Origin of the sequence: Lysobacter sp. Root76, from assembly GCF_001428685.1 — a bacterium.
Lineage (GTDB): Bacteria > Pseudomonadota > Gammaproteobacteria > Xanthomonadales > Xanthomonadaceae > Lysobacter.
The window spans coordinates 1-54,064 of record NZ_LMIK01000002.1 but is presented as its reverse complement, the minus strand read 5'-3'; the positions used below and the strand labels follow the sequence as shown (position 1 = coordinate 54,064).

59 protein-coding genes and 1 pseudogene (1 of these 60 cut by a window edge) are annotated in these 54,064 nt (G+C 67.3%); 17 read left to right on the top strand and 43 right to left on the bottom strand.

Annotated elements, in window-relative coordinates; translation table 11 throughout:
* Positions 1–4, top strand: the end of a protein-coding gene (locus tag ASE10_RS05005; protein ID WP_055902438.1) for a class III extradiol ring-cleavage dioxygenase. It extends 788 nt beyond the left edge of the window; only the last 4 of its 792 coding nucleotides appear in the window; its start codon lies off the left edge, out of view; it ends in the stop codon at positions 2–4.
* A 393-nt stretch (positions 5–397) separates the two neighbouring features.
* Here ASE10_RS05005 and ASE10_RS05000 read toward each other — a convergent pair whose 3' ends face one another.
* The gene (locus tag ASE10_RS05000; protein ID WP_055902436.1) at positions 398–1,324 is read right to left on the bottom strand and encodes a LysR family transcriptional regulator; all 927 of its coding nucleotides are present in this window, start codon (positions 1,322–1,324) and stop codon (positions 398–400) included.
* A 254-nt stretch (positions 1,325–1,578) separates the two neighbouring features.
* On the opposite strand from ASE10_RS05000, the gene ASE10_RS04995 reads away from it, so the two are divergent.
* The 5 genes from ASE10_RS04995 to ASE10_RS04975 all read left to right on the top strand — a co-directional run bounded on the left by ASE10_RS04995 (position 1,579) and on the right by ASE10_RS04975 (position 6,474).
* Entirely contained in the window at positions 1,579–2,769 is a 1,191-nt protein-coding gene (locus ASE10_RS04995; RefSeq protein ID WP_055902434.1) for an MFS transporter, read from the top strand.
* Positions 2,770–2,837: 68 nt separating this feature from the next.
* On the top strand, positions 2,838–3,869 hold the full coding sequence (locus tag ASE10_RS04990) for an aldo/keto reductase (RefSeq protein WP_055902431.1): 1,032 nt from the start codon (positions 2,838–2,840) through the stop codon (positions 3,867–3,869).
* An 86-nt stretch (positions 3,870–3,955) separates the two neighbouring features.
* The gene (locus ASE10_RS04985) at positions 3,956–4,750 is read left to right on the top strand and encodes an SDR family oxidoreductase (RefSeq protein WP_055902430.1); all 795 of its coding nucleotides are present in this window, start codon (positions 3,956–3,958) and stop codon (positions 4,748–4,750) included.
* Positions 4,751–4,802: 52 nt separating this feature from the next.
* Positions 4,803–5,822, top strand: a complete 1,020-nt coding sequence (locus ASE10_RS04980; protein WP_055902428.1) for a zinc-binding alcohol dehydrogenase family protein — start codon at positions 4,803–4,805, stop codon at positions 5,820–5,822.
* Between the two features lie 19 nt (positions 5,823–5,841).
* The gene (locus tag ASE10_RS04975; protein WP_055902426.1) at positions 5,842–6,474 is read left to right on the top strand and encodes a LysE family translocator; all 633 of its coding nucleotides are present in this window, start codon (positions 5,842–5,844) and stop codon (positions 6,472–6,474) included.
* Between the two features lie 87 nt (positions 6,475–6,561).
* Here the strand turns inward: ASE10_RS04975 and fusA are convergent, their stop codons facing one another.
* A complete protein-coding gene (gene fusA / locus ASE10_RS04970) occupies positions 6,562–8,598 on the bottom strand; it encodes an elongation factor G (RefSeq protein WP_056305814.1) in 2,037 nt (678 codons plus the stop codon).
* Positions 8,599–9,134: 536 nt separating this feature from the next.
* Between fusA and ASE10_RS04965 the strand changes: the two genes are divergently transcribed.
* The 3 genes from ASE10_RS04965 to ASE10_RS04955 all read left to right on the top strand — a co-directional run bounded on the left by ASE10_RS04965 (position 9,135) and on the right by ASE10_RS04955 (position 12,761).
* The gene (locus ASE10_RS04965; RefSeq protein ID WP_055902422.1) at positions 9,135–11,201 is read left to right on the top strand and encodes an NADPH-dependent 2,4-dienoyl-CoA reductase; all 2,067 of its coding nucleotides are present in this window, start codon (positions 9,135–9,137) and stop codon (positions 11,199–11,201) included.
* 376 nt (positions 11,202–11,577) lie between these two features.
* A complete protein-coding gene (locus ASE10_RS04960; RefSeq protein WP_055902420.1) occupies positions 11,578–12,036 on the top strand; it encodes a cell wall hydrolase in 459 nt (152 codons plus the stop codon).
* Positions 12,037–12,149: 113 nt separating this feature from the next.
* Entirely contained in the window at positions 12,150–12,761 is a 612-nt protein-coding gene (locus tag ASE10_RS04955; RefSeq protein ID WP_055902418.1) for a glutathione S-transferase N-terminal domain-containing protein, read from the top strand.
* 631 nt (positions 12,762–13,392) lie between these two features.
* Here the strand turns inward: ASE10_RS04955 and ASE10_RS04950 are convergent.
* From ASE10_RS04950 to prpE, 5 genes are all read right to left on the bottom strand, one after another.
* Entirely contained in the window at positions 13,393–13,914 is a 522-nt protein-coding gene (locus ASE10_RS04950; protein WP_055902416.1) for a hypothetical protein, read from the bottom strand.
* Between the two features lie 437 nt (positions 13,915–14,351).
* Positions 14,352–15,506 (bottom strand): 2-methylcitrate synthase, encoded by a 1,155-nt coding sequence (gene prpC / locus ASE10_RS04945; protein ID WP_055902414.1) that lies wholly within the window; start codon positions 15,504–15,506, stop codon positions 14,352–14,354.
* A gap of 12 nt (positions 15,507–15,518) precedes the next feature.
* Positions 15,519–16,400 carry a methylisocitrate lyase gene (gene prpB, locus ASE10_RS04940; RefSeq protein WP_055902412.1) on the bottom strand — a complete coding sequence of 294 codons (882 nt, stop codon included), beginning with the start codon at positions 16,398–16,400 and terminating at the stop codon, positions 15,519–15,521.
* Between the two features lie 76 nt (positions 16,401–16,476).
* A complete protein-coding gene (locus ASE10_RS04935; protein WP_055902411.1) occupies positions 16,477–17,538 on the bottom strand; it encodes a suppressor of fused domain protein in 1,062 nt (353 codons plus the stop codon).
* A 124-nt stretch (positions 17,539–17,662) separates the two neighbouring features.
* Complete coding sequence (prpE, locus tag ASE10_RS04930) at positions 17,663–19,552, bottom strand: propionate--CoA ligase (protein ID WP_056305816.1); 1,890 nt, start codon at positions 19,550–19,552, stop codon at positions 17,663–17,665.
* Positions 19,553–19,780: 228 nt separating this feature from the next.
* Here prpE and ASE10_RS04925 point away from each other — a divergent pair, with 228 nt between their 5' ends.
* From ASE10_RS04925 to ASE10_RS04910, 4 genes are all read left to right on the top strand, one after another.
* A complete protein-coding gene (locus ASE10_RS04925; RefSeq protein ID WP_235565804.1) occupies positions 19,781–21,112 on the top strand; it encodes an MFS transporter in 1,332 nt (443 codons plus the stop codon).
* 28 nt (positions 21,113–21,140) lie between these two features.
* Positions 21,141–22,472, top strand: a complete 1,332-nt coding sequence (locus ASE10_RS04920) for a dicarboxylate/amino acid:cation symporter (RefSeq protein WP_082559636.1) — start codon at positions 21,141–21,143, stop codon at positions 22,470–22,472.
* Between the two features lie 141 nt (positions 22,473–22,613).
* The gene (locus tag ASE10_RS04915) at positions 22,614–23,801 is read left to right on the top strand and encodes a porin (RefSeq protein WP_055902407.1); all 1,188 of its coding nucleotides are present in this window, start codon (positions 22,614–22,616) and stop codon (positions 23,799–23,801) included.
* Positions 23,802–23,949: 148 nt separating this feature from the next.
* Positions 23,950–26,532 (top strand): PAS-domain containing protein, encoded by a 2,583-nt coding sequence (locus ASE10_RS04910; protein ID WP_082559637.1) that lies wholly within the window; start codon positions 23,950–23,952, stop codon positions 26,530–26,532.
* Positions 26,533–26,537: 5 nt separating this feature from the next.
* Here the strand turns inward: ASE10_RS04910 and ASE10_RS04905 are convergent, their stop codons facing one another.
* The 5 genes from ASE10_RS04905 to ASE10_RS04885 all read right to left on the bottom strand — a co-directional run bounded on the left by ASE10_RS04905 (position 26,538) and on the right by ASE10_RS04885 (position 31,006).
* Positions 26,538–27,206 carry a response regulator transcription factor gene (locus tag ASE10_RS04905; protein WP_055902401.1) on the bottom strand — a complete coding sequence of 223 codons (669 nt, stop codon included), beginning with the start codon at positions 27,204–27,206 and terminating at the stop codon, positions 26,538–26,540.
* 141 nt (positions 27,207–27,347) lie between these two features.
* Positions 27,348–28,334 carry a malate dehydrogenase gene (locus ASE10_RS04900; protein ID WP_055902399.1) on the bottom strand — a complete coding sequence of 329 codons (987 nt, stop codon included), beginning with the start codon at positions 28,332–28,334 and terminating at the stop codon, positions 27,348–27,350.
* Positions 28,335–28,378: 44 nt separating this feature from the next.
* Complete coding sequence (locus ASE10_RS04895) at positions 28,379–28,768, bottom strand: glutaredoxin domain-containing protein (protein WP_055902397.1); 390 nt, start codon at positions 28,766–28,768, stop codon at positions 28,379–28,381.
* A 45-nt stretch (positions 28,769–28,813) separates the two neighbouring features.
* Positions 28,814–30,019 (bottom strand): pyridoxal phosphate-dependent aminotransferase, encoded by a 1,206-nt coding sequence (locus ASE10_RS04890; protein ID WP_055902395.1) that lies wholly within the window; start codon positions 30,017–30,019, stop codon positions 28,814–28,816.
* Positions 30,020–30,511: 492 nt separating this feature from the next.
* Positions 30,512–31,006 (bottom strand): peptidylprolyl isomerase, encoded by a 495-nt coding sequence (locus tag ASE10_RS04885; RefSeq protein ID WP_055902393.1) that lies wholly within the window; start codon positions 31,004–31,006, stop codon positions 30,512–30,514.
* 183 nt (positions 31,007–31,189) lie between these two features.
* Between ASE10_RS04885 and typA the strand changes: the two genes are divergently transcribed.
* The 3 genes from typA to ASE10_RS04870 all read left to right on the top strand — a co-directional run bounded on the left by typA (position 31,190) and on the right by ASE10_RS04870 (position 35,239).
* Positions 31,190–33,019 carry a translational GTPase TypA gene (typA, locus tag ASE10_RS04880; protein ID WP_055902391.1) on the top strand — a complete coding sequence of 610 codons (1,830 nt, stop codon included), beginning with the start codon at positions 31,190–31,192 and terminating at the stop codon, positions 33,017–33,019.
* A 32-nt stretch (positions 33,020–33,051) separates the two neighbouring features.
* Entirely contained in the window at positions 33,052–33,522 is a 471-nt protein-coding gene (locus ASE10_RS04875; protein ID WP_055902389.1) for a DUF2127 domain-containing protein, read from the top strand.
* Positions 33,523–33,643: 121 nt separating this feature from the next.
* Positions 33,644–35,239 carry an amidase gene (locus tag ASE10_RS04870; protein WP_235565805.1) on the top strand — a complete coding sequence of 532 codons (1,596 nt, stop codon included), beginning with the start codon at positions 33,644–33,646 and terminating at the stop codon, positions 35,237–35,239.
* A gap of 18 nt (positions 35,240–35,257) precedes the next feature.
* Here ASE10_RS04870 and ASE10_RS04865 read toward each other — a convergent pair whose 3' ends face one another.
* The gene (locus tag ASE10_RS04865) at positions 35,258–36,256 is read right to left on the bottom strand and encodes an alpha/beta fold hydrolase (RefSeq protein WP_055902385.1); all 999 of its coding nucleotides are present in this window, start codon (positions 36,254–36,256) and stop codon (positions 35,258–35,260) included.
* A 74-nt stretch (positions 36,257–36,330) separates the two neighbouring features.
* On the opposite strand from ASE10_RS04865, the gene ASE10_RS04860 reads away from it, so the two are divergent.
* Entirely contained in the window at positions 36,331–37,065 is a 735-nt protein-coding gene (locus ASE10_RS04860) for a helix-turn-helix transcriptional regulator (RefSeq protein WP_200944120.1), read from the top strand.
* 106 nt (positions 37,066–37,171) lie between these two features.
* On the opposite strand, the gene ASE10_RS04855 is transcribed toward ASE10_RS04860, so the two are convergent.
* The 30 genes and pseudogenes from ASE10_RS04855 to ASE10_RS19495 form a co-directional block, all read right to left on the bottom strand.
* Positions 37,172–38,560 (bottom strand): 3-deoxy-7-phosphoheptulonate synthase class II, encoded by a 1,389-nt coding sequence (locus ASE10_RS04855; RefSeq protein WP_055902381.1) that lies wholly within the window; start codon positions 38,558–38,560, stop codon positions 37,172–37,174.
* 53 nt (positions 38,561–38,613) lie between these two features.
* Positions 38,614–39,129 (bottom strand): disulfide bond formation protein B, encoded by a 516-nt coding sequence (locus tag ASE10_RS04850; protein ID WP_055902379.1) that lies wholly within the window; start codon positions 39,127–39,129, stop codon positions 38,614–38,616.
* A gap of 230 nt (positions 39,130–39,359) precedes the next feature.
* Entirely contained in the window at positions 39,360–39,731 is a 372-nt protein-coding gene (gene rplQ, locus ASE10_RS04845; protein ID WP_055902377.1) for a 50S ribosomal protein L17, read from the bottom strand.
* 300 nt (positions 39,732–40,031) lie between these two features.
* Positions 40,032–41,030: a DNA-directed RNA polymerase subunit alpha gene (gene rpoA, locus ASE10_RS04840; RefSeq protein WP_055902375.1), complete on the bottom strand. Its 999-nt coding sequence runs from the start codon at positions 41,028–41,030 to the stop codon at positions 40,032–40,034.
* Between the two features lie 50 nt (positions 41,031–41,080).
* A complete protein-coding gene (gene rpsD / locus ASE10_RS04835; RefSeq protein WP_055902372.1) occupies positions 41,081–41,710 on the bottom strand; it encodes a 30S ribosomal protein S4 in 630 nt (209 codons plus the stop codon).
* Between the two features lie 14 nt (positions 41,711–41,724).
* Complete coding sequence (gene rpsK / locus ASE10_RS04830; RefSeq protein WP_055902370.1) at positions 41,725–42,117, bottom strand: 30S ribosomal protein S11; 393 nt, start codon at positions 42,115–42,117, stop codon at positions 41,725–41,727.
* Positions 42,118–42,128: 11 nt separating this feature from the next.
* A complete protein-coding gene (rpsM, locus tag ASE10_RS04825) occupies positions 42,129–42,485 on the bottom strand; it encodes a 30S ribosomal protein S13 (protein ID WP_055902367.1) in 357 nt (118 codons plus the stop codon).
* A gap of 230 nt (positions 42,486–42,715) precedes the next feature.
* On the bottom strand, positions 42,716–44,077 hold the full coding sequence (secY, locus tag ASE10_RS04820) for a preprotein translocase subunit SecY (RefSeq protein ID WP_055902366.1): 1,362 nt from the start codon (positions 44,075–44,077) through the stop codon (positions 42,716–42,718).
* A gap of 7 nt (positions 44,078–44,084) precedes the next feature.
* Positions 44,085–44,522, bottom strand: a complete 438-nt coding sequence (gene rplO, locus ASE10_RS04815) for a 50S ribosomal protein L15 (protein ID WP_055902365.1) — start codon at positions 44,520–44,522, stop codon at positions 44,085–44,087.
* Between the two features lie 10 nt (positions 44,523–44,532).
* On the bottom strand, positions 44,533–44,739 hold the full coding sequence (rpmD, locus tag ASE10_RS04810) for a 50S ribosomal protein L30 (protein ID WP_055902363.1): 207 nt from the start codon (positions 44,737–44,739) through the stop codon (positions 44,533–44,535).
* On the bottom strand, positions 44,732–45,274 hold the full coding sequence (gene rpsE / locus ASE10_RS04805) for a 30S ribosomal protein S5 (protein ID WP_055902361.1): 543 nt from the start codon (positions 45,272–45,274) through the stop codon (positions 44,732–44,734). The genes rpmD and rpsE overlap by 8 nt, the downstream gene beginning before the upstream one ends.
* Positions 45,275–45,436: 162 nt before the next feature.
* Positions 45,437–45,790, bottom strand: coding sequence for a 50S ribosomal protein L18 (gene rplR / locus ASE10_RS04800; protein WP_055902359.1), 354 nt, complete (start codon positions 45,788–45,790; stop codon positions 45,437–45,439).
* Positions 45,791–45,858: 68 nt separating this feature from the next.
* On the bottom strand, positions 45,859–46,386 hold the full coding sequence (rplF, locus tag ASE10_RS04795; protein WP_055902356.1) for a 50S ribosomal protein L6: 528 nt from the start codon (positions 46,384–46,386) through the stop codon (positions 45,859–45,861).
* A 13-nt stretch (positions 46,387–46,399) separates the two neighbouring features.
* Positions 46,400–46,798 carry a 30S ribosomal protein S8 gene (gene rpsH / locus ASE10_RS04790; protein WP_055902354.1) on the bottom strand — a complete coding sequence of 133 codons (399 nt, stop codon included), beginning with the start codon at positions 46,796–46,798 and terminating at the stop codon, positions 46,400–46,402.
* Positions 46,799–46,932: 134 nt separating this feature from the next.
* The gene (gene rpsN / locus ASE10_RS04785) at positions 46,933–47,238 is read right to left on the bottom strand and encodes a 30S ribosomal protein S14 (protein ID WP_055902352.1); all 306 of its coding nucleotides are present in this window, start codon (positions 47,236–47,238) and stop codon (positions 46,933–46,935) included.
* Positions 47,239–47,253: 15 nt separating this feature from the next.
* A complete protein-coding gene (gene rplE / locus ASE10_RS04780; RefSeq protein ID WP_055902350.1) occupies positions 47,254–47,796 on the bottom strand; it encodes a 50S ribosomal protein L5 in 543 nt (180 codons plus the stop codon).
* A gap of 11 nt (positions 47,797–47,807) precedes the next feature.
* Positions 47,808–48,122 (bottom strand): 50S ribosomal protein L24, encoded by a 315-nt coding sequence (gene rplX, locus ASE10_RS04775; RefSeq protein ID WP_055902343.1) that lies wholly within the window; start codon positions 48,120–48,122, stop codon positions 47,808–47,810.
* Positions 48,123–48,138: 16 nt separating this feature from the next.
* The gene (rplN, locus tag ASE10_RS04770; RefSeq protein ID WP_031373826.1) at positions 48,139–48,507 is read right to left on the bottom strand and encodes a 50S ribosomal protein L14; all 369 of its coding nucleotides are present in this window, start codon (positions 48,505–48,507) and stop codon (positions 48,139–48,141) included.
* A gap of 14 nt (positions 48,508–48,521) precedes the next feature.
* Entirely contained in the window at positions 48,522–48,791 is a 270-nt protein-coding gene (gene rpsQ, locus ASE10_RS04765; protein WP_055902341.1) for a 30S ribosomal protein S17, read from the bottom strand.
* A 9-nt stretch (positions 48,792–48,800) separates the two neighbouring features.
* Positions 48,801–48,986, bottom strand: a complete 186-nt coding sequence (gene rpmC, locus ASE10_RS04760; protein WP_055902338.1) for a 50S ribosomal protein L29 — start codon at positions 48,984–48,986, stop codon at positions 48,801–48,803.
* Positions 48,986–49,399: a 50S ribosomal protein L16 gene (rplP, locus tag ASE10_RS04755; protein ID WP_055902334.1), complete on the bottom strand. Its 414-nt coding sequence runs from the start codon at positions 49,397–49,399 to the stop codon at positions 48,986–48,988. Before rplP ends, rpmC begins: the two co-directional genes overlap by 1 nt.
* A gap of 6 nt (positions 49,400–49,405) precedes the next feature.
* Positions 49,406–50,149: a 30S ribosomal protein S3 gene (rpsC, locus tag ASE10_RS04750; protein ID WP_055902331.1), complete on the bottom strand. Its 744-nt coding sequence runs from the start codon at positions 50,147–50,149 to the stop codon at positions 49,406–49,408.
* 14 nt (positions 50,150–50,163) lie between these two features.
* Entirely contained in the window at positions 50,164–50,499 is a 336-nt protein-coding gene (rplV, locus tag ASE10_RS04745; RefSeq protein ID WP_055902442.1) for a 50S ribosomal protein L22, read from the bottom strand.
* 10 nt (positions 50,500–50,509) lie between these two features.
* Positions 50,510–50,779, bottom strand: coding sequence for a 30S ribosomal protein S19 (gene rpsS / locus ASE10_RS04740; RefSeq protein ID WP_055902327.1), 270 nt, complete (start codon positions 50,777–50,779; stop codon positions 50,510–50,512).
* A 6-nt stretch (positions 50,780–50,785) separates the two neighbouring features.
* A complete protein-coding gene (gene rplB / locus ASE10_RS04735) occupies positions 50,786–51,613 on the bottom strand; it encodes a 50S ribosomal protein L2 (protein ID WP_055902324.1) in 828 nt (275 codons plus the stop codon).
* Positions 51,614–51,623: 10 nt separating this feature from the next.
* Positions 51,624–51,920 carry a 50S ribosomal protein L23 gene (gene rplW / locus ASE10_RS04730; protein ID WP_055902321.1) on the bottom strand — a complete coding sequence of 99 codons (297 nt, stop codon included), beginning with the start codon at positions 51,918–51,920 and terminating at the stop codon, positions 51,624–51,626.
* The gene (gene rplD, locus ASE10_RS04725; protein WP_055902318.1) at positions 51,917–52,522 is read right to left on the bottom strand and encodes a 50S ribosomal protein L4; all 606 of its coding nucleotides are present in this window, start codon (positions 52,520–52,522) and stop codon (positions 51,917–51,919) included. The genes rplW and rplD overlap by 4 nt, the downstream gene beginning before the upstream one ends.
* Positions 52,523–52,524: 2 nt before the next feature.
* On the bottom strand, positions 52,525–53,181 hold the full coding sequence (gene rplC, locus ASE10_RS04720) for a 50S ribosomal protein L3 (protein ID WP_055902310.1): 657 nt from the start codon (positions 53,179–53,181) through the stop codon (positions 52,525–52,527).
* A gap of 10 nt (positions 53,182–53,191) precedes the next feature.
* The gene (rpsJ, locus tag ASE10_RS04715; RefSeq protein WP_027070119.1) at positions 53,192–53,503 is read right to left on the bottom strand and encodes a 30S ribosomal protein S10; all 312 of its coding nucleotides are present in this window, start codon (positions 53,501–53,503) and stop codon (positions 53,192–53,194) included.
* Between the two features lie 464 nt (positions 53,504–53,967).
* Positions 53,968–54,064, bottom strand: a pseudogene (locus ASE10_RS19495) (elongation factor Tu); the annotation flags it as partial.

The window sequence follows — 54,064 nt, the reverse complement described above, 5'->3', positions numbered from 1 at the left end:
TTGAGGGCACGACGGTCGCGCTCCGGCCTTCTGTAGGAGCGGCGTAAGCCGCGATGGCGTGCTGGCGGAGCCTGCATCGCGCGTGCGGCTCGATCGCGGCTTACGCCGCTCCTACAGAAAGCGGGGACGCGGAATCGGGCCCCCTCGCTCAACCGTCCCTACGGCACCGACAGCTCATACCGCTCCAACAGCGGATGCTTGCCGAAGCGTTCGGACATCACCCGCACCAGCCGTTTCGCGCGCAGGTCTTCGTTAGCGCTTCGGCCTTCTGTGGGAGCGGCGTGAGCCGCGATGGCGCGCTGGCGGAGCCTGCATCGCGCGTGCGGCTCGATCGCGACTTACGCCGCTCCCACAGAAAGCGGGGACGCGGAAGCGGGCCGGCCTCGCTCAACGGCCCTTACGGCACCGACAGTTCGTACTGCTCCCACGGCGGATGCTCGCCGAAGCGTTCGGCGAGGAAGTCGCTGAATGCGCGCACCCGCGGCGGGATCAACCGCCGCTGCGGCATCACCGCGTAGATGCCGGATTCGGCGACGCCGTAGTCGGGCATCACCGGCACCAGCCGTTTCGCGCGCAGGTCTTCGTTGACGTGCCAGGTCGAATGCAGCGCGATGCCCAGGCCGGCGACCGCGGCATCGCGCAGCAGTTCGCCCAGGTTGCTTTCGAACCGTCCCGACACCCGCACCGCGATCTCGCGGCCGGCGCGGTCGTGCAGGCGCCACAGGTCCTGGCGGCCCTGGCTGCCGACCAGCATCAGGCACTCGTGGCGGGCGAGTTCCTCGGGCGAGTTGGGCATGCCGTGGCGGCGCACGTACTCGGGCGAGGCGCAGATCACGCGCCGGTTCGGCGCCAGCTTGCGCGCGACCAGGCTCGAGTCCTCGAGCGCGCCGATCCGGATCGCCATGTCGAAGCCGGAACTGACCAGGTCCAGCAACTGGTCGTTGAGGTTGACGCTGACCTTGACCCGCGGATACCGGGCCAGGAACTCCGGCAGCAGCGGCGACAGGTACTGGCGCCCGAACGAGGCCGAGGCGGTCAGGCGCAGGGTGCCGGCGACTTCGCTCGCGGCCTGGCGCAGGCCGCCGGTCAGGGCTTCCAGGTCCTCGACCAGGGCCCGGCCCTGTTCGGCCAAAGCGGCGCCCTCGGGGGTGGCGTGGAGCTGGCGCGTGGTCCGGTGCAGCAGGCGCACGCCCAGGTCGCGTTCCAGCCGCTTCAGGCGCTGGCTGGCGACCGCGACCGACAGGTCCAGGCTGCGCGCGGCCGCGCTGATCGAGCCCAGATCGAGCACGCGCAGGAACAGGGCAAGGTCGCCGACTCGGTCCATGGCCGTTTATCAAGTATTCGTTGAAACTGATTAGCCATCTTGGTGGTTTTTGCTGAAGATGCAAGCTTCCAGACTGCGCGCCTCCTCTCGTCAGGTTCGCCGTCATGAATCGCGATTCCCGCCCCAACGCCGATGCCGTCCATGGCGCGACCGCGCCCGCTTCGGATAGCCCGGCCCGGCCGCCCCAAGCCGGGCAGTCGGAGCCGACAGGGCATCGACTGAACGCGCCTGCTCTCCCCGCCGCCAAGCAGCGCATGCCCGTGGCCTTATACGCCCTCACCGCCGGCGCCTTCGGCATCGGCACCACCGAATTCGTGATCATGGGCCTGCTGATGCAGGTCGCCGCCGACCTGCACGTGAGCATCGCCGCGGCCGGCCTGCTGATCTCCGGCTATGCCCTGGGCGTGTTCGTCGGCGCGCCGCTGCTGACCACCGCGACCCGGCGCCTGCCGCGCAAGACCGTGCTGGTCGCGCTGATGCTGATCTTCACCCTCGGCAACATCGCCTGCGCGATCGCACCCAACTACACCGCCTTGATGATCGCGCGCGTGGTCACCTCGCTCGCCCACGGCACCTTCTTCGGCGTCGGCGCGGTGGTCGCGACCGGCCTGGTCTCGGAGGACCGCAAGGCCTCGGCGATTTCGATCATGTTCGTCGGCCTGACCGTGGCCACCCTGCTCGGCGTGCCCGCCGGCGCCTGGCTGGGCCTGCACCTGGGCTGGCGCGCGACGTTCTGGGCGGTGGCCGCGATCGGCGTGATCGCCACCGTCGTGATCGCCACCCTGGTGCCCAAGGACCAGGGCAATCAGGAAAACGCCGCGCTGCGCGACGAGATCAAGGCCGTGACCCACCCGCAGGTGCTGCTGGGCCTGGCCATGACCGTGCTCGGCTTCGCCGGCGTGTTCACCGTGTTCACCTACATCCAGCCGATCCTGACCCAGGTCACCGGTTTCGCCGAAAGCGCGGTATCGCCGATCCTGCTGGTGTTCGGCGTCGGCCTGATCGCCGGCAACCTGCTCGGCGGCCGCCTCGCCGACCGCCGCCTGGCGCCGGCGCTGATCGGCACCCTGGTCGCGTTGGCGGTGGTGCTGGGCCTGATGACCTTCGCCCTGCACAGCAAGATCGCGGCGGTGATCTTCGTGGCCCTGCTCGGCATCGCCGCGTTCGCCACGGTCTCGCCGATCCAGCTGTGGGTGCTGCAGAAGACCGACAGCGCCGGCCGCAACCTCGCTTCCAGCCTCAACATCGGCGCGTTCAACCTCGGCAATGCGCTGGGCGCCTGGCTCGGCGGCGCAGTCATCAACGTCGGCCTCGGCCTGGGCGCGGTGACCTGGGTCGCGGCCCTGGTCACGGTGTCGGGCATCGTGCTGGCGGTATGGGCGGCGCGCCTGGATGCGCCGCGCGCGCCGGTATTGAGCGACACGGCGACCTGCCCGGCCGGCTGATCCCTTTCCCAATCGCTGCGTGCGGCACAAGCCGGCGCGCGTCTTTCATTCAATCTAAGGAACACGCCATGGACACCCGCTTTCTCGGCAATTCCGGCTTCAAGGTCCCGGTGCTGGGCTTCGGCGCCGGCACCTTCGGCGGCAAGGGTCCGCTGTTCAGCGCCTGGGGCAATACCGACGTCGCCGAAGCCCAGCGGCTGATCGACATCTGCCTCGACGCCGGCGTGAACCTGTTCGACACCGCCGACGTGTATTCCGACGGCGCCTCCGAATCCATCCTCGGCGCCGCGCTGCAGGGCCGCCGCGACCGGGCGATCCTGTCGACCAAGCTCAGCCTGCGCGCCGGCGACGGTCCCAACGATGTCGGCGCCTCGCGTCATAACCTCATCCGCGGCGTCGACCGCGCCCTGCAGCGCCTGGGCACCGATTACATCGACCTGCTGCAGCTGCACCACTTCGATGCGCAGACCCCGGTCGAGCAGGTCATGTCCACGCTCGACGACCTAGTCCGCGCCGGCAAGCTGCGCTACCTGGGCGTGTCCAACTATTCCGGCTGGCAACTGATGAAGTCGCAGGCGGTCGCCGACCGCTACGGCTATTCGCGCTTCGTCGCCAACCAGACCTACTACTCGCTGGTCGGCCGCGACTACGAATGGGAACTGATGCCGCTGGCCCAGGACCAGGGCGTGGGCGCGGTGGTCTGGAGCCCGCTGGGCTGGGGCCGCCTGACCGGCAAGATCCGCCGCGGCCAGCCCTTGCCCGAGGGCAGCCGCCTGCACGACACCGCCGGCTTCGCCCCGCCGGTCGACGAGGAGCGCCTGTACCGCATCGTCGACGCGCTGGACGCGGTCGCCGCCGACACCGGCAAGACGATCCCGCAGATCGCCCTGAACTGGCTGCTGCAGCGCCCGACCGTGTCGAGCGTGCTGATCGGCGCGCGCAACGAGGAACAGCTGCGCCAGAACCTGGGCGCGGTCGGCTGGAACCTCAGCGCCGAACACGTCGCCCTGCTCGACCAGGCCAGCCGCGTCACACCGCCTTATCCCTACTACCCGTATTGGAACGGCATGTTCGCCGAGCGCACGCCCGCGCCGGTCTGACCCGCACTGGCTTGACCCGCGCTAGTTTGAATCGTGCTGGCCCGAATCGACCGCTCCCGCCCCTCCCACGCATCGCGAGTACCGACATGACCGCTACCCTTTCCGGTTCCACCGCCGTCGTCACCGGCTCCACCGCCGGCATCGGCTACGCCATCGCCGAAGAACTCGCGCGCGCCGGCGCCGCCGTCGTCGTCAACGGCCGCAGCCAGGCCCGCGTCGACGCCGCGCTGGCCTCGCTGCGCGCCACCCTGCCCGACGCGCAGTTGCGCGGCGTCGCCGCCGATCTGGCCAGCGCGCAGGGCGCGGCCGAGTTCATCGCCGCGGTGCCGCAGACCGACATCCTGATCAACAACCTCGGCATCTTCGTTCCCACCGACTTCGCCGACATCGCCGACGAGGAATGGCAGCGCCTGTGGGACGCCAACGTGATGAGCGGCGTGCGCCTGTCGCGGCATTACTTCGGCGGCATGCTTGAGCGCAATCGCGGCCGGGTGGTGTTCCTGTCCAGCGAGTCGGGCCTGCAGATTCCGGCCGAGATGATCCATTACGGCGTGACCAAGGCCGCGCAGATCGCGCTGGCGCGCGGCATGGCCCAGCTGACCACCGGCACCGAGGTGACGGTGAACTCGGTGCTGGCCGGGCCGACCCGTTCGGAGGGCGTGGGCGTGTTCGTCGAACAGCTGGCACAGCAACAGGGCGTCAGCACGGCCGAGTTCGAAAAGCAGTTCTTCGACACCGCGCGCCCGACCTCGCTGCTGCGCCGCTTCGCCGAGCCGGCCGAGATCGCGCGCGTGGTCGCTTTCGTCGCCAGCCCCGCCGCTTCGGTCGTCAACGGCTCGGCGATACGCGCCGAGGGCGGCCTGGTGCTGTCCGCGTTCTGATCCGTATCCGTCGCCCGCCTCACACTACGTCCCAGATTCCCGGAGCCGCACCATGAAAGCCGTCGCCCTCACCCGCTATCTCCCCATCGACGATCCCGAGTCTCTACTCGACGTCGAGCTGCCCGACCCTGCCGCGCCCAAGGGCCACGACCTGCTGGTGCAGGTCGAAGCGGTGTCGGTGAATCCGGTCGACACCAAGGTGCGCGCGCCCAAGCCCAGCGTCGAAGCGCAGCCGCGCGTGCTGGGCTACGACGCGGCCGGCACGATCGTCGCGGTCGGCGAGGCGGTCACCCGTTTCAAGGTCGGCGACCGCGTCTACTACGCCGGCGACATCACCCGCCCGGGCAGCAATGCGCAGTTGCAGCTGGTGGACGAACGCGTGACCGGTCACGCGCCGCAGTCCCTGGACGCGGCCCAGGCCGCGGCCCTGCCGCTGACCGCGATCACCGCCTGGGAGCTGTTGTTCCAGCGCATGCCCTTCGACGCCGACAAGGGCGGCGTCGGCAAGACCGTGCTGGTGATCGCCGGCGCCGGCGGCGTCGGCTCGATCGCGATCCAGCTCGCGCGCCGCGCCGGCTTCAACGTGATCGCCACCGCCTCGCGCCCGGAGACCGTCGATTGGTGCCGCGCGATGGGCGCGCACCACGTCGTCGACCATCGCCAGCCGCTGCTGCCGCAGTTGCAGGCGCTGGGCCACGCTCAGGTCGAGGCGGTGCTGAACCTGGCCGACACCGACCGCTATTGGGAGGCGATCGGCGAACTGCTGGCGCCGCAGGGCCATGTCGGCCTGATCGTCGAACCCAGCGGCGCGCTGCGGATCGGCGACCCGTACAAGGCCAAGTGCATCGGCATCCATTGGGAAATGATGTTCGCGCGGCCGCGCTTCCAGACCGGCGACATGGTCGAACAGGCGCGCATCCTCGACCGCGTCGCCAAGCTGATCGACGCCGGCGAACTGCGCGGCACCCACAGCGAAACCCTGGGCAAGATCGACGCGGCCAATCTGCGCGAGGCGCATCGCCGTCTGGAGTCGGGAACGACCGTGGGCAAGCTGACTCTGGCCGGCTGGTAAGCCATAGGGAAACCCAGAGATGAGCGCAACTTCCTGGCTGTTGTTCTGCTCGCTGGCGCTGCTGACCGCGTTCAGCCCCGGGCCTGCGGTGCTGCTGGCGGTGTCCAACGCCGCCAGCCACGGCGCGCGCCGCGCCCTGCTCGGTTCGGCCGGCAACGCCTTGGGCGTGTTCCTGGTCGCGGCCACGGCGATGCTGGGCCTAGGCGCCTTGCTGAAGACCTCGGCCTGGCTGTTCGGCGCGCTCAAGCTGGCCGGCGCGGCCTACCTGATCTGGCTCGGCATCCGCCAATGGCGCGCGCGCGACGATCTGTTCGCGCGCGCGCCCGCACCGGCCGCCGTGAGTTCGCCGCGACGCCTGTTCCTGCAGGGCCTGCTGGTGGCCGCAACCAACCCCAAGAGCATCCTGTTCTTCACCGCCCTGCTGCCGCAGTTCATGCGCGCCGACGCGCCCCTGCTGCCGCAGTTCTTCGCCCTGACCCTGAGCTTCGCCGCCTGCACGGTGCTTTCGCATCTGTGCTACGTCGCCCTGGCGCGGGTGCTGCGGCGCTGGTTCGCGCAGCCGCGCCGCGCGCGCTGGCTCAATCGCGCGCTGGGCACGGGCTTCGCGGCGATGGGCGTGGGCCTGCTGCGGCTGCGGCCGGCCGCGGTCTGAGCACTCGCGAGCGAGACCAAGAAGAGGGGCCGGCAATGCCGGCCCCTCGGTTTTCCACTGCGTATTGCGTACTCAGTTGTTGCGCACTCAGGCGTCGCGCGCGGCCTCGTAGCCGTTGAAGACCACCGACGCCGAAGCCCGTCCCTGGGTCAGCGAACGCAGCGCGGTCGTGTAGCCCGACAGCTGCGCCAGCGGCGCGCGCGCACTGACATCGGCGCGCGTGCCCTTGTCGTCGATCGCCACGACCCGGCCGGAACGCCGCTGCAGATCGCCGACCACGTCGCCGACGTTGCCGGCGGGCGTGTCCACGACCAGCGCCATCACCGGCTCCAGCAGCGTCGTGCCGCTGAGCGCCAGCGCCGCCTTCAGGGCCTCGCCCGCCGCGCGTTGGAACGCGAGTTCGGACGAATCCACCGCATGCGTCTCACCGTCGACCAGGCTCACCGTGAGCCCGACCACCGGATAGCCGCGCGGACCTTCCGTGAGCGCGGCACGCAGCCCTTTCTCCGTCGCGGAGACGAAGTTGCGCGGGACCACGCCGCCGCTGGTGCGGTCGACGAACTCGAAACCTCCGTCCTCGCGCGGCTCGACATCGATCAGCACGCGCGCGAACTGGCCGCTGCCGCCGTTCTGCTTCGACAGCTTGCCTTCGACGCGCGTTACCGCGCGGCTCGGGGTTTCCTGATAAGCCACGCGCGGCGAGCCGGTGCGGACTTCGACGTTCCACTCCTGACGCAGGCGCTCGACCATCACGTCCAGGTGCAGCTCGCCCATGCCCCACACCAGGGTCTCGCCGGTGTCCTGGTCGCTGCCGACGCGGAACGACGGGTCCTCCTGAGCCAGGCTCGCCAAGCCCTGGCCGAGACGGATCAGGTCGCCGGCCTTGGCCGCGGTCAGACGCCAGGACAACACCGCCGGCTGGGCCTGGATCGCGTCCAGCACCAGCTTGCGGTCGCTGCCGCTGAGGGTTTCGCCGCTGACTGCGTCCTTCCAACCCTGCACCGCGACGATCTCGCCGGCGTACGCCACCTCGACATCGCGGCCGCGATTGGCCTGGACCACGACCAGGCGCCCGACCCGCTGCGGCTTGCCGCGCCGCGAGGCCCACACCGTGTCGCCGACCCGCAACGTGCCCGAGTACAGGCGCACGAACGAGAGCGCGCCGTGTTCCTGGTGCGCGATCTTGAACACCAGCGCCGCCAGCGGACCCGCAGCGTCGGGCGCCAGCGCGACCTCGCCGTGCTCGCTTTCGGCGCGCACCCAGGGCCGGTCCAAGGGCGACGGCAGGTAGTCGACGATCGCGTCCAGCAAGGTTTCCACGCCCTTGTTCTTGAACGCGGAACCGCCCAGCACCGGCGTGCCGGCGCCGCTCAGCGTGCCGCGACGCAGGGCCGCCTTGAGCGCCCCGGCCTCGATCGCGCGCGCCTCCAGATAGGCCTGGGCGAGTTCGTCGTCGTGATCGGCGACGGCTTCGACCAGGCGCTGGCGCAAGGGTTCGTACTCGCGCGTTTCCTCGGCGCTCCAGGGCCGGCGCGACATGACGTCGGCCGCATCCCACAGCACGATCTCGCGCGCCACGTAGTCGACCCAGCCGTGCAACTCGCTTTCCGCGCCCAGGGCGTGACCCAGCGGCCACGGCACCGCGTCGAGCTTGTCGCGCATCTGCGCGAGCACGAGCTCCAGCGAGGCACCGACCCGGTCCATCTTGTTGGCGAACGCGATCAGCGGCACGCCGTGCCGGCGCGCCTGGCGCCACACGGTTTCCGATTGCGGCTGCACGCCGTCGACCGCGCTGAACACGGCGACCGCACCGTCGAGCACGCGCAGCGAGCGCTCGACCTCGATGGCGAAGTCGATGTGGCCCGGGGTGTCGATCACGGTCAGCCGGTGCTCGGCCTGACCCTGCGGCGTCCAGCGCGTCTGCACGGCCGCGGCGCCGATGGTGATGCCGCGGTCCTGCTCGATCGGGTTGAAGTCGGTGGTGGCGGCGCCGTCGTGGACTTCGCCGGTGCGATGGATTGCGCCGGTTTTCCACAACAGACGTTCGGTCAGGGTGGTTTTGCCCGCATCGACGTGGGCAATGATGCCGAGGTTGCGCCAGCGGGAAACAGAGGTGGTGTTCATACGGATTCGCTTTCTTGGTTGCCAACACGGGAGGCCGCGCGCCCCTGTTGGCGACAAGGCGCGCGGCTAGGCTTGGGTGTCTTCCGTGGTATTCACGACACGTGCTCCTTCGGTTTCCGGGACTGCGGTGGAAGGCGGCGGCGGCGATGCGCCGGAGGCTGGATAAAAACGCGGGCAATAAAAAAGCACCCTTGCGGGTGCTCTGTATCGGTGTGGCCGCGGCCGGTCGAATCAGCTCGACGCGGCACCGCGAATCACAGGAGGCAGGCGCACCCGGCCCACGCTCTCGCGTTGGGCATGCTGCAATATCAGGAGCGGGAACTGCGTCATGGGCGGCTGGGCCGGGTGTGTGGTGGACATAGAGTAGGGGCGGCCGGATCGGAGTCAATGGCCGCGCCGGCGTGCCGCCCGGGACACTGCGTTGCGGCCCGGATACGCCCGCGCCGGCCCGCTGCCGCGGGGACGGGAGCCGCTATGGTTGTATCGCCGCCGATTTCCCGGCATCGTGCGCGCTCCATACGCCAGCGTATTCCAGCATGACGGCCGCCAGCTCCCCGCCCGCAAACCCCGCCGCTCCGCACCCGATGTATCCGAAGCTGTTCGAGCCGCTGGACCTGGGTTTCTGCACCCTGCCCAACCGCGTGCTGATGGGCTCGATGCACACCGGGCTGGAGGACAAGGCCGCCGACTTCCCCAAGCTGGCGGCCTATTTCGGCGAGCGCGCGGCCGGCGGCGTCGGCCTGATCGTGACCGGCGGCTTCGCCCCCAACATCGTCGGCTGGCTCAAGCCCTTCGGTGGCAAGCTCAGCTGGCGCTGGGAAGTCGGCAAGCACCGCCAAGTGACCCAGGCCGTGCACGCACACGGCAGCCGCATCTGCCTGCAGCTCCTGCACGCCGGCCGCTACGGCTATCACCCGCTGCAGGTCGCGCCGTCCAGGCTCAAGGCGCCGATCAACCCGTTCACCCCGCGCGCCCTGTCCGGCTTCGGCGTGCGCTCGCAGATCCGCGCCTTCGTCAACAGCGCCAGGCTCGCACGCGAAGCCGGCTACGACGGCGTCGAGGTGATGGGCTCGGAAGGCTACCTGCTCAACCAGTTCACGGTGCCGCGCACCAACAAGCGCGACGACGCCTGGGGCGGCGACGCCGCGCGCCGGATCGCCTTCGTGACCCAGATCGTGCGCGGCATCCGCGAGGCCTGCGGCCCCGACTTCATCATCGTCTACCGGCTGTCGATGATCGACCTGGTCGACGGCGGCTCGACCTGGGAGGACGTGATCGCTCAGGCCAAGGCGGTCGAGGCCGCGGGCGCGACCCTGATCAACACCGGCATCGGCTGGCACGAGGCGCGCATCCCGACCATCGCCACCTCGGTGCCGCGCGCGGCCTTCACCGGCATCACCGCGCGGCTCAAGCCGCACGTCGGCCTGCCGCTGATCACCACCAACCGCATCAACATGCCCGACGTCGCCGAACGCATCCTGCGCGAGGGCGAGGCCGACATGGTGTCGATGGCGCGGCCGCTGCTGGCCGACCCGGCCTGGGTCGCCAAGGCCCGCGACCGCCGCAGCGACGAGATCAACACCTGCATCGCCTGCAACCAGGCCTGCCTGGACCACGTGTTCGAGAACAAGCACGCCAGCTGCCTGGTCAACCCGCGCGCCTGCGCCGAGACCGAACTCAACTACACCCCTGCCGCGGCGCCCAAGCGCGTGGCGGTGGTCGGCGCCGGCCCCGCCGGCCTGGCCTGCGCCACGGTCGCGGCCGAACGCGGCCACCGTGTCACCTTGTTCGATGCCGCCCATGAGATCGGCGGCCAGTTCAATCTGGCCAAGCGGATTCCGGGCAAGGAAGAGTTCCACGAGACCCTGCGCTACTTCGCCCGCAAGATCGAAACCAGCGGCGTCGAGCTGCGCCTGAACACCCGCGCCGACGCGGCCGCGCTGGCCGGCTACGACGAGGTCGTGCTGGCCACCGGCATCGCCCCGCGCGCAGTCGATTTCCCCGGCGCCGACCACCCCAAGGTGCTGAGCTACCTCGACGTGCTGCGCGGCGGCGTGGTGGCGGGCGCCAAGGTCGCGATCGTCGGCGCCGGCGGCATCGGCTTCGACGTCGCCGAATACCTCGTGCACCCGGCCGGCCACGCCAGCTCCAGCCTGGACCCGGCGCGCTGGCGCGCCGAATGGGGCGTGGACCTGGGCTACGGCGACAACCGCGGCGGCCTGGCCGAAGCGCGGCCGGAACCGCCCGCACGCCAGGTCTGGCTGCTCCAGCGCAGCGCCGGCAAGCCCGGCGCGCGCCTGGGCAAGACCACCGGCTGGATCCACCGCGCCACCCTCAAGGCCAAGCAGGTGCGCATGCTGGGCGGGGTCGAGTACCTCGGCGTCGACGACGAAGGCTTCCGCATCCGCGTCGACGGCAGCGAGCAGGTCCTGGCGGTCGACCACGTGGTGATCTGCGCCGGCCAGGAGCCGTTCAAGCCGCTGGCCGCGCAATTGGCCGGCAACGGCCGCCCGGTGCACGTGATCGGCGGCGCCGACGTGGCCGCCGAACTGGACGCCAAGCGCGCCATCGCCCAGGGCAGCCGGGTCGCGGCGGCGCTGTAAAGCGTTTTCAGCGAACCTGAACAGTGTTGCGCGTCACGTTCGCCGCAGCGTCTCGCGCCCGACAGATACCCTTAACTGGCAAGGCCTTAGCGCCTATTCAGAGTAAAAACTTGAGTTTTTTCGCGCACTTAGGTTTTGAGATTCAGCGGGCGTTTAGTTAACCGCGGCTACCGTGCGCCAACTTTCACGCCGCCGCTTCAGGTGGCAACCCTCGCCGCCCGCGTCGTCCACGCGGTCCACGGCACGGGGCAAAAGCGCGCCGCAGAGCCGCTGCCCTCCCCAGTACGCCATGCCGGTCCATACCGTGTCAGCCGTCTTCCGATAGGAGGAGACGGAGGTCCCAGTGCGGTCCGGCGCAACGGAGCAAGGAGTCAATATGAAACTCGCCTGGATCCTGTGGCTGGCCTCTGTGCTTCCGCCGCAACCCGCCGATTCGCTGTGCCTGAGCACCACCGTCTATCTGGAAGCCCGCGACCAGTCCATCCGCGGCCAGAAGGCCGTCGCCGAAGTCGCCCTGCGTCGCCGCGACAGCGGTCTGTGGGGAGACTCCGTCTGCGAGGTGGTCACCGCCCGCAAGCAGTTCGCGCCGACCCTGGTCTCGCCGGGCACGCGCCTGAACAACACCGAGGCCTGGGCCGAGTCGGTGCAGATCGCCCTGGAAGCCGAACGCAACTGGGCCCTGCCCGCCGGTCAGCGCAAGGAAATCGTGCCGGGCGCCAGCCACTTCGCCGCTCATGCGATCGCCAGCCCGAGCTGGCGCAACGCTTACCAGGTCGCGACCATCGGCGACCACACCTTCTACCAGGTGCAGAAGCTCAAGCCGCGCAAGTCCTGAGGCGCGGCCGTAGCAATACGCAGCGTCGTGACGCTGCGTTGCGGACTCCTGATTGAGGATAGAGCGCAGGTCGGCGATAGTCGCCGGCTTGTTTTCGTATCCGGAGTCCGCCCATGAAGCTCTACACCAAGCCCGGCGCGTGTTCGACCGCCGACCACATCGCGCTGCAATGGACCGGGCAACCGTTCGAAGTGCAGGTGATGACGCGCGACGCGATGAAGGCGCCCGCGTTCCTCGCGATCAATCCGGCCGGCGCGGTGCCTGCGATCGAAGACGGCGACTTCGTGCTCACCCAGAACGCCGCGATCATGGGCTACATCGCCGACAGCTATCCGGCCGCGCAACTCGCCGGCGACGGCAGCCCGCAGCAACGCGCGACCGCCGCGCGTTGGCTCGCGTTCGTGAACTCCGACCTGCACCCCGCGTTCCTGCCGCTGTTCGCACCGGCGCGCTTCTCCGAAGACACGAACGACCATGCCGCACTGAAGGAAGCCGCGCACAAACGCCTGCGCGCGCTGTTCGAAAGCGCCGACCGCCAACTCGAAGGCAAGCAGTGGCTGGCCGGTTTCCGCAGCTATGCCGATCCTTATCTCTACATCACCCTGCGCTGGGCCGACGGGCAGAAGATCGACCTCGGCGGGCTGGACAATCTGGCTGCGTTCAAGCGGCGGATGGAGACCGATGAGGGCGTGCGCAAGGCGTTGCAGGCGGAAGGTTTGGCCTGAGGCTGTTGCATGTTCGATACGCGTACGGCTTAACGACGCTGCGCATCGCGCAAACGCGCTGAGCACGGGATCCCCGCCTGCGCGGGGATGACGGCAAAAGCCATATTGTTGCCGTTGCCGTTGCCGCGGCATTGAAATCCAATGCCACGCACTCGCCCAATCCCACCCAGACCCGAAGGGCGGCGCGCAGGACGCGCGCCGTTTTTCGAGGAACAGGATGTTCCTTGCAAGAGAAAGTGACCCGCACGCGCAGCGGGCGGAAGCTGTTGCTTAAGAACGAAACCAACGCAGCAAACGGAATTCGCGATCGCGGCTTACGCCGCTCCCACAGAAAGCAGAAAGCGAAGCCAATCCGAATCGAAGCCAGCGCGTAGCCGAAGGTCGCGGTCGCGGCTCACGCCGCTCCTACCCCAAGGCGAGTGGCAAGAGAAAGTGACCCGCATGCGCAGCGGGCGGAAGCCTTCGACTTGAGAATCGAAACCTTCGCCGAACCTCTAAGTGCGCGATCGCGGCTTACGCCGCTCCCACAGAAAGCAGAAAGCGGAGCCTCCGTCGGCAGGCGATGTTCGCGGTCGCGGCTCACGCCGCTCCTACAGAAAGCAGAAGACGAAGCGGACACCAACCGCCCCCGCTACAACTGCGCCGCCATCCGCAACCTCCGATCCAACTCATCCGCCAACGCCACATCGCGCGCCTTGGCGACCGCCGCACGCAGATCCGGCAACAGCTGCGCCAGCTCCGCCAAGTCCGCCGAGCGCTCGATCTTGAGTTGCAGGAAATACCCGCGCAGCCCCAACTGCTCGCGCACCGCATCCGACATCAGGGCATAGAGCACGCCGTAGCGACTGGACGCGTCGCCCACGCCGGGCAGTGACACGGGCGCGGCGGGCGTAGCCGCCACCGGCGCCGCGGCGCGCACCGGCGCGGACACGGACGCCTGCCCGCCCACACCGATCAAACCCAAGCCGACCAGTTGCTCCAGCGCATCCGGCGGCCCGTGCAGGCCCGCCGCGACCGCGCGCAGCTGGGCCACGTCGCGCTGCCCGTCGACCACCAGCAGCAGCGAGCGCAGCACCGTCGGCAGCTTGCGGGTGCGGCGCTCGATCTCCTCGCGCCCGGCCTCGGTCTTGCTCAGGATGTCGTCTTCGCGCATGGCCCCCTCCGGCACGCATCGGCAGGGCCGGCAACGGCCGGCCGCCCCTCGACGCTACGCCGATCGGCGCGCCCGCGATGCGATGCGGTTCGCGATTTCCGGGCGTCTACCCGACTATGCCATGCGCCTGCGCCGCCGCCGCGTCCGCCGGCGCCGGCTTAGACCAAAGTACGAGGCGCCTCCTGCGCCGGGCAGGTGCGGAGGGCGGGAGCGGGAGGTTCGGGATGATGGGCTGGAGCCCGCCTAGGTGCCATCGCGCTTCGCTGATGCACCTCACAGATGCATCTCGCAGATGCACCTGACAAACGCACCTCGCAAACGTACCTCTCAAACGCACCTCTCAGACGCACCTCTCAGACGTACCTCTCAAAACGGAACAGGCCGCGCATGAGCGCGGCCTGTCCGGTCTGCGGTGCGCGGCGCGGGGGCCGCGCCGTTCAGCGCTGCTCGATCGGCACGTAGGCGCGATCTTCCGGGCCGGTGTAGTTGGCGCTGGGGCGGATGATCTTGCCGTCCTCGCGCTGCTCGATCACGTGCGCGGCCCAGCCGGTGGTGCGCGCGATCACGAACAGCGGCGTGAACATCGGGGTCGGGATGCCCATCATGTGATAGGCCGAGGCCGAGTACCAATCCAGGTTCGGGAACATCTTCTTCAGGTCCCACATCAGCGTCTCGATGCGCTCGCTGACGTCGAACAGGACCTGGTTGCCGCCGTCCTTGCACAGCGCGCGCGACAGCTCCTTGATGATCGGATTACGCGGATCGCCGATGGTGTAGACCGGGTGGCCGAAGCCGATCACGATTTCCTTGCGCTCCACCCGTGCGCGGATGTCGGCTTCGGCCTCGTCGGCGCTGGAGTAGCGCGAGATGATGTCCATCGCGACTTCGTTGGCGCCGCCGTGCTTGGGGCCACGCAGCGCGCCGATCGCGCCGGTGATGCACGAATGCAGGTCCGAACCGGTACCGGCGATCACGCGCGCGGTGAAGGTCGAGGCGTTGAACTCGTGCTCGGCGTACAGGATCAGCGACTTGTCCAGCGAATCGGCGTGCAGCGCACTGGGCTCCTCGCCGTGCAGCAGGTGCAGGAAGTGCGCGGCGACGCTGTCGTCGTCGGTCTCGCAATCGATGCGGCGGCCGTTGCGGGTGAAGTGCCACCAGTACAGCAGCATCGAGCCGAAGCTGGCGATCAGGCGGTCGGCGATGTCGCGCGCTTCGCTGGCCGGATGGCCTTCGCGCTCGGGCAGCACCGTGCCCAGCACCGAGCAACCGGTGCGCATCACGTCCATCGGGTGGGCGTTGGCCGGCACCAGTTCCAGCGCCTCGGTCACGATCGCCGGCAGGCCGCGCAGGCGCTTGAGCTTGAGCTTGTAGGCCTTGAGCTGCGAAGCGGTCGGCAGCGCGCCGTGGACCAGCAGATGCGCGACCTCCTCGAAGGTCGACTTGGTCGCCAGATCGTGGATGTCGTAGCCGCGGTAATGCAGGTCGTTGCCGCTGCGGCCGACCGTGCACAGCGCGGTGTTGCCGGCCGCGGTGCCGCTGAGGGCGACCGACTTCTTGGCCTTGGGTAGCACTTGGGTGGTGTTGTCGCTCATCGGAATTCCTTGTTATTTGTCCTGCGCGAAGAGCTGGTCGAGCTTGTCTTCGTACGCGTGATAATTGAGGAAGTCGTACAGCTGCGCGCGGGTCTGCAGGGTGTCGACGATGTTCTTCTGGGTGCCTTCGCGGCGCACGGTCTCGTAGAAGTTCAGCGCGGCCTTGTTCATGGCGCGGTAGGCGCCGCAGCAGTACAGGGCGATGTCGACGCCGGCGTCGCGCAGCTCGTCGGTGGTGAAGAACGGGGTCGAGCCGAACTCGGTCAGGTTGGCCAGGATCGGCACCTTCACCGCGGCCTTGAAGCGGCGGTAGTCGTCGAGCGTGTTCATGGCCTCTGGGAAGATCATGTCGGCGCCGGCCTCGACGTATGCCACCGCGCGCTCGATCGCCGAGTCGATGCCCTCGACCGCGGCCGCGTCGGTGCGCGCCATGATCACGAACTGCTCGTCGGTGCGCGCATCGACCGCGGACTTCACCCGGTCCACCATCTCCTGCTTGCTCACCACTTCCTTGCCCGGACGGTGGCCGCAGCGCTTCTGACCGACCTGGTCCTCCATGTGCACGGCGGCGACGCCGACGTTGATGAAGGAACGGATGGTGCGGCCGATGTTGAACGCGCCGCCCCAGCCGGTGTCGATGTCGACCAGCAGCGGCAGGCCGGTGGCGTCGACGATACGGCGCGCGTCGGTGAGCACGTCTTCCATGGTGCTGATGCCCAGGTCGGGCACGCCCAGCGAATTGGCGGCGACGCCGCCGCCGGACAGGTACAGGGCCTTGTAACCGGTGCGCTTGGCCATCAGGCCGGCATAGGCGGTGATCGCGCCCATCACCTGCAACGGCGATTCGGCGGCTAGAGCGGCGCGGAACTGCGCGCCGGCGGAAGGATGGCTCATGCTGGCTCCGTTGTGATCGGCCCCGGGACTCAGGGGCGATCCGGCCATTTTACCCCACCCGTCCGGCCCGGCCGCCTCAGCCTATGGTCTGGACCACGCGGCCGTCGGCGTCCTTGATCTGGCTCTTGCGCACGGTGAATCCCAGGATGTCGAAGCTGCGCAGGACGTAATGGCCCTCGCGCGCCTGCAGGGTGGCGATCAGCTCGCGCAGGGTCTCGGCGGTCAGGGTCAGGCGCAGGTCCTCGCCGTCGGCCTGGACGGCGTTGCGGCGGCCGCTCGCGAACAGCACCCGGCTCTCCGTGCCGATCAACGAGAACGGTTTGTCGAACGGCAGCCGCAGCGGCAGCAGCGCCATCAGCTCGCCGACCTGGCGCGCGCCCAGCACGACCGTGGTCAGCGGCTTGCGCCAACGCCGCGCCTGCTGTTCCCAGGACAGGCCGTCGACGAACACGAAGCCGGTGTCGGAGCCCTCGCTGGCGGTGCCGGCGGCGATCTCGGCGACGATCTCCGACTCTTGCATCAGCGAAGCGCGTTCCAGGTCGGTGATCCACAGCGGCATGTGCGGCTCGAAGGCCTGCAGCACCTTGCGCGTCGACCAGCGCTTGAGCGCGAGTTCTTCCTCGTTGGTCAGGCCGACCACCTGCAGGAACTCGACCCGGCCGTGGGCGCTGTCGACCGGTTCCAGTTCGGGGTCGCGCACGAAGGCGACCGAGCGGATACGGGTATCGCTGTCGGCGGCGATCGGGCCGTTGGCGTTGAGGTAATGACCGTCGGCGAAGGCGTTGCCGCTGTCGAACACGTAACGCGCCAGGTTCTGCAGGAAGTTCAAGGCCCAGACCGGCGGCTCGGTCGCATCGCTGTCGTCGCGCAGGCGGAAGGTCAGCTCGAAGCCCCAGCCGCTGTGCCCGGGATCGTCGGATTCCTTGGCGTAGAGTTCGGACAGGCCGTAGGTGACGAAATGCCAGTGCGGCACCGGCTCCTCGCGCTTGTAGGCGCTGATGCCGTCGAGCGGATCGTTGCCGCCCAGCGAGCGCTTGATCAGCGTGCCGTAGTGGCGCGGCTCCTGCTCGGCGTACAGCGGCGCCAGGGCGCGGTCGATCGCGTCCCAGCCAGGTGCCTGATCCTCTTGGCGCTCCATCGTCGCTCCCGCTCCGTCCCAAAGGGGCGTTCATGGTAGCGGAGCGCGGTGAAAGGCGCTGTCAAGCGCTACGCGACCGGCCCCGCCCGCCGGTTTTGCTCAATCCGCCGTGCCGTGGCCGGCCTCAGGCATCGGCACCGCGCTCCAGCGCACGCTGCACTTCGTCCAGGGCGGCCGGATCGTCCAGGGTCGACAGATCGCCGGGGTCGCGGCTTTCCGCCAGGGCCTGGATCGAGCGCCTCAACAGCTTGCCCGAGCGCGTCTTGGGCAGCGCGGCCACCACGTACACCCGCGCCGGTCGCGCCACCGCGCCCAGTTGGTCGACCACGCATTGGCGCATCCCGGCCGCGGCGCGCGCGGGGTCCTGATCGCCGGCCTGCTTGAGGGTGGCGAACACCACCGGCACCTGACCCTTGAGCTCGTCGCGCACGCCGATCACCGCGGCCTCGGCCACCGCCGGGTGCGAGGCCACCGATTCCTCGATTTCGCGCGTGCCCAGGCGATGCCCGGCGACGTTGATCACGTCGTCGGTGCGGCCGAGGATGAAGGTGTAGCCGTCCTCGTCGCGGATCGCCCAATCCAGCGAGCTGTACAGCAGTTCCTTGAAGTGGCCGAAATAGCTGGACAGGAAGCGCGCGTCGTCGTTCCAGACCGTGGTCATGCAACCCGGCGGCAGCGGCGGCACGATCACCAGCACGCCCTTCTCGCCGGCGCCGACATCCCGTCCGGTGGCTTCGTCTATCACGCGCAGGCGATAGCCCGGCGTGGGCAGTCCGGGCGAACCGAACTTGATCGGCTTCATCTCCAGTCCCGGCATCAGCGCCAGCACCGGCCAGCCGGTCTCGGTCTGCCAATAGTTGTCGATGATGGGCTTGCCGATGCCGTCGGTGATCCAGTGCGCGGTCGGCTCGTCCAGCGGCTCGCCGGCCAGGAACAGCCAGTGCAGCCGCGACAGGTCGTGCTTCTTCAACCAGGCCGCGTCCTGTTTCTTGAGCACGCGGATGCCGGTCGGCGAGGAGAACATGGTGCGCACGCCGTAGCGCTCGCAGATGCGCCACCAGATGCCGGGGTCGGGATTGGTCGGCAGGCCCTCGTACAGCACCGAGGTCGCGCCGGCGATCAGCGGCCCGTAGACGTTGTAGGAGTGCCCCACCGCCCAGCCCACGTCCGAGGTCGAGAACATCACCTGGCCGGCGCGCACGTCGTAGATCGACCACATCGACAGGGCCAGAGCGACCGCGTAGCCGCCGACGTCGCGCTGCACGCCCTTGGGCTTGCCGGTGGTGCCGGAGGTGTAGAGCAGATAGCTGGGTTCGTTCGACTCCAGCCATTCGACTTCGACCGTGGCGCCTTCGTGCTGCGCGCGCAGGGCGGCGTAGTCGAGATCGCGGCCGGCGATCAGCGCCAGATCCGGGTCCAGAGCGCGATCGACCACCAGCACCCGCGGCGGCGGCGACGCGGCTTCGGCGCAGGCCGCATCGACCAGCGGTTTGTAGGCGATCACCTTGCCGCCGCGCATGCCGGCGTCGGCGCAGATCAGCAGCTTCGGGGTCGCGTCGTCGATGCGCAGCGCCAGGTTGTGCGCGGCGAAACCGCCGAACACCACCGAATGCACCGCGCCGATGCGCGCGCAGGCCAGCATCGCGAACACCGCCTCGGCCATGTTCGGCATGTAGATCACCACGCGGTCGCCGCGGCCGACCTGCAGCGACTTCAGCACCGCGGCGAACACGTTCACTTCGCGGTGCAGTTCGCGGTAGCTGAACTCGCGGGTCTGCCCGGTCTCGCTGGAGACGGTCGCCAGCGCGAGCTGGTCGCCGCGTTCGTCCAGATGGCGGTCGAGGGCGTTGTAGCAAAGGTTGGTTTCGCCGCCGGCGAACCAGCGCCGGAACGGCGGGCGGCCGTAGTCGAGGATGCGCTCGGGCGGCTTGTGCCAGTGGATCGCGCGCGCCTGTTCGGCCCAGAAGGCTTCGGGCTCCTCGATCGAGCGGCGGTAGAAGTCCTCGTAGCTCATACGGCGCCTTTACGCTCGGGTCCAGCGGCAGGCTAGACCAGGGCGCGCAAGGGCGCGTTACGACCTTGGTCTAGGGAAGCCCAGCCCCGCAATCCGCGCCCCATTGCCTCCTAAGCCGTTCCGGCTAGCCTTAAGGTGCTATTGGCCGCCCTGCCGCCAGCGTCCACCATCGTCCCCGGCGTTGGGCCCGGCCCGCCCGCCCCGCCCGCAACCGAGCAGGAGCCTTCCTTGAGCGCCATCAGCACCGCCGAGCCAGCCCTCCCCCAGGCCGTGCCGATGAGCGCGGGGCAGCGTTTGAAGTCGATCTTCAGCGGTTCGATCGGCAACCTGGTCGAGTACTACGACTGGTACGTCTACACCGCGTTTTCGCTGTACTTCGCCAAGACCTTCTTCCCGGCGGGCGACAGTCTGTCGCAGGCCCTGAACGCCGCGGCGATCTTCGCCGTCGGCTTCCTGATGCGGCCCCTGGGCGGCTGGGTGTTCGGCCGCTACGCCGACCGCCACGGCCGCAAGGCCGCGCTGATGCTGTCGGTGCTGCTGATGTGCGGCGGCTCGCTGATCATCACCTTCACCCCGGGCTACGAGACCATCGGCGTGCTCGCGCCGATCCTGCTGGTGCTGGCGCGCCTGCTGCAGGGCCTGAGCGTCGGCGGCGAGTACGGCAGCTCGGCGACCTATCTGAGCGAGATGGCCACGCGCAAGAACCGCGGCTTCTGGTCCAGCTTCCTGTACGTGACCCTGATCATGGGCCAGCTGCTGGCTCTGCTGGTGCTGATCGTGCTGCAGCAGTTCGTGCTCGACGAGGCCCAGCTCAAGGCCTGGGGCTGGCGCATCCCGTTCGCGATCGGCGCCATGGCCGCGATCATCGCGCTCTACCTGCGCCGCAACATGCAGGAAACCGAATCCTTCACCAAGCTCCAGGGCAACGCCGCGGCCAAGCCGCGCGAGGGCTCGCTGCGCACGCTGATGCGGCATCCGCATGCGGTGCTGACCGTGGTCGGCCTGACCATGGGCGGCACGCTGGCGTTCTACACCTACACCAACTACATGCTGAAGTACCTCACCCTCAGCGCCGGTTTCGACAAGGAAACCGCCTCGCTGATCAACGCCGGCAGCCTGTTCGTCTACATGCTGATGCAACCGCTGGTCGGCGCCCTGTCCGACCGCATCGGCCGGCGCCCGCTGCTGATCGCGTTCGGCGTACTCGGCTCGGTGCTGACCGTGCCGGTGATGCACCTGATCCAGAGCGCGCAGACGCCGATGCAGGCGTTCTGGCTGATCATGATCCTGCTCAGTGCGGTCAGCGGCTATACCGCGATCAACGCGGTGGTGAAAGCCGAACTGTTCCCGGTCGAGATCCGCGCCCTCGGCGTGGGCCTGCCCTACGCGCTGACGGTGGCCTTGTTCGGCGGCACCGCCGAGCCCATCGCGATCCGATTCAAGCAACTCGGCATGGAAAGCGGCTTCTTCTGGTACGTCAGCGCCTGCATCGCCTGCTCGCTGCTGGTCTACGCGCTGATGCCCGACACCCGCAAGACCTCGCACATCGACCGCGACTGAACCCACCCACGCCTCGGAACCCTCGTCCATGAAATCTCCCGGCTCGCGTTTCTATCTCTGGGTGCTCGGCGCGATCGTGCTGGGCGGCGCCATCGGCCACTTCTTCCCCGACTTCGGCGTCAAGCTCAAGCCGCTGGGCGACGGTTTCATCGGCCTGATCAAGATGCTGATCGCGCCGATCATCTTCCTGACCGTGGTGCTCGGCATCGCCGGCGTGGCCGACGTCAAGAAAGTCGGCCGTGTCGGCGCGAAGGCCATTCTCTATTTCGAGGTGGTGTCGACCTTCGCCCTGGTGATCGGCCTGGTCGTGGTCAATACGCTCAAGCCCGGCGCCGGTTTCAACGCCAACGTGGCCGATCTCGACCCCAAGAAGGTCGCCGAGGCCATCGGCTACGCACACAAGGCCGAAGAGCAAAGCACGGTCGATTTCCTGCTCCACATCATTCCCAAGACCTTCACCGACGCCTTCACCGGCGAAGGCAGCCTGCTGCAGGTGCTGCTGCTGGCCGTGCTGTTCGGCTTCGCCCTGCTGCACATGGGCAAGGCCGGCGAGAAGGTCATGGACCTGTTCGAGACGCTGTCGAAAGCCTTCTTCGGCATCATGAGCATGATCATGAAGCTGGCCCCGATCGGCGCCGGCGCGGCGATGGCCTTCACCATCGGAAAGTTCGGCATCGATTCGCTCGGGCCGCTGCTCAAGCTGATGGGCAGTTTCTACCTGACCTGCGCGCTGTTCGTACTGGTGGTGCTGGGCCTGATCGCGCGTTTCACCGGCTTCAGTATCCTGCGCTTCATCCGCTACATCCGCGACGAGCTGCTGCTGGTGCTGGGCACCTCGTCCTCGGAGTCGGCGCTGGTGCCGCTGATGCGCAAGCTCGAGCGCCTGGGCTGCTCCAAGCCGGTGGTCGGCCTGGTCGTGCCCAGCGGTTATTCGTTCAATCTCGACGGCACCAACATCTACCTGACCATGGCCGCGATCTTCGTCGCCCAGGCGCTCAACGTCGATCTGACCCTGACCCAGGAACTGACCCTGCTCGCGGTGGCGATGCTGACCTCCAAGGGCGCCTCGGGCGTGACCGGCGCCGGCTTCATCACCCTGGCCGCGACCCTGACCGTGGTGCCCTCGGTACCGGTGGCCGGATTGGCGCTGATCCTGGGCATCGACCGGTTCATGAGCGAAGCGCGCGCACTGACCAACATCATCGGCAACGGCGTCGCCACCATCGTGGTCGCGCGTTGGGAAAACGAGCTCGATCGCGATCGCTTGCAGAGCGAACTGCTCAATCCGCCCAGCGTCGCCGATCTCGACGACGATCTCGCCCTGGAGCGCAGCGTGCGCGCACCCGAAACCGGCAGCTGATGCGCGCACTTCAAGCCTGCGCCGTCTAGCCCGATCCATCCGCGCGGGCCCGACCCGCGCCCCCACCACCCACCCGCAAGCCCGGGCGTCGCCACGCCCGTCGGCGGCGCGCGCCTGCGCGTCGCGCATCGGAGACCGACCATGACGATCCTGCCCCGCCGCGCCTGCCTGCTCGCCTTCGCATTCGCCGCCGGCGCCGCCCACGCCGGCGACGACTGGCCGACCAGGTTCGCGCTGGACGACGGCACCGAAGTGTCGGGCACGATGAACTACGCCTGGGACCTCAACGATTTCTCCGGCGACGACGGCTACGGCACCGCCGCGACCTCGCTCGAGGATGCGCACACGAACCGGCGCAAGGAGTTCGGGATCGTGGTCAAGAAGAAGGACGTCTACGACTTCACCGCGGTCATGGATTTCCAGTCCAAGCTCTGGCTGGACGTGGCCCTGCGCATGGAGACGCGCGCCTTGTTCGATCGCGACTACGGCAAGATCCGCATCGGCTACTTCAAGACCCCGGTCAGCATGGAAAGCATCGCCGCTTCGCGCGCCTCCAGCATGCTGGAAGCCTCGGCGGCCTCGCAGGCGATCTACGAAGGCCGCCGCACCGGCGTGGAATGGTCGCTGGACCGTCCGCGCTACGGCCTCAGCGCCGCCTACTTTTTCGGCAAGGACCTGCAGGGCGACAACCCCGGCACCACCGCCGCGATGCGCGCGATCTGGACGCCGATCAAGGACAAGGACCGCGTCGTGCATCTGGCCGTGTCGGGCTCGGTCGAGAACCCGCATGGGCATCGCGACGGGCGCGATGTCTGGTTCGGGCCGTCGGCGCGTTTCCGCGCGCGGCCGCTGGCCGGACTGACGACGACGCGGCTGGTCGACAGCGGCACCCTGGGCGGCGTCGACCGCATCGTGCGCAACGGCCTGGAAGCGCTGTGGATCGACGGACCGCTGTCGCTGCAAGCCGAATACCTGCACGCGACGGCCGAGCGCGAGAACGGCCTGGCCGACTACAGCGCCTCGGGCTACTACGCCACCGGCAGCTGGGTGCTGACCGGGGAGACCCGGCCTTACGCGGCCGGCAACGTCGGCAACGTCAAACCCGAGCACCGCTACGGCGCGGTCGAAGCGCTGCTGCGCTACGGCGAACTCGACCTCGACCATGCCGGCATCGCCGGCGGCCACCAGCGCGACCTAACCCTGGGCCTGAACTGGTACCTGAGCACGCATTTCAAGTTCCAGGCCAACTACGTGCGGGTGGCCGCCGAACGCGGCGTGCTGGCGGCCGATCCGCGCGTGCTGGAGCTGCGCGCGCAGCTCAACTTCTGAGGCGAGGCCCGGGCCGGGATTCGCGGGCAAAAGCCGCGCGCAAAAGCCGCTAGTCTTGGCCCAGGGCCGCCACCGACCATCGCCGACCGTGATCCCGCGCCGCCGCCAACTGCACACCGCCCTGTGGATCGCCCTGATCCTGGCCGTCATGCTGCTGTCGATGCTGGTCGCCGGCCGCATCGCTTACGAGCGCGCCCTGCAGGCGCAGGCCGCGGAAGCGCGCGCCTTGCTGGTCCAGCGCGCGCAGGCCCTGGAACAGCACATCGACCGCTATCGCATCATGCCGGCGGTGCTGTCGCTGGATCCGCAGCTCAAGGCGACCTTGCTCGACCCGCAGGACCAGGCCCAGCACCAGCGCGCCAATGAGCGCCTGGTCCAGCTGAACTTCGCCAACCGCACCAGCACGCTGACCCTGATCGATCGCGACGGCGTCGGCATCGCCGCGAGCAACTGGACCCTGCCCAGCAGCAACGTCGGCCACTCCTACGCGTTCCGCCCCTACTTCCAGCAGGCGATGGCGCGCGGCAGCGGCGAGTTCTACGCGATCGGCGTCACCACCCAGCGCCCGGGCCACTTCATCGCGCGCGCGATCCGCGACTCTCAGGGCAAGGCGATCGGCGCGGTTGCGGTGAAAGTGGTGCTGGACGACATCCAGTCCGATTGGAGCGAACGCGGCGATCTGGTCCTGCTCAGCGATGCCAACGGCATCGTGTTCCTGACCGGGCGCCCGGAATGGCGCTACCGCATGCTCGCGCCCTTGAGCGCTACGCAACGCGAACAACTGCGACGCACCCAGCAGTATCTGGGCCAACGCCTGCAGCCGGTCGCGGTGACGCAGCAGCGCGCGCTGGGCGCGGACGCGCGCGTGGTGCGCGTGCGCGAGCTCGGCGGTGGCCGCGACCTGGTGTGGCAATCGCTGAAGCTGGCGCGCGAAGGCTGGACCCTGCACCTGCTGCGCGACGCCGGCCCCAGCGTGCACGCAGCCTGGATCGCGCGCGCGGTCGCCGCCGGCGCCTGGCTGCTGCTGGTCTCGCTGGCCTTGCTGCTGTGGCAGCGCCATCGCATCGCGCGCCTGCGCCTGCGCAGCCGGCAGGAACTCGAGCAGTTGGTCGAACAGCACACCCAGGCGCTACGCACAGCCCAGGACGGCGTGGTCCAGGCCGCGCACCGCGCCAGCATCGGCGAAGGCCAGAGCCTGGAGCATCTGCCGCAAGGCGTGAGCGTGGTCGATGCGCAACTGCGCCTGGTGGCCTGGAACCAACGCTACGCCGAACTGTTCCGCTACCCGCCGGATCTGCTCCAGGTCCGGCGGCCGATCGAGGACCTGATCCGCTACAACGCGCGCCGCGGCCTGCTCGGCGACGATCCGGAAGACGCGATCCGGCGCCGGCTCGAACATCTGCAACGCGCTCAACCGTATCTGCACGAGCGCGAGCGCGCCGACGGCACCGTGATCGAGATCCGCGGCAACCCTATGCCCGGTGGCGGCTTCGTCACCAGCTATGCCGACATCACCGCCTACAAGCAGGCCGCGCGCGATCTGCGCACGCTCGCCGACAGCCTGGAACGCCGGATCGAGGAGCGCACCGGCGATCTGCGCGAGGCCAAGGGCGAAGCCGAACGCGCCAATCGCTCCAAGACCCGCTTCGTCGCCGCCGCGGTGCACGATCTGCTGCAGCCGCTGAACGCCGCGCGCATGTACCTGTCCTCGTTGCGCCGGCGCGTCGACGCCGAGAGCGCAGAGGTGATCGAGCACATCGATGCGGCGCTGTCGGCGCAGGACGACATCCTCGCCAGTCTGCTCGACATCGCGCGTCTGGAGTCCGGCGCGCTGCAGGTACGGCGCGGCGCGTTCCCGCTGGCGCACTTGTTCGCCGCCATCGAGGGCCCGTTCCGGATCCTGGCCCAGGCCCGCGGCCTGCGCCTGCACGTGCTCGCCAGCCGCGCCGTGGTCGACAGCGACGAAGCGCTGCTGCGCCGGATCGTGCAGAACTTCGTTTCCAACGCGCTGCAGTTCACCCCGCGCGGCGGCCGCATCGTACTGGGCGCGCGCCGCACGTCCACCGGCGTGCGAGTGGAAGTATGGGACAGCGGCACCGGCATTCCGGAAAGCAAGCTCGAAACCATCTTCGAGGAGTTCCAGCGCCTGGACACCGGCATGGATGCGCCCGCGCGCGGCGCCGGCCTGGGTCTGGCGATCGTGCGCCGCATCGCGCTGCTGCTCGAACACCCGGTGCGCGTGCGCTCCTGGCCGGGACGCGGCAGCGTGTTCTCGGTCGAGCTGCCCTACGGCGATGCGGCGGCGGTCGCCGCGCCGCAGCCGAGCGCGGAAGCGAACGATTCGCCGCTGCTGGGCCGCCGGGTCTGGGTCGTCGACGACGATCCGGCCTCGCGCGACGCCGCCACGCGCCTGCTCACGGACTGGGGCTGCGCGGTGACTGCGGCGCGTTCGGCCGCGGATGCGGAGATGCAGGCGCGGATCGCGCCGATGCCGGAACTGCTGTTGCTCGACTACCGCCTCGGCGAGGACACCGGCATGGCCCTGGCGCCGCGCCTGCACCGCGCCTGGCAGGCACTGCCGGCGATCGTGCTGATGTCGGGCGACGCCGACCCGGGCCTGCGGCAACGCGCGGAAGAACTGGGCTGGAGCTTCCTGCCCAAGCCGCTGCGGCCGGCGGCATTGCGGGCCTTGATCACACGCGCATTGGCGATGCGTGGGCCGCGTGAGTAATTCCCTTATCCGCTGACGTCGTCATCCGACGCCCCTGCCCCGCTCTCCAGCGACAACCCCTTCACCAGCACCGCCGCCTGCGTGCGCGAATGGCAGCCGAGTTTGCGCAGCACCGCGGTGACATGGATCTTGACCGTGTTCTCGGCCAGCGACAGTTCGTGCGCGATCTGCTTGTTGAGCAGGCCGTCGGCCATGCGCATCAGCACCCGCAACTGCTGCGGCGTGAGCTGGGCCAGGCGTTCGGCGAGCTGCGCATCGGCCTCGTTGCGCTCGGCCTGCTGCGACGGAAACCACAGGCCGCCGGCCAGCACCGTGGTCACGGCCTCGTGCAGGGCTTCGGCCGGCGCGGATTTGGACACGAAACCGGCGGCGCCGAACTGCTGGGCGCGGCGGATCGTGCGCGGGTGGTCGTCGGAGGACACGATCAGCACCGGCACCTCCGGGCGTTCGCCGCGCAGGTAGACCAGCGAGGAAAACCCCATCGCGCCGGGCATGGTCAGGTCCAGCATCGCCAGATCGAAGGGCTCGCCGCCGGCGACCGCGGCTTCCAGCGCGCTGCGGCTGGCGACTTCGGCGATCTGCGCGCCGTGCGCGATCGCGGCCAGCGCGTGCCGCAACGCCGCCCGGAACATCGGGTGGTCGTCGGCGATCAGCAGGCGCAGGCTGGTGTCCATCGGTGGGTGGTTCCGCGCGCCCGCTCGGCGCAGTCCGATCCTACACGCCGGCCGCCGCAGGGGCTGCGCAGCGCGCAAAAAAACAGGGCGGCCGAAGCCGCCCTGCGATGTCGCGATGTCGCGGTGGAACGGCCCGCAGGATCAGCCCAGCAGGTGGGCGACGCCGGCGCGCTCTTCTTCGAGCTCGGCCAGGGTCTTGTCCATGGCGGCGCGGCTGAAGGCATCGACTTCGAGGCCCTCGACGCGGGTGTACTCGCCGTTGGCGGTGATCACCGGCACGCCGTACATCACCGTCTCCGGGATGCCGTAGCTGCCGTCGGACGGCACGCCCATGGTCACCCACTTGCCGTTGCTGCCCAGCACCCAGTCGCGGATGTGGTCGATCGCGGCATTGGCGGCCGAAGCGGCCGAGGACAGGCCGCGCGCTTCGATGATCGCCGCGCCGCGCTTGCCGACCTGCGGGATGAAGGTGCTGGCGTTCCAATCGGCGTCGCCGATCTTGTCCTTCAGCGACTGGCCGTTGACCGTGGCGAAGCGGTAGTCCGGGTACATGGTCGGGCTGTGGTTGCCCCACACGATCAGGTTTTCGATGTCGCCCACGGCGACGCCGGCCTTGGCGGCGAGCTGGCTCAGCGCGCGGTTGTGGTCCAGGCGCAGCATCGCGGTGAAGTTCTTGGCCGGCAGGTCCGGCGCCGACTTCATGGCGATGTAGGCGTTGGTGTTGGCCGGGTTGCCGACCACCAGCACCTTGACGTTGCGCGAAGCGACCTTGTTCAGCGCGGCGCCCTGGGCGGTGAAGATCTTGGCGTTCTCCAGCAGCAGGTCCTTGCGCTCCATGCCCGGGCCGCGCGGACGCGCGCCGACCAGCAGGGCGATGTCGGCGTCCTTGAACGCGACTTCGGCGTCGTCGGTGCCGACCATGCCGGCCAGCAGCGGGAACGCGCAGTCTTCCAGCTCCATCATCACGCCCTTGAGCGCGGCCTGGGCCTTGTCCAGCGGCAGCTCCAGCAGCTGCAGGATCACGGGCTGGTCCTTGCCCAGCATTTCGCCGGAGGCGATGCGGAACAGCAGCGAGTAGCCGATCTGGCCGGCAGCACCGGTGACGGCAACGCGGACGGGAGTCTTCATGGGGGTGGTTCCTTACGCTGGAGTGAGATGCGGGCGAACCCGCTTCAGTAAATGGAGTAACCCAGAGGGGTCAGTTTTTCCTTGAGCGCGTCGGTCTGGTAGCCGTGGATCACGTCCTGGCCGATCACGGTCACCGGCACGCCGTTCGAGCCGAGCGCACGCGCCGCGCGCTCGCCTTCCGGTGTATCGACGTCGAGCACGCGATAACGCACGTTCGCCTGCTCGAAGTCCTTCTGCTGCTTGCGGCAGTAGCCGCACCATTCCGCCGCCAGCATCACGATCTTGGTCTGTCCGGTGAGCTGGCGCGGGTCGTCCGGATGCAGCTGCTGCGGTCCGGCGCCGAGCATCGCCGCGACGTCGCCGCCCAGCGCCTTGTAACCGACCACGCCGAGCGCGAGCGCGCCGGCGATCCACAGGACGGTGACCACGCGCATGCCGGAATTCCTTCTTCGATCGCCGCTGACGGTTCCGCGCCGGACTCAGACGAGTTCGGCGAAGAACTCCTGGAAGCGCTGCAGGCCCGGCGCCAGCTGCGGCGTCGGACAGGTGTAGCTGATGCGCAGCGCGCGCGGCTCGCCGAACGCCGAACCCGGCACGCAGGCCACGCCCTTGGTTTCCAGCAGCGCGTTGCACAAGTCCATGTCGTTGCCGATCTTCAGGCCGCTGGGCGCGTGGGTCTTGCCGAACGCGACGCTGATGTCAGGGAACACGTAGAACGCGCCTTGCGGACGCGGGCAGACCACGCCCGGGATCGCGTTCATCACCGCCATGACCTGGTCGCGCTTGGCCTGGAACTCCGCGCACTTCTGGGTCGGGATGTCCTGCGGACCGTTCAGCGCGGCGACCGCGGCCGCGGTGACCATCTCCGGGATGTTGGTGATGTGGTTGGAATTCATCGTGGTCAGAGCCTGGGCCACGGATTCCGGACCGGCCATGAAGCCCACGCGCCAACCCGGCATGCCGTAGGTCTTGGACAGCGAGTCGAGGAAGATCACGCGGTCGCGCAGCTCGGGGCGCGCATGCACGAAGTTGTGGTAGCCCACGCCGTCGAACACCATGCGGTTGTAGATGTCGTCGGTGATGACCCAGGTGTCCGGATACTTCACCAGCACATCGGCCAGCGCGTCGATCTCGTCCTTGCCGTAGACCATGCCGGTCGGGTTGGACGGGTTGTTGAACAGGAACACCCTGGGCTTGCGCGCCAGCGCGGCGTCGAGCTGCGCGGGGGTGAGCTTGTAGTCCTGCTCGGCCGGGCACGGCAGCAGATCGATCTTGGCGTTGACGATCTCGGCGATGTCGAGATAGCTGGTCCAGTACGGGGTCGGGAAGACGATGGTGTCGCCTTCGTCCAACAGCGCCTCGGCGATGTTGTAGATCACGTGCTTGGCGCCGATGCCGGTGGCGACGTTGACGCGGCCGTAGCCGGTCAGGCCGATCTTGCCGATGTGCTCCAGGAAGGCGTCGAGCAGAGCGTCGGCGCCGCGGTTGCTGCCGTACTGGCCGCTGTCCTTGCTCAGCGCCTCGCGCACGGCGGCGTAGACGTGCTCGCCGGGCAGGAAGTTGGGAACGCCGATCGAGAAGCTGATGATGTCGCGGCCTTCGGACTTGAGCCGCTTGGCCTTTTCGGCGACCTGCATGATCGCGCTGGGCTTGGCGCGACCGATGCGCCGGGCAAGCTGGGGCATCGTGAAACCTCGTGGGGTGGTGTACGACGGATGCGGGGAGGGGTGCGAACGAACGAGCTGCGTTCGGTGTCCGAATGCATCCGGAACCACCGGAATCGAGCCCCAAAATGGTAGCACAGCGGCATCCGCGCGCCGGCCGGCGCGGGCTGGCGACGCCAGCGGCGACGGTGCCTGCGTGGGTGCCGGCGGGACTCGACCGCTTATCGGTGCGGGACGGCGCGGAAACTCCACTCGCGGCCGCGGTGAGACTGCGCCGCGGTGGAAAACACTGTGGGAGCGGCGTAAGCCGCGATTCGACCCGCCCTGGGGCCTCGATCGCGGCTTACGCCGCTCCCACAGGAAGCCGGGCGGTGCCGGCGGGGCCGCCGCGGCCGGATCGACCGCGGGGCCTGGTACCTCAAGATCCTGGCAAGCCGGCAGAATCTGGCCGGTAGGATCTGACCCGTCGAATCAGGCCGGTACGATCAGGACCGTAAGATCAGACCCTTAGGATCAGGCCGACAGGATCTTGTTCCACTCGGCGACGCGGTCGGCCTTGGCGGCCAGCGCGGCGGCGGCGTCGCCCTCGATCTTCACCGAATTGATCTTGTCGCCCTGCTTGACGGCGTCGACCACGTCCAGGCCTTCGACGACTTTGCCGAACACGGTGTGCTTGCCGTCCAGCCACGGGCAGGCGATGTGGGTGATGAAGAACTGGCTGCCGTTGGTACCCGGGCCGGCGTTGGCCATGGACAGAACGCCGCGCTCGTGGGGCAGGCCGTTGCGGGTCTCGTCTTCGAAGCGGTAGCCGGGGCCGCCGGTGCCGGTGCCCTGCGGGCAGCCGCCCTGGACCATGAAGTCGGCGATCACGCGATGGAAGTTCAGGCCGTCGTAGAAGCCGCGCTGGGCCAGATTGACGAAGTTGGCGACGGTCAGCGGCGCCTTGTCGGCGGCGAGCTCGATGCGGATCGGGCCGCGGTCGGTGTCGAAAGTGGCGGTCAGGCTCATAGCCGTCTCCTGGGCAGTGGATGGGGGTGTCGGGTCCGGAAACCTGCCGCCGACATGGCGACGGACCGGCCAATTCCCAAGCATACCCCACCCCGTTCAGCTGAATGGGCAGCTTTAGCTATAGACAGGTATAATGGTCGGCTTCTTCCGGCCTTCACGCTCTTCACAAAGAGCGCTCTTCGCATGTCCATCCAAAACCTTCGCAATATCGCCATCGTCGCTCACGTCGACCATGGCAAGACCACGCTCGTCGACTGCCTGCTCAAGCAGTCGGGGACCCTGTCGGAACGTACGGTTTTGGCCGAACGCGCGATGGACAGCAACGACCAGGAAAAGGAACGTGGCATCACGATCCTGGCCAAGAACACCGCCATCACCTGGCAGGGCAACCGCATCAACATCGTCGACACCCCGGGACACGCCGACTTCGGCGGCGAGGTCGAGCGCGTGCTGTCGATGGTCGACTCGGTGCTGATCCTGGTCGACGCGATGGACGGCCCGATGCCGCAGACCCGCTTCGTCACCCAGAAGGCCTTCGCGATGGGCTTCAAGCCGATCGTGGTGGTCAACAAGATCGACCGCCCGGGCGCGCGTCCGGACTGGGTCATCGACCAGGTGTTCGACCTGTTCGACAAGCTCGGCGCGACCAACGAGCAGCTCGACTTCCCGATCGTCTACGCCTCGGCCCTGCACGGCTACGCCAGCCTGGACGACAGCGCCCGCGACGGCGACATGACCCCGCTGTACGAAGCGATCATGAAGCACGTGGCGCCGCCGCAGGTCGACCTCGACGGTCCGTTCCAGATGCGCATCAGCCAGCTGGACTACAGCAACTTCGTCGGCCTGATCGGCATCGGCCGCATCCAGCGCGGCAAGGTCCGCCGCAACATGCCGGTCAGCGTGGTCGACCGCGAAGGCAAGAAGCGCCAGGGCAAGGTCCTGCAGGTGCTCGGCTTCATGGGCCTGGAACGCATCGAGACCGAGGAAGCCGAGGCCGGCGACATCGTCGCGATCTCCGGCGTGGCCGACCTGAGCATCTCCGACACCGTTTGCGCGCTCGACACTCCGGAGGCGCTGCCGGCGCTGACCGTGGACGAGCCGACGATCAGCATGACCTTCCAGGTGAACAACTCGCCGTTCGCCGGCCACAAGGAGCTCAGCGGCGGCAAGTTCCTCACCAGCCGCCAGCTGCGCGAGCGCCTGGAGCGCGAAACCCTGCACAACGTGGCGCTGAAGGTCGAGGAAGGTTCCGATCCGGACAAGTTCCTGGTCTCCGGCCGCGGCGAGCTGCACCTGTCGGTGCTGATCGAGAACATGCGCCGCGAAGGCTTCGAGCTGGCGGTGTCGCGCCCGGAAGTCATCATCAAGGAAATCGACGGCCAGCTGATGGAGCCGGTCGAGCAACTGGTGGTCGACATCGAAGAGCAGCACCAGGGCGGCGTCATGGAGAAGCTCGGCGTCCGCAAGGGCCAGCTCAAGAACATGGAGTCCGACGGCAAGGGTCGCGTGCGTCTGGATTACATGATCCCGGCCCGCGGGCTGATCGGCTTCCAGAACGAGTTCCGCACCCTGACCCAGGGTTCGGGCCTGCTGTTCCACGTGTTCGATCATTACGGTCCGAAGGAAACCGGCGCGATCGCCAAGCGCATCAACGGCGTGATGATCGCCAATGCCGCCGGCACCACCCCGGCCTACTCGCTCGGACCGCTGGAAGAGCGCGGCCGCCTGTTCGCCGCCGAAGGCGACCAGGTGTACGAAGGCCAGCTGGTCGGCATCCACTCCAAGGACAACGACCTGACCGTCAACGCGATCAAGCCCAAGCCGCTGACCAACATGCGCGCCTCGGGCAAGGACGACGCGATCAAGCTGACCCCGGCAATCAAATACACGCTGGAACAGGCCCTGGACTTCATCGAGGACGACGAGCTGGTCGAAGTCACCCCGAAGGAAATCCGCCTGCGCAAGAAGTTCCTCACCGAAAGCGATCGCAAGCGCGCTTCGCGCGCGGCCTGATCGCGGCCAGGCGGCGCAACCGAACGCACCGCGTGAGCGAAGAAACGCACTACGACCCGCGACCGCAGGCCCACCCGGGCCTGCACGTGATCGCCCTGGTCGAAGCCGGCAAAGGACTGCTGGCGCTGCTCGCCGCGAGCGGCCTGGAACTGCTGGGTCCGGCGCCGCTGCAGCGCTGGATCCACGAACTGATCGCGCGCTTCCACCTCAATCCCGAGCACGGCGGACTGGCCAAGTTCGCCGATGCGATCAGTCCGCACTCGGTGCACCTGGCCGCGGCGGTGGTGCTGGCCTACGGCGCGCTGCACGTGGTCGAAGCCTGGGGCCTGTGGCGCGCCAAGGCCTGGGCCTCGTGGCTGGGCTGCATCGGCGCCGCCGCCTATCTGCCTTTCGACCTCTACGCCCTGTACAAGCACCCCGGCTGGATCGCGGTGGCGGTGCTGGCGATCAACCTGATCGTGGTCTGGGTGCTGGGCCGCGACCTGTTCAAACGCCGCCACTGAAGCGGCGCCCTCGCCTTCTCCCAAAGCCGCACGCTGCCCGCGCTCGGGCATACTCCGCCCAGTCCAGGGCTGGGGAATGCCGATGCCGTTCTTGCCGAGACTCGCCGCGCCGACCCTGGCGCTGGTACTGAGCGCCTGCGCGATAGCGCCGGCCGCGAATAAGCCCATTCCCGCCGAATCCGCGACGGATCAAGCCGTCGCGATCAGCGTCGTCGCCGATCCGCACGGCATCGCCGAAGCCGACATCGAGCAGCTCGCCGCCCTGCAACGCGACGGCAAATTGAGCAGCGTCCAGCTGACCCAGGCCTACCTCGACCGCATCGCCGCGCTCGACGACGCCGGGCCCACGCTCAACGCGGTGATCGAACTCAACCCCAACGCCCTGCTCGAAGCCGGCCGCCTCGACGCCGAACGCAAGGCCGGCAAGTTGCGCGGGCCGCTGCACGGCATCCCGGTGCTGATCAAGGACAACATCGACGCCACCCCGATGGTCAATTCGGCCGGCTCGCTGGCCCTGGCCGAGCACCGGCCCAAGACCGACGCGCCGCTGGTCGTCGCGCTGCGCAGCGCCGGCGCGGTGATCCTGGGCAAGACCAACCTCAGCGAATGGGCCAACTTCCGCTCCACCCATTCGATGTCGGGCTGGAGCGCGCGCGGCGGCCTGACCCGCAACCCCTATGCGCTGGACCGCAGCGCCTGCGGCTCCAGCAGCGGCACCGGCTCGGCGATCGCCGCCAGCCTGGCCGCGGTCGGCGTCGGCACCGAGACCGACGGCAGCATCCTCTGCCCCGCGGCCATGAACGGCCTGGTCGGCCTCAAGCCCAGCGTGGGCCTGATCAGCCGGGCCGGCATCATTCCGATCTCGGCCAGTCAGGACACCCCCGGCCCGATGACCCGCAGCGTCGCCGACGCCGCGCGCTTGCTCAGCGTGCTGGCCGCGGCCGACGCCGGCGGCGATGCGGCTGCGAAAGCCGCGAGCGGGCATCGACTGGACGACTACACCAGCGCGCTCGATCCCGGCGCGCTCAAGGGCGCGCGCATCGGCTTCCTGCACGAGTCCGGCGTCGGCTACCAGCGCGAACTCAATGCCGCGCTGGAACGCGCGATCGCGACCCTGCGCAAGGCCGGCGCCACCGTCATCGACGTCGAGATCCCGACCGCCGGGCAATGGGACGAGGCCGAGTACGAAGTGCTGCTGTACGAATTCAAGGACGGCCTGCAGCGCTATCTGCGCGACAGCGACGCACCGCTGCGCAGCCTGGACGAAGTGATCGCGTTCAACCGTGCCCACGCCGATCGGGAGTTGCACTACTTCGGCCAGGAGCATTTCGAACGCGCGGCCAAGCGCGGTCCGCTGAGCGACGCGCGCTATCGCCAGGCCGCCGCCAAGGCGCGCCGGCTGGCCGGAGCGGAGGGCATCGACGCCGTGCTCAAGCGGCATAAGCTGGACGCGCTGATCGCGCCCGCCACCGGCCCGAGCTTCATCGTCGACCCGATCAACGGCGATCATTTCAACGGCGCCGGCTACGGCGCGGCCGCGGTCGCCGGCTATCCCAGCCTGACCGTGCCGATGGGCGACGCGCAGGGCCTGCCGCTCGGGCTGGTGTTCATGGGCCCGCGTTGGAGCGACGCGCGCTTGCTGTCGCTGGGTTACGCCTTCGAACAAGCCACCCAGGCACGCACGCCGCCGCGTTATCGGTCGACGCTTAGCCCGTGAGCGCCGGGTTCGCGGCGATCAGTCGCGCAAGAACGCGCTGGTCGTCGACCACAACGCGGTCCGCCGTGGCTGCAGATGCAGCCAGTGATTGCCGCCGGAAATCTTCACGTCGCGGCGTTCGGCCGCGCCGCTGAGCTCGGCGAACAAACGAGCCGCATCGGCATCGGTGGTGACGTGGTCCCACTCGCCTCGCACGATCAAGATCGGCTGGCGCACGCGGGCGTTGTCGACCAGATTCTCGCCGGCCCACAGCCGGTCGATATCGGCGATCGGCGCATTCGGAATCCGCACCGACGGCGGGCTGCGCGTGGCCGATTCCGGATCGGTGGCCAGATACGCCGCGCACCAGCGTTCGATTTCCTCCGCGCTCACCGGCGTGGGCGCGTCCGCCGGCAGTCCGGAGCGCTGACGCGGCCGTTGCTCCGCCGAGCCCATCAGCGCCCAGGCCGGCGCGGCCGCTTCTTCTCGCGGCCCTTCGCGGGTCGCCACCGGGCCGAACAACACCAGTTTGCTCACCGCCTCGGGATGCTCGATCGCCGCCTGCCGCGCCGGCAGCGTGCCCCAGGAATGGGCGATCAAATGGATCGGCGCGCGCGGACGTTGCCGGCGGATCGCGGCGATCGCCGCCGCGATCTGCGCGGCGGCCATGCGGTAGTCGCCCCAAGGCGGCGCCGAGTGCGGATCGGCGCCGAACACCGGCGGCCGCTCGGATTGGCCATAGCCGGCGAAGTCCAAACCCCAGGCGTCGAAGCCTTGCGCCTGCAGATGATCCAGCCACGACACGCCCTGCATCCGCCAACCGACCGATAAATCGCAAGGGAACGTCGCGCCGTGCACATACAGCGCCACAGGACCGGCGGCCGGCTGGCGCAGCAGCGATAAGCGCAGCGTGCGGCCGTCGTGAATCCAATCGACCGAGCGGCGTTCGCGGCGCCCGGGTACGCCGGCGGCCGCGCCCGGCAGCGCCGACATCGCCATCGCCAGCATCGGCAAGCGCATCAAATCGCGTCGTTTCATCGTAGCCACCGCCTCGGGAAGTGCCGCGATTGTGCGCACTTGCGCCACGGCAACGCTTCGACCAACATCGAACCATGCGAGCACGTCCCGCCGCCATGGCGCAGGCCACATCCGAACACGCCAGATCCGAGCAGGCTTTGGCCGAGATCGCCGCCGCGATCGGCGACCCGGCGCGCGCATCGATGCTGGTGACCTTGCTCGACGGCCGCAGCCGCAGCGCGGGCGAACTGGCCGCCGCTGCTGGCGTCGCGCCGCAGACCGCCAGCACCCACCTCGCCCGGCTCGCCGCGGCGGCGCTGATCGACACGGAAAAACAGGGCCGGCACCGCTATCACCGGCTCGCGTCCAGCGAAGTCGCCGATGCGGTCGAAGCCCTGCTGGGCCTGAGCGGAAATCTGACCGCTCGGCAATCTGGCGCGATCGCGCTCGGCCCCAAGGACGCTGCATTGCGTCACGCGCGCAGTTGCTACGACCATCTGGCCGGCGAACTCGCGGTGGCCGTGGCCGATGCCTGGCAACGCAACGGCTGGATCGCCGCGCAAGCGCAAGGCTGGACCTTGACGCCCGCCGGCGGCGAACGGATCGCACGCCTCGGCATCGCCCTACCCGATCCGAATCGACGCCGTCCTGGCCTGCGCGCTTGCCTGGATTGGAGCGAACGCCGCCCGCACATCGGCGGACAACTCGGCACCAATCTGCTCGATGCCTGTCTGGCCCAGGGACTGCTGCGCCGGCGGCGCAACTCGCGCAGCCTCGACGTCACCGATGCCGGCGCGCGCGTCTTGCGCGATTGGGCCCGGCCGGTCTGAATGCCGGAGTTTCGCGGCGACGGCGTAGCGCAAGCCGGCATTTTCGGACGCCACAAACACGAAGCCCGCCGATCGGCGGGCTTCGCATTACCGCTTCATCGAGCGATCAAGCCGGCGCGGCGATCTGAGCCTGCTTGCGCACGATCAGCATTGCCACTTCCAGCGCCTGCTCGTAGTTCAGGCGCGGATCGACGGTGGAGTGGTAGGCGCGTTCCAGATCGCTCTCGGTGATCTCGCGCGCACCGCCCAGGCATTCGGTCACGTCTTCGCCCGTCAGTTCCAGATGCACGCCGCCCAGACGGGTGCCGGCCGCGGCGTGCAGTTCGAAGGCCTGCTCGATCTCGCTGCGGATGTTGCGGAAACGGCGGGTCTTGTAACCGTTGCTGGTGCTTTCGGTATTGCCGTGCATCGGGTCGCAGACCCACAGCACGCGGCGACCATCGCGGCGCACCGCGTCCAGCAGCGGCGGCAGCTTGTCGGCGATCGTGCTCGCGCCCATGCGATGGATGAAGCTCAGGCGGCCCGGCTCGTCCTCGGGATTGAGCAGGTCGATGGTGCGCAGCAGCTGGTCCGGGGTGACCGACGGACCGACCTTGAGCGCGATCGGATTGCGGATGCCGCGGAAGTACTCGGCGTGGGCGCCATCGGCCGCGGCGGTGCGCATGCCGATCCACGGGTAGTGGGTGCTGAGGTTGAAGTAGCCCCAGTGACGCGGCACCTGCCGGGTCAGCGACTCCTCGTAGGGCAGCAGCAGCGCTTCGTGCGAGGTGTAGAAGTCGACCCGGTTGAGGTTATGCACTTCCGAGCCCGACAGGGTCTCCATGAAGCGCACCGCGTCGCCGATCGCGTTGACCATGCGCCGGTACTCGTCGGCGAGCGGCGAATGGCCGACCCAGCTCAGGTTCCAGTACTCGGGATGGTGCAGGTCGGCGAAGCCGCCGTCGATCAGGGCGCGGACGAAATTCATCGTCATCGCCGAACGCGCGTGGGCCTTGATCATGCGGCGCGGATCGGGACGGCGCGCGGCCTCGGTGAAGGCCGGCGCGTTGACCATGTCGCCGCGGTAGCTGGGCAGGGTCACGTCGCCGATGGTTTCGGTGTCTGCCGAACGCGGCTTGGCGTACTGGCCGGCGAAACGCCCGACCCGCACCACCGGCTTGCGCATGCCGTGCACCAGCACCAGGCTCATCTGCAGCAGCACCTTGAGCCGGTTGGAGATCACGTCCGAGGAGCACTGGTCGAAACTCTCGGCGCAGTCGCCGCCCTGGAGCAGGAAGCGCTTACCTTCCTGAGCCTCGGCCAGCTGCTGCTTGAGCGCCAGGATCTCCCACGAGGTCACCAGCGGCGGCAGGTTGCGCAGCTCCTGCAGAGCCTCGGAAAGCTCGGCCGCGTCCGGATAGGTCGGCAACTGCAGCGCGGTGCGCTCGCGCCAGGACGTCGGGGTCCAGTTGGCGGGCAGGTTGACGGCTCGGAGGTTGCGGTCGGTGGCGCTCATTTCCTTGGATCCAGTGGTTGTGCGGGAGGGTGTCGCGAACGGCGCGGCGGCGCTTAGGCGGCGGCGCGCTTGCGAAACGAAGCGTAGGCGGCCCAGGCGGCCAGCACGAGGAAGCAGATCAGGCTCCAGGCCGGCATCGCCAGGCCCAGGAAAGTCCAGTCGACCGCCGCGCATTCGCCCGAGCCGGTCATGACCTTGCGGATCACGCCGGTGATCGGCATGGCCTCGAGCATGTAGTCCAGGCCGGGGCCGCAGGCGGGCACCTGGTCCGGCGGCAGGTGCTGCAGGCGCACGTGGTTGCCGGCGACGAGGATGCCGCCCAGCGCGGCCAGCAGCGAGAACACGCCGTAGGTCTTGCGGGCGCGCGCGGTCTTGGGACCGTGGATCGCGCCGACCAGGAACACCAGGCCCAGGGCGAAGAACGCCACGCGCTGGAAGATGCACAGCGGGCACGGCTCCAGGCCGTCGTGCAGTTGCAGGTAGAACGCATAGCCCAGTAGCCCGGCGCAGGCGAGGAAGCCCAGCAGGTACTGGCGGCGGAACGAGGCGGACAGCGGACTGGCGGTCATGGTTATCACCTTACGTCGTGGGCAGCGCCGTGCCTAGCCGCAGCGGCGCCGGTTCGGTTATGACGACAGAAGACTCCGACAGGCGGCGAAAGTTGCCTGGGTCGTTGCCCGCGAAACCGTTGCCGTCGTAACCGTCCCCAAAATGCAAAAACCCCGGCCTGGGCCGGGGCTTTCACGCACGCCGCCGCTTGCGCGACGGTGCGGGTTATTGCGATGGATCGGGCCGTCGATTACTCGGCGGCTTCCGGACGATCGACCAGCTCGACGTAGGCCATCGGCGCGTTGTCGCCAGCGCGGAAACCGCACTTGAGGATGCGCAGGTAACCGCCCGGACGCGACTGATAGCGCGGACCCAGGGTCGTGAACAGCGTGCCCACGGCTTCCTTGTCGCGCAGGCGCGAGAAAGCCAGGCGGCGGTTGGCGACGCCGTCGGTCTTGGCGAGCGTGATCAGCGGCTCGGCAACGCGACGGAGTTCCTTGGCCTTGGGCAGGGTGGTGCGGATGAGGCCGTGCTTGATGAGGGACGCAGCCATGTTGGTGAACATCGCATCGCGATGGGCACTAGTGCGGCTGAACTTACGTCCGGACTTCTGGTGGCGCATGGTCGTGATTCCTAATGAATGCTGTCGCTATTGAGATTCGCTGTCGCCTTCATGGCGTTGTTGCATGGACTGCGGTTGGTCCGAGCCCGGTCGTCCTGATCGGGCATCGTCGCGAGCCTTCGGGCGCGTCGACGTGTGTGTTGCGGTGTTGCGTATTGCGGTGATGCGAACCTTGCCGATGGATCGAGAGGCCACGCTTCGGCTAGCTTCGGCGTGGACTCTCTGCGTTCCCCTGCCCGGCGCAGCGCGCCGGGCGTTCGCCCCAGCCGCGCGGCAGTGCCGCGCAAGCTAGGCTGGAGCTCACCCCATCATGCCGTGCTGGGCGATGCCGGCCGGCGGCCAGTTTTCCAGCTTCATGCCGAGGGACAGGCCGCGCTGAGCCAGCACTTCCTTGATCTCGGTGAGCGACTTCTTGCCCAGGTTCGGGGTCTTGAGCAGCTCGACTTCGGTCTTCTGGATCAGATCGCCGACGTAGTAGATGCTCTCGGCCTTGAGGCAGTTGGCCGAACGAACGGTGAGTTCGAGATCGTCGATCGGACGCAGCAGGATCGGATCGATGCCGCTGGTGGCCGGCTTCGCCGCACCGCGGTCGCGGTGGGTGAAATCGCCGAACACCGACAGCTGGTCGGTGAGGATGTCGGCGGCGGTGCGCACGGCTTCCTCAGCGTCGATCGTGCCGTTGGTTTCGATGTCCAGCACCAGCTTGTCGAGGTCGGTACGCTGTTCGACGCGCGCGGCTTCGACGGCATAGGCGACGCGACGGACCGGCGAGAAGCTGGCATCCAGCATCAGGCGGCCGATGGTGCGGGTTTCTTCGTCCGGACGACGACGCGCGGCGGCCGGCTGGTAGCCGAAACCACGCTCGATCTTCAGACGCATGTTGATCGCCGTATCCTTGGTCAGGTGGCAGATCACGTGCTCGGTGTTCAGGATCTCGACGTTGTGGTCGGTCTTGATATCACCCGCGGTCACGATGCCCGGGCCCTGCTTGGCCAGCGACAGGGTGGACGCGTCGCCGGTGTGCATGCGGATGGCGACGTCCTTGAGGTTCAACAGGACTTCGAGCACGTCCTCTTCGAGACCTTCAACGGTGGTGTATTCGTGGAGCACGCCGTCGATTTCGACTTCGGTGATGGCGAAACCCGGGATCGAAGACAGCAGCACACGGCGCAGCGCATTGCCGAGGGTGTGGCCGTAGCCGCGTTCCAGCGGCTCGATCACGACCTTGGCGCGATTGCCGGCAAGGCGTTCGATCTGGGGACCGCGCGGACGCAGTACCTGGTTGGCGGTAACCGTCATGTTTCGGTGTCTCCTGCGAGGCCCCGGCGGACCGGGGCTTCAAAAGATAATTACTTCGAGTACAGCTCGACGATCAGCGCTTCGTTGATATCGGCCGGCAGATCGGCACGATCCGGCACAGCCTTGAACACACCGCTGAACTTCTTGCTGTCGACCTCGACCCACGACGGCGAGAGATCCATCTGCGAAGCCACGGTCAGGGATTCCTGCACGCGCAGCTGCTTCTGGGCACGCTCGGACAGCGCGATCGCGTCGCCGGCCTTGACCTGGTAGGACGGCAGGTTGACGGACTTGCCGTTGACCGTGACGCCGCGGTGCGAGACCAGCTGACGGGCGGCCGGACGGGTCACTGCGAAGCCCATGCGGTAGATCACGTTGTCGAGACGCGTCTCCAGGAGCTGAAGCAGGTTCTCGCCGGTGTTGCCCTTCTTGGTCGAGGCCTTCTTGTAGTAGTTGCGGAACTGGCGTTCCAGCAGGCCGTAGATACGCTTGACCTTCTGCTTCTCGCGAAGCTGGGTGGCGTAGTCGGACAGCTTGCCCTTGCGGGCGGTGGGGCCGTGTTGGCCGGGCTTCTGCTCGAGCTTGCACTTCGAATCGAGTGCACGAGCGGACGACTTCAAGCCGAGGTCGGCGCCTTCGCGACGAGCGAGCTTACAGGTGGGACCAATATAACGAGCCATTTTTCTTCAGCTCCTCAGACGCGACGCTTCTTCGGCGGACGGCACCCGTTGTGCGGGATAGGCGTCACGTCGATGATGTTCATGATCTTGTAACCGACGTTGTTCAGCGAACGAACGGCGGACTCACGACCCGGACCCGGGCCCTTGATGCGCACTTCCAGCGACTTCACGCCGTAGTCGAGCGCAGCACGGCCGGCCTTTTCGGCGGCAACCTGGGCTGCGAACGGGGTCGACTTACGCGAGCCGCGGAAACCCGCGCCGCCCGAAGTCGCCCACGAGAGCGCATTGCCCTGGCGGTCGGTGATCGTGATGATCGTGTTGTTGAAAGAAGCGTGGACGTGGGCGATGCCGTCGGTGACGACGCGCTTGATCTTCTTCTTGGTTTTTGCAGCTGCCGGCTTAGCCATGGTTTGACCCCTTACTTCCTGATGGCCTTACGCGGACCCTTGCGGGTACGTGCATTGGTACGCGTGCGCTGACCGCGCAGCGGCAAGCCGCGGCGGTGACGCAGGCCGCGGTAGCAGCCCAGGTCCATCAGACGCTTGATAGCGATACCGACCTCGCGACGCAGGTCGCCTTCAACCACGTACTTACCGACTTCGGCGCGCAAGCGCTCGACTTCCGGTTCGGACAGGTCACGAATCTTCGTCGAAGAATTCACGCCCGCGGCATCGCAGACCTTCTTCGAACGAGTACGGCCGATGCCGTAAATGCTTTGCAACCCGACCCAGACATGCTTCTGGGCAGGCAAGTTGACGCCCGCAATACGCGCCATAACGCGATCTCCAACTGAGTTTGGCGGCCAGGGCGGATTAACCCCGGCGAGTGAACTGGAAATTTTAACAAGGTCTCGGGTTAATAGGAAGCCCCGCGGCGTCAGGGACGCCACGGAACCACGGCATGGGGAGTGTGCCCATGCTCCGGCGACGAACCAGGACTGGCTGAATAGGGCGATCCCGCCCTACTCGCCCCGCGCGCTACTCTGGCGCGCGGAATGGTCCTGGCTCACCCGCGCGCGAGACCGCCGCGCGAGCCGCCCTTCAAGTTCGCCTTCTTCAACAGGCTCTCGTACTGATGGGACATCAGATGAGCCTGGATTTGAGCGATGAAATCCATCACCACGACCACGACGATCAGCAACGAGGTGCCGCCGAAGTAGAACGAGGTGCCCAGTTGGGTGCGCATGATCTCCGGGAGGAGACAGACGATCACCAGATAAGCCGCACCGGCCGCCGTGAGGCGGGTCAGTACGCCGTCGACATAGTCGGCCGTCGCCTTGCCCGGACGGATGCCCGGGATAAGCGCGCCCGACTTCTTCAGATTGTCGGCCGTTTCCTGCGAGTTGAACACCAGCGCCGTATAGAAGAAGGCGAAGCCGATGATCAGTGCCGCGTACAGGATCATGTGCAGCGGCTCSCCCGGATTCAGCCACTGGCTGACCCGCTGGAGCCAGGTCGCCGAGCTGCTCTGGCTGAACCAGGTCGCCGCCGTCGCCGGGAACATCACGATGCTCGAGGCGAAGATGGCCGGGATCACGCCCGACATGTTCAGCTTCAGGGGCAGGAACGAGGACTGGTTCATGTAGGCGTTACGGCCGCCCTGACGGCGGGCGTAGTTCACCGTGATCCGGCGCTGTCCGCGCTCGACGAACACCACCAGGTAGGTGAACACCAGGACGATAGCCACCACCGCGATCGCGGTCATGGGGTTCATGGTGCCGTCGTTGATCTGGGTGAACATCGTCACCACCGCGGCGGGCAGGCCCGCGACGATGCCGGCGAAGATGATCAAGGACACGCCGTTGCCGATACCGCGCTCGGTCACCTGCTCGCCGATCCACATCAGGAACATGGTGCCCGCGGTCAACGCGAGCACCGCGGTCAGGATGAAGCCCGGACCCGGGTTATAGACCACCGGAATGCCCTGGCTCGCGCCGCCGGCCTGCAAGGCCGTCGCGATACCCCAGGCCTGGAACACGGCCAGGGGGATCGCACCCATGCGCGACCACTGGTTGATCTTGCGCCGGCCCGACTCGCCTTCCTTCTGGATGGCTTTCAGGCTGGGCACGATCTGCACCAGCAGCTGCACGATGATCGACGCCGAGATGTACGGCATCACGTTCAACGCGAACAGGCTGAAACGGTGAAGGGCGCCGCCCGAGAACATGTTGAACATGTCCACGATCGTGCCCTTCTGCGATTCCATGAGCTTGAGCATCGCTTCGGGATTGACGCCCGGCACCGGGATGTAGCAACCGATGCGATAGACGATCAATGCGCCGACTACGAACAGCAGACGTTGGCGAAGCTCGGTGAATTTACCGAGTCCGCCGCCGAGACCGGCCATCGCGTTGCTGCTCCGCGCCATGTATCGCTTACTCCTCGACCTTGCCGCCGGCCGCTTCGATCGCGGCCTTCGCACCGGCCGTGGCCAGCACGCCCTTGAGCACGAACGCCTTGTTCAGCTCGCCCTTCTTGACGATCTTCGCCTGCTTGGCCGTGGTCGGAACCAGCTTGGCCGCGAGCAGCTTGGCGAAATCGATCTCACCGGCTTCCAGCTTGTCCAGCTGGTAGGACAGCACTTCGGCGGTGTCCTTGGCGGTCTTGGAGCGGAAACCGATCTTCGGCAGACGACGCTGCATCGGGGTCTGACCGCCTTCGAAGCCGGCCTTGATCTTGCCCTTGCCCGAACGAGCGAACGAACCCTTGTGGCCGCGGCCCGCGGTCTTGCCGAGGCCCGAACCGATACCGCGACCGACGCGCTTGCGGTCTTCGCGGGCGCCGTCAGCCGGCTTGAGTGTATTGAGACGCATGATGTTCTCCTTAGCCCTCGACCTGAACCAGGTAGTGGACCGTATTGATCAGGCCACGAACCTGCGGGCTGTCTTTCAGCGTCCGCACGTCGTTGAGCTTGTTCAGGCCGAGCGCCTTCACCGACAGACGGTGACGCGACTGACAGCCACGCAGACCCTTGACCAGGCGCACGGTGACCGTGCCGCCTTCGACGGGCTTGTTCTCAGCCTTAGCCATGGTTGAGATCCTCCACCTTCTTGCCGCGCTTGGCAGCGATCTTGGCCGGCGAATGCATGCCGGTCAGACCCTTCAGCGTGGCGCGAACCAGGTTGATCGGGTTACGCGAACCGGTGGCCTTGGCCAGCACGTTCTTGACACCGACCGCTTCGAGTACGGCGCGCATCGCGCCGCCGGCGATCACGCCGGTACCTTCCGACGCCGGCTGCATGAACACATGCGCCGCGCCGTGGCCCGACTTCACGGCGTGCCACAAGGTGCCGTTGTTCAGATCGACGTTGTTCATCGCCTTGCGGGCGTATTCCATCGACTTCTGGATGGCGACCGGCACTTCGCGCGCCTTGCCGTAGCCGAAGCCGACCTTGCCGTTGCCGTCGCCCACCACCGTCAGTGCGGTGAAGGTGAACTGGCGACCGCCCTTGACGGTCTTGCTGACGCGGTTGACCGCGATCAGCTTCTCGATCATGCCGTCGTCGATCTCTTCGCGGTTACGGTCGCGATCACGACCCCGCGGTGCACGCTGTTCTTCAGCCATTTCGATATCTCGTTGATTTATGGGATTTGCGGCGTCGCCGCTTATGGTTGTGATATGGATCGGGTGACGCGACCAGGACGGGAACCCGTCCTGGCGCCCGGCGCAAACCGCGCCGGCAGCTGTCTCATTCAGGCGTGGGGACGCATCCCCTCGCCTTCAAGCTTAGAACTGCAGGCCGCCTTCGCGAGCCGCATCGGCCAGAGCCTTGATGCGACCGTGGTAGCGGTAACCCGAACGGTCGAACGCGACCTTCTCGATGCCGGCGGCCTTGGCCTTGGCGGCGATCGCGTGACCGACCTTGACGGCGGCGTCGGCGTTCTTGCCGTTCTTCAGGCCTTCCTTGACGTCGGCCTGGACGGTCGAGGCGGCAGCCAGGACCTTGGAACCGTCGGCGGTGAAGACCTGGGCGTACAGGTGCTGGCCGGTGCGCAGCACCGACAGGCGCGGCACGCCGAGTTCGCGGATGTGCGCGCGGGTGGACTTGGCGCGACGCAGACGGGCAATGTTCTTGTTCATGTTCTGATCTCCGAAAGCTGAAGGATGGTCGGCAGGGCCCGTTGGGGCCGTTGGGGCCGTTGCGTTCCTTAGGCCTTCTTGGCTTCCTTGCGGATGATGACTTCGCCGGCGTACTTCACGCCCTTGCCCTTGTAGGGCTCCGGCGGACGGAAACCACGAATCTTGGCGGCGACTTCACCGACGCGCTGCTTGTCCGCGCCCTGGACCAGGATCTCGGTCTGGGTGGGGGTAGCGATGGTGATGCCTTCCGGGGCCTTGAACAGCACCGGGTGCGAGAAACCCAGCGCCAGGTTCAGGTCCTGGCCCTGCATCGAGGCACGGTAGCCGACGCCGACCAGCTCGAGCTTGCGCTCGAAGCCTTCGGAGACGCCCTTGACCATGTTCGCGAGGATGGCGCGCAGGGTACCCGTCAACGGGATCAGCGCGGCGTCTTCGGTGGTGAACACGGCTTCGCCGTTTTCGATCTGCAGGTTGATGGCGGCCGGCTTCGCGATCGACAGGGTGCCCTTCGGGCCCTTGGCGCTGACGTGGTCGGCCTGGATGTTCAGTTCGACGCCCTTCGGGAGGGCGACCGGCTTCTTGGCAACTCGGGACATTGCGGTTACTCCCTTAGGCCACGAAGCACAGGACTTCACCGCCGACGCCCTGCTGGCGCGCCTGCGCATCGGTCATGATGCCTTTCGAGGTGGAGATGATGGCGACGCCCAGGCCACCGAGGACCTTGGGCAGCGCGTCCTTGCCGCGGTACTGGCGCAGGCCCGAACGGGAGTAGCGCTGGAGGCGCTCGATCACCGGCTTGCCTTCGTAGTACTTCAGCGAAATTTCGAGTTCGGCCTTGCCCGGACCGGTCTGGGTCACGCGCGAGTCCAGGATGTAACCCTCGTCCTTCAGCACGGCGGCGATGGCCACCTTCACCTTGGACGACGGCATCTTCACCGTCTGCTTCCGAACCGCGGCCGCATTCTTGATGCGGACCAGCATGTCGGCGATGGGATCAGTCATGCTCATTGAATATCACCTATGAGTAGCACCGATATCCGCGGGATTGCGAATTTCAGTAATAGATACAACGACTTACACTTTCTTCAACAGCGCCGCCGCGACCCGAGGGCCGCGGCGGTACAGCAGGAAAGCCGACTATCTTACCAGCTTGCCTTGCGAAGACCAGGCACGTCGCCGCGCATGGTGGCTTCGCGCAGCTTGTTGCGGCCCAGGCCGAACTTGCTGTAGACGCCGCGCGAACGGCCGGTCAGGACGCAGCGGTTGCGCTGACGGCACGGCGAAGAGTCGCGCGGCAGCTTCTGCAGCTTGACGGCCGCTTCCAGCTTCTCCTCGTACGAGGAGCTGTCGTTGGCGATGATCTTCTTCAGCGCATCGCGCTTGCCGGCGTACTTCTTCGCCAGCTTGGTCCGCTTGATGTCGCGGTTGACCATGGAGGTCTTAGCCATTGTGCAATCCTAGACTCAGTTGCGGAACGGGAAGCGGAAGGCTTCGAGCAGGGCCTTGGCCTCGGCATCGGTCTTCGCGGTCGTGGTGATCGCGATGTCCATGCCGCGCAGCGCGTCGACCTGGTCGAAATCGATTTCCGGGAAGATGATCTGTTCCTTGACGCCCATGTTGTAGTTGCCACGGCCGTCGAACGAACGACCCGACACACCGCGGAAGTCGCGCACGCGCGGCAGCGAGATGTTGACCAGGCGGTCCAGGAACTCGTACATCTTGGCGCGGCGCAGGGTGACCTTGGCGCCGATCGGCCAACCGTCGCGGATCTTGAACGAAGCGACCGACACGCGGGTCTTCGTCACGATCGGCTTCTGGCCGGCGATCTTGGTCATGTCGGCGACGGCATTTTCCAGGATCTTCTTGTTGGTCGCAGCCTCGCCCACGCCCATGTTCAGCGTGATCTTGGACAGGCGCGGCACTTGCATCGGGTTCTTGTAACCGAACTTCTCGGTCAGGGCAGGAACCACTTCTTTCTTGTAAAACTCTTCGAGCCGGGTGGTCATTTCAGCATTCCTCAGGCGTCAACCGCCTCACCGCTGGAGCGGAACACACGCAGTTTGCGTCCATCCTCCAGCACCTTGATACCGATGCGTTCGCCCTTGCCGGTGGCCGGGTTGAACAGCATGACGTTGGAAATGTGAATCGGCGCTTCGCGCTCGATCACGCCGCCCGGCTGGTTGGCCTGCGGATTCGGCTTGGTGTGGCGCTTGATGATGTTGATGTTCGACACGACGACTTTCTCGCCGAGTACGCGCACCACATCGCCCTTCTTGCCCTTGTCCTTGCCGGCGGTGACGATCACTTGATCGCCCTTCTTGATACGGTTCATGGTCTAGTTCCTCCGCTCAGAGCACTTCAGGCGCGAGCGAGACGATCTTCATGAACTTCTCCGAGCGCAGCTCGCGAGTCACGGGCCCGAAGATACGGGTGCCGATCGGCTCATGCTTGTTGTTGAGCAACACCGCAGCGTTGCCATCGAAGCGGATCAGCGAGCCGTCCGGGCGGCGAACGCCCTTGCGGGTGCGGACCACGACGGCGTCATAGACGTCGCCCTTCTTGACCTTGCCGCGCGGAATCGCGTCCTTGACGGTGACCTTGATGATGTCGCCAATGTGCGCGTAACGGCGCTTGGAGCCGCCGAGCACCTTGATGCACATCACTTCTTTCGCACCGGAGTTATCGGCCACTCCGAGGTAGCTTTGCATCTGGATCATGGTTCAGCCTCCTCTTATTCGGCCACGCGGCTGACGATCTCAACCACGCTCCAGTTCTTGGTCTTCGACATCGGCGCAATTTCCTTCACTCGCACGATATCGCCTTCTTTGCAGGCGTTCTCGGCGTCGTGGGCGTGGAGCTTGGTCGAGCGACGGATGTACTTGCCGTACAGCGCGTGCTTGACCTGACGCTCGACGAGCACGGTGACGGTCTTGTCCATCTTGTTGCTGACGACCCGGCCTTCAACCGTGCGCAGCGCCTTCTCTGTGTTGTTGTCGGTCATGGCGGGTCCTTACTTCTTCTGACCCAGCAACGTGTTCACGCGAGCGATCTCGCGGCGAACACGGCGGGCCTCATGGGTCTTGGCGAGCTGGCCGGTGGCCTTCTGCATGCGCAGAGCGAAGCTCTCCTTGTGCAGGTCGACCAGGTGAGCCTTGAGCTCGTCAGCCGACTTGTCGCGCAGTTGCTTGAGTTCCATTAGCGCACCGTCCGGGTAACGAAAGTGGTGGTCACCGAGAGCTTGGCGGCCGCCAGACGGAACGCTTCACGCGCGACGTCTTCGGCAACACCTTCGATCTCGTAAATCATGCGACCGGGCTGGATCTGAGCGACCCAGTACTCGACGTTGCCCTTACCGGAGCCCATTCGGACTTCGATCGGCTTCTTGGTGATCGGCTTGTCGGGGAACACGCGGATCCACATCTTGCCGCCACGCTTGACGTAGCGGCTGATCGAGCGGCGGGCCGCTTCGATCTGACGCGCGGTCAGCTGACCGTGTGCGGTCGCCTTGAGGCCGTACTCGCCGAAGCTGACGGCATTGCCGTTCCAGCTCAGGCCCTCATTGCGGCCCTTGTGTACCTTGCGGTACTTGGTTCGCTTGGGTTGCAACATGGCGGATTACCTCTGTTCGCGGGCAGGACGGCCCGGGCGGTCGTTACGATCACCGCGGTCGCCGCGGTCACCACGATCGCTGCGCGGCGAATCGTCCTGCTTTTCCTGGCCGACGTGCGAGAAATCGAAGATTTCGCCGCGGTAGACCCAGACTTTGATACCGATGATGCCGTACGTCGTCTTGGCTTCAGCGAAGCCATAGTCGATGTCGGCGCGCAGGGTGTGCAGCGGCACGCGACCTTCGCGGTACCACTCCGAACGCGCGATCTCGGCACCGTTCAGGCGGCCGGCGACGTTGACCTTGATGCCCAGGGCGCCAAGGCGCATCGCGTTGCCGACAGCGCGCTTCATCGCGCGGCGGAACATGATGCGGCGCTCGAGCTGCTGAGCGATCGACTCGGCGACCAGCTGCGCGTCGAGTTCCGGCTTGCGGACCTCGGTCACGTTGATGTGCGCCGGAACGCCCATCAGCGTGCTCACTTCCTTGCGCAGCTTCTCGATGTCCTCACCACGCTTGCCGATCACCACGCCCGGACGGGCGGTGTGGATCGTGACGCGGGCGTTGTTGGCCGGGCGCTCGATGAAGATCTTCGAAATACCGGCCTGCGCGAGCTTCTTGCGAAGCATCTCGCGGACCTTGAGGTCGGCAGCCAGGTACTCGGCGTACTGCTTCTTGCCGGCGAACCACTTGGAGTTCCAGTCCTTGGAGATACCAAGGCGGATACCGGTCGGATGTACTTTATGACCCATTGTCTGACTCCGCCTTACTTGCCCGCGCCCACAACCACAGTAATGTGGCTGGTGCGCTTGAGGATGCGGGTGCCGCGGCCCTTCGCACGCGCCATGAAGCGCTTCAGTGCGGGACCCTCGTCCACCATGATGGTCTTGACCTTGAGATCGTCGACGTCGGCGCCCTGGTTGTTCTCGGCGTTGGCGATGGCGGACTCCACGACCTTGCGGATCAGTGCAGCAGCCTTCTTGTCCGAGAACTTCAGCAGGTTGACGGCGCGCTCGGCGGACAGACCACGCACCTGGTCGGCGACCAGGCGGGCCTTCTGCGGGGAGATGCGCGCGGTGCGCAGGATGGCTTTCGCTTCCATGGTCATCTCCTTACTTGCCCGACTTCTTGTCGCCGCCGTGACCCTTAAACGTACGGGTCAGGGCGAATTCGCCAAGCTTGTGGCCAACCATATTTTCGTTGACCAGCACCGGGATGTGGTTCTTGCCGTTGTGCACGGCAATGGTGAAACCCACCATGTCCGGCAGCACCATCGAGCGACGCGACCAGGTCTTGATCGGCTTCTTGTTGTTACCCGCGGTTTCCACCTTCTTCATCAGATGGTGGTCGACGAACGGGCCTTTCTTCAGTGAACGTGCCATGGCCGATTAGCTCCTGCGATCGCGAACGATGAACTGCTGCGTACGCTTGTTCTTACGCGTCTTGTAACCCTTGGTCGGCACGCCCCACGGCGTGACCGGATGCGGGTTGCCCTGGCCAGCCTTGGCCTCACCACCGCCGTGCGGATGGTCGACGGGGTTCATCGCCGCACCGCGAACGGTCGGCTTGATACCACGCCAGCGCTTCGCACCGGCCTTGCCGAGCTTCTCGAGGCTGTGCTCGTCGTTGCCGACTTCGCCGATCGTGGCGCCGCATTCCGACGGCACCTTGCGCATTTCGCCGGAGCGAAGACGCAGCGTGGCGTAACCCTGTTCGCGAGCCACCAGGTAGGCGCTGGCGCCGGCCGCACGGGCCAGCTGGGCGCCCTTGCCCGGCTTCATCTCGACGCAGCACACGGTGGTGCCGACCGGGATGTTGCTCAGCGGCAGGGTGTTGCCGACGCGGATCGGGGCGTCGCGGCCCGCGATCACCTGGTCGCCGTCCTTCAGGCCCTTGGGGGCGATGATGTAACGGCGCTCGCCATCGACGTAGCACAGCAGCGCGATGTGCGCGGTGCGGTTGGGATCGTATTCGATCCGCTCGACGCGGGCGGGGATACCGACCTTGTCGCGCTTGAAGTCGATGATGCGGTAATGCTGCTTGTGACCACCGCCGATGTGGCGGGTGGTAATGCGACCGTGGTGGTTACGGCCGCCGCTCTTGCTCTGCTTTTCGACCAACGCCGCGTGCGGCGCGCCCTTATGCAGGCCCGGCGTCACCACGCGGACCGCGCTACGGCGGCCGGGGGAAGTGGGCTTGAAAGTCATCAATGCCATGGGTCTTTCCTCAGGGCTTGGCAATCACGTCGATCGACTGGCCAGCGGCCAGCTTCACGTACGCCTTACGCCAGTCGGCGCGACGGCCCATGCGGAACTTGAAGGCTTTGCTCTTGCCCTTCACGTTGACCACATTCACCGCCTCGACCTTCACGTCGAACAGCTTTTCCACGGCGACCTTGATGTCGGCCTTGGTAGCGTCCGTCGCGACTTCGAAGACGTATTGGTTGGAAACTTCCTGCAGACGCGCGGTCTTTTCGGACACGCGCGGCGCACGGATGATGCTGTAGAGCTTGGCGTCGTTCATGCCAGCCACTCCTCGATCTTCTTGACCGCATCGGTCGTGAACACGATCGAATCGGCGCCGACGAGGGCAACCGGATCGAGTCCCTGCACGTCGCGGACTTCAACGTAAGGCAGGTTGCGCGCCGAGAGGTACAGATTCTCGGACGCTTCCTCGGTGACGAGCAGCGGACGACGGCCCATTTCAAGCGACTTCAGCTTGGCGACCATGCCCGAGGTCTTCGGCGAGTCGATGTCCAGCGTCTCGACGACGGTGATGCGGCCCTGACGGTTCAATTCCGACAGGATCGCAGCCATCGCTGCGCGGTACATCTTGCGGTTGACCTTCTGCGCGAAGCTGCGCGGCTTGGCCGCGAAGGTCACGCCGCCGCCGACGAAGATCGGAGCCGTCAGCGCGCCATGACGCGCACCGCCGCCCTTCTGCTTCTTCGACTTCTTGGTGGTGCCGTTGACTTCCGAACGCGTCTTCTGCGCCTTGGTGCCGGCGCGGCCCGCGTTGCGGTAGGCCACAACAACCTGGTGGACCAGGTCTTCGCTGAATTCGCGATCGAAGATGGCGTCGGAAACCGACAGCTTCTTGTCGCTACCGTTGATGGCAAGTTCCATCGTTATGCTCCCTTGGTCGTCGGACGGACGATCACGTCGCCGCCCGGCGCGCCCGGCACTGCGCCCTTGATCGCGATCAGGCCGCGCTCGGCGTCGACCTTGACCACTTCCAGGCCCTGCGTGCTCTGCTGGACGGCGCCCATGTGACCGGACATCTTCTTGCCCGGGAAAACGCGACCCGGCGTCTGGCGCTGGCCGATAGAACCCGGCGAGCGGTGCGACAGCGAGTTACCGTGCGTCGCATCGCCCATGCGGAAGTTCCAGCGCTTGATCGTGCCCTGGAAGCCCTTGCCCTTGGTGATGCCCTGGACGTCGACGATCTGGCCGGCTTCGAAGATGTCGGCCTTGATCTCGCCGCCCACTTCGAAAGCACTGATCTGGTCGGCTTCCACGCGCAGCTCCCACAGGCCGCGACCGGCTTCGACCTTCGCCTTGGCGAGGTGACCGGCTTCCGGCTTGTTGACGAGCGCAGCGCGGCGCACGCCGACCGTCACCTGCACGGCGCTGTAGCCGTCGGTATCGGTGGTCTTGATCTGGGTAATGCGGTTCGGGGTCGCCTCGATGAGGGTCACCGGAATCGACTTGCCGTCTTCAGTGAAGAAGCGGCTCATGCCGGCCTTGCGACCGACGATGCCCAACGAATATTTCTTCGCGGTCATAGTGGTGGCCTCAGGTCAGCTTGATCTGCACGTCAACGCCAGCCGCGAGTTCGAGCTTCATCAGCGCGTCCACGGTCTTGTCGTTGGGGTCGACGATGTCGAGCACGCGCTTATGCGTGCGGGTCTCGTACTGGTCGCGCGCGTCCTTGTCGACGTGCGGGGAAACGAGAATGGTGTAGCGCTCGATCTTGGTCGGCAGCGGGATCGGGCCGCGCACTTGCGCGCCGGTCCGCTTAGCCGTCTCGACGATCTCGCTGGCCGAACGGTCGATCAAACGATGATCGTACGCCTTCAGCCGAATCCGGATCTTTTGGTCCGCCATGACGGAATTCCTTGGTTAAAAGAGCGACGGGCCGGCCTCTGGGTGTGCCGAACCTCACGAAAACGCAAACACTCCAGAGCAGCACCCTTGCCCCGGAGCTTCCTTGCCTGGAAAAAACTAAGGCAGACCGGTTACCCGGCCCGCCCAGACGGAGTGGAACGCACGAAGGGCCCCGTGTAGCGTTCCTTGGAAGCCTTGAACTTTGCAGTTCGGGGCCCGGAACGTACGGAGCGCTGCCGTGCGACATGTCCCTGTCTGGCGAATACGAGGCGCTTCCTGCTCCTCATTTCGCTGGTCGTGCCGGCCCAAATAAGCAGGACTGGCACGGTGGTCGCGCATTCTAACCGTATTGCCGGGGTGGACGCAAGCGCCCCGCCCCGACCGGTCGATGCCCGGGCCGACACCTCTTCAAAGGGCCGGCCCGGAGGACCCGGAACCGGGGCGCGAACCCCGGACTCCGTCTCTTACTTGATGATCTTGGCCACCACGCCGGCGCCGACGGTACGGCCGCCTTCGCGAATCGCGAAACGCAGGCCTTCGTCCATCGCCACCGGGTTGATC

What these genes read in the sequence shown, in the direction of transcription:
- ASE10_RS04890 (WP_055902395.1), bottom strand. Translation starts at nt 30,019, where the DNA reads ATGCCCCAGCTTGCCCGGCGCATCGGTCGCGCCAAGCCCAGCGCGATC.
- ASE10_RS04860 (WP_200944120.1), top strand. Translation starts at nt 36,331, where the DNA reads ATGCGAGCACGTCCCGCCGCCATGGCGCAGGCCACATCCGAACACGCC.
- ASE10_RS04935 (WP_055902411.1), bottom strand. Translation starts at nt 17,538, where the DNA reads ATGGAGCGCCAAGAGGATCAGGCACCTGGCTGGGACGCGATCGACCGC.
- ASE10_RS05000 (WP_055902436.1), bottom strand. Translation starts at nt 1,324, where the DNA reads ATGGACCGAGTCGGCGACCTTGCCCTGTTCCTGCGCGTGCTCGATCTG.
- prpE (WP_056305816.1), bottom strand. Translation starts at nt 19,552, where the DNA reads ATGAGCTACGAGGACTTCTACCGCCGCTCGATCGAGGAGCCCGAAGCC.
- rpsE (WP_055902361.1), bottom strand. Translation starts at nt 45,274, where the DNA reads ATGGCTGAAGAACAGCGTGCACCGCGGGGTCGTGATCGCGACCGTAAC.
- rpsH (WP_055902354.1), bottom strand. Translation starts at nt 46,798, where the DNA reads ATGAGCATGACTGATCCCATCGCCGACATGCTGGTCCGCATCAAGAAT.
- rpsK (WP_055902370.1), bottom strand. Translation starts at nt 42,117, where the DNA reads ATGGCTAAGCCGGCAGCTGCAAAAACCAAGAAGAAGATCAAGCGCGTC.
- rplB (WP_055902324.1), bottom strand. Translation starts at nt 51,613, where the DNA reads ATGGCATTGATGACTTTCAAGCCCACTTCCCCCGGCCGCCGTAGCGCG.
- rplO (WP_055902365.1), bottom strand. Translation starts at nt 44,522, where the DNA reads ATGCGTCTCAATACACTCAAGCCGGCTGACGGCGCCCGCGAAGACCGC.
- ASE10_RS04985 (WP_055902430.1), top strand. Translation starts at nt 3,956, where the DNA reads ATGACCGCTACCCTTTCCGGTTCCACCGCCGTCGTCACCGGCTCCACC.
- rplR (WP_055902359.1), bottom strand. Translation starts at nt 45,790, where the DNA reads ATGAACAAGAACATTGCCCGTCTGCGTCGCGCCAAGTCCACCCGCGCG.
- rpsJ (WP_027070119.1), bottom strand. Translation starts at nt 53,503, where the DNA reads ATGGCGGACCAAAAGATCCGGATTCGGCTGAAGGCGTACGATCATCGT.
- ASE10_RS04920 (WP_082559636.1), top strand. Translation starts at nt 21,141, where the DNA reads ATGAAATCTCCCGGCTCGCGTTTCTATCTCTGGGTGCTCGGCGCGATC.
- rpsS (WP_055902327.1), bottom strand. Translation starts at nt 50,779, where the DNA reads ATGGCACGTTCACTGAAGAAAGGCCCGTTCGTCGACCACCATCTGATG.
- typA (WP_055902391.1), top strand. Translation starts at nt 31,190, where the DNA reads ATGTCCATCCAAAACCTTCGCAATATCGCCATCGTCGCTCACGTCGAC.
- ASE10_RS04960 (WP_055902420.1), top strand. Translation starts at nt 11,578, where the DNA reads ATGAAACTCGCCTGGATCCTGTGGCTGGCCTCTGTGCTTCCGCCGCAA.
- rplF (WP_055902356.1), bottom strand. Translation starts at nt 46,386, where the DNA reads ATGTCCCGAGTTGCCAAGAAGCCGGTCGCCCTCCCGAAGGGCGTCGAA.
- ASE10_RS04915 (WP_055902407.1), top strand. Translation starts at nt 22,614, where the DNA reads ATGACGATCCTGCCCCGCCGCGCCTGCCTGCTCGCCTTCGCATTCGCC.
- rpsM (WP_055902367.1), bottom strand. Translation starts at nt 42,485, where the DNA reads ATGGCGCGTATTGCGGGCGTCAACTTGCCTGCCCAGAAGCATGTCTGG.
- ASE10_RS04975 (WP_055902426.1), top strand. Translation starts at nt 5,842, where the DNA reads ATGAGCGCAACTTCCTGGCTGTTGTTCTGCTCGCTGGCGCTGCTGACC.
- ASE10_RS04980 (WP_055902428.1), top strand. Translation starts at nt 4,803, where the DNA reads ATGAAAGCCGTCGCCCTCACCCGCTATCTCCCCATCGACGATCCCGAG.
- rpmD (WP_055902363.1), bottom strand. Translation starts at nt 44,739, where the DNA reads ATGGCTAAGGCTGAGAACAAGCCCGTCGAAGGCGGCACGGTCACCGTG.
- rplP (WP_055902334.1), bottom strand. Translation starts at nt 49,399, where the DNA reads ATGTTGCAACCCAAGCGAACCAAGTACCGCAAGGTACACAAGGGCCGC.
- ASE10_RS04885 (WP_055902393.1), bottom strand. Translation starts at nt 31,006, where the DNA reads ATGAGCCTGACCGCCACTTTCGACACCGACCGCGGCCCGATCCGCATC.
- ASE10_RS04900 (WP_055902399.1), bottom strand. Translation starts at nt 28,334, where the DNA reads ATGAAGACTCCCGTCCGCGTTGCCGTCACCGGTGCTGCCGGCCAGATC.
- rplD (WP_055902318.1), bottom strand. Translation starts at nt 52,522, where the DNA reads ATGGAACTTGCCATCAACGGTAGCGACAAGAAGCTGTCGGTTTCCGAC.
- rplW (WP_055902321.1), bottom strand. Translation starts at nt 51,920, where the DNA reads ATGAACGACGCCAAGCTCTACAGCATCATCCGTGCGCCGCGCGTGTCC.
- ASE10_RS04995 (WP_055902434.1), top strand. Translation starts at nt 1,579, where the DNA reads ATGCCCGTGGCCTTATACGCCCTCACCGCCGGCGCCTTCGGCATCGGC.
- rpsN (WP_055902352.1), bottom strand. Translation starts at nt 47,238, where the DNA reads ATGGCTAAGACCTCCATGGTCAACCGCGACATCAAGCGGACCAAGCTG.
- ASE10_RS04905 (WP_055902401.1), bottom strand. Translation starts at nt 27,206, where the DNA reads ATGGACACCAGCCTGCGCCTGCTGATCGCCGACGACCACCCGATGTTC.
- prpB (WP_055902412.1), bottom strand. Translation starts at nt 16,400, where the DNA reads ATGAGCCATCCTTCCGCCGGCGCGCAGTTCCGCGCCGCTCTAGCCGCC.
- fusA (WP_056305814.1), bottom strand. Translation starts at nt 8,598, where the DNA reads ATGAACACCACCTCTGTTTCCCGCTGGCGCAACCTCGGCATCATTGCC.
- ASE10_RS04910 (WP_082559637.1), top strand. Translation starts at nt 23,950, where the DNA reads ATGCTGCTGTCGATGCTGGTCGCCGGCCGCATCGCTTACGAGCGCGCC.
- rpsD (WP_055902372.1), bottom strand. Translation starts at nt 41,710, where the DNA reads ATGGCTCGTTATATTGGTCCCACCTGTAAGCTCGCTCGTCGCGAAGGC.
- rplN (WP_031373826.1), bottom strand. Translation starts at nt 48,507, where the DNA reads ATGATCCAGATGCAAAGCTACCTCGGAGTGGCCGATAACTCCGGTGCG.
- ASE10_RS04965 (WP_055902422.1), top strand. Translation starts at nt 9,135, where the DNA reads ATGACGGCCGCCAGCTCCCCGCCCGCAAACCCCGCCGCTCCGCACCCG.
- rpmC (WP_055902338.1), bottom strand. Translation starts at nt 48,986, where the DNA reads ATGGAACTCAAGCAACTGCGCGACAAGTCGGCTGACGAGCTCAAGGCT.
- ASE10_RS04865 (WP_055902385.1), bottom strand. Translation starts at nt 36,256, where the DNA reads ATGAAACGACGCGATTTGATGCGCTTGCCGATGCTGGCGATGGCGATG.
- prpC (WP_055902414.1), bottom strand. Translation starts at nt 15,506, where the DNA reads ATGAGCGACAACACCACCCAAGTGCTACCCAAGGCCAAGAAGTCGGTC.
- ASE10_RS04990 (WP_055902431.1), top strand. Translation starts at nt 2,838, where the DNA reads ATGGACACCCGCTTTCTCGGCAATTCCGGCTTCAAGGTCCCGGTGCTG.
- rplQ (WP_055902377.1), bottom strand. Translation starts at nt 39,731, where the DNA reads ATGCGCCACCAGAAGTCCGGACGTAAGTTCAGCCGCACTAGTGCCCAT.
- rpsC (WP_055902331.1), bottom strand. Translation starts at nt 50,149, where the DNA reads ATGGGTCATAAAGTACATCCGACCGGTATCCGCCTTGGTATCTCCAAG.
- rpsQ (WP_055902341.1), bottom strand. Translation starts at nt 48,791, where the DNA reads ATGACCGACAACAACACAGAGAAGGCGCTGCGCACGGTTGAAGGCCGG.
- rplE (WP_055902350.1), bottom strand. Translation starts at nt 47,796, where the DNA reads ATGACCACCCGGCTCGAAGAGTTTTACAAGAAAGAAGTGGTTCCTGCC.
- ASE10_RS04955 (WP_055902418.1), top strand. Translation starts at nt 12,150, where the DNA reads ATGAAGCTCTACACCAAGCCCGGCGCGTGTTCGACCGCCGACCACATC.
- ASE10_RS04950 (WP_055902416.1), bottom strand. Translation starts at nt 13,914, where the DNA reads ATGCGCGAAGACGACATCCTGAGCAAGACCGAGGCCGGGCGCGAGGAG.
- ASE10_RS04895 (WP_055902397.1), bottom strand. Translation starts at nt 28,768, where the DNA reads ATGCGCGTGGTCACCGTCCTGTGGATCGCCGGCGCGCTCGCGCTCGGC.
- ASE10_RS04850 (WP_055902379.1), bottom strand. Translation starts at nt 39,129, where the DNA reads ATGACCGCCAGTCCGCTGTCCGCCTCGTTCCGCCGCCAGTACCTGCTG.
- rplV (WP_055902442.1), bottom strand. Translation starts at nt 50,499, where the DNA reads ATGGAAGCGAAAGCCATCCTGCGCACCGCGCGCATCTCCCCGCAGAAG.
- rpoA (WP_055902375.1), bottom strand. Translation starts at nt 41,030, where the DNA reads ATGACGGTTACCGCCAACCAGGTACTGCGTCCGCGCGGTCCCCAGATC.
- rplX (WP_055902343.1), bottom strand. Translation starts at nt 48,122, where the DNA reads ATGAACCGTATCAAGAAGGGCGATCAAGTGATCGTCACCGCCGGCAAG.
- ASE10_RS04855 (WP_055902381.1), bottom strand. Translation starts at nt 38,560, where the DNA reads ATGAGCGCCACCGACCGCAACCTCCGAGCCGTCAACCTGCCCGCCAAC.
- rplC (WP_055902310.1), bottom strand. Translation starts at nt 53,181, where the DNA reads ATGACCGCGAAGAAATATTCGTTGGGCATCGTCGGTCGCAAGGCCGGC.